The sequence below is a fragment of the Kitasatospora sp. NPDC093806 genome (assembly GCF_040683335.1).
GTDB lineage: Bacteria > Actinomycetota > Actinomycetes > Streptomycetales > Streptomycetaceae > Kitasatospora.
In genome coordinates this window covers 1-47,416 of sequence record NZ_JBFBDO010000066.1, presented here as the reverse complement: position 1 = coordinate 47,416, position 47,416 = coordinate 1, and the positions used below count along the sequence as shown (strand labels likewise).

The 47,416-nt window shown below is 75.0% G+C and carries 13 protein-coding genes; 9 read left to right on the top strand and 4 right to left on the bottom strand.

Annotation, left to right across the window (positions count from 1 at the left end; all coding sequences use genetic code 11):
• Positions 1-111: 111 nt before the first annotated feature.
• Together AB0N76_RS26340 and AB0N76_RS26335 are read left to right on the top strand one after the other, a co-directional pair.
• Complete coding sequence (locus AB0N76_RS26340; protein ID WP_363560996.1) at positions 112-858, top strand: ElyC/SanA/YdcF family protein; 747 nt, start codon at positions 112-114, stop codon at positions 856-858.
• 52 nt (positions 859-910) lie between these two features.
• A complete protein-coding gene (locus AB0N76_RS26335; RefSeq protein WP_363560994.1) occupies positions 911-2,335 on the top strand; it encodes a DNA polymerase IV in 1,425 nt (474 codons plus the stop codon).
• Positions 2,336-2,487: 152 nt separating this feature from the next.
• Here AB0N76_RS26335 and AB0N76_RS26330 read toward each other — a convergent pair whose 3' ends face one another.
• A complete protein-coding gene (locus AB0N76_RS26330; protein WP_363560992.1) occupies positions 2,488-3,978 on the bottom strand; it encodes an MFS transporter in 1,491 nt (496 codons plus the stop codon).
• Between the two features lie 141 nt (positions 3,979-4,119).
• Positions 4,120-4,539, bottom strand: a complete 420-nt coding sequence (locus AB0N76_RS26325; RefSeq protein WP_363560990.1) for a YsnF/AvaK domain-containing protein — start codon at positions 4,537-4,539, stop codon at positions 4,120-4,122.
• Here AB0N76_RS26325 and AB0N76_RS26320 point away from each other — a divergent pair.
• On the top strand, positions 4,489-16,116 hold the full coding sequence (locus AB0N76_RS26320; RefSeq protein ID WP_363560988.1) for a hypothetical protein: 11,628 nt from the start codon (positions 4,489-4,491) through the stop codon (positions 16,114-16,116). The two genes, AB0N76_RS26325 and AB0N76_RS26320, sit on opposite strands and share 51 nt — an antisense overlap.
• A 232-nt stretch (positions 16,117-16,348) precedes the next feature.
• The gene (locus AB0N76_RS26315) at positions 16,349-16,993 is read left to right on the top strand and encodes a fasciclin domain-containing protein (RefSeq protein WP_363560986.1); all 645 of its coding nucleotides are present in this window, start codon (positions 16,349-16,351) and stop codon (positions 16,991-16,993) included.
• A 58-nt stretch (positions 16,994-17,051) separates the two neighbouring features.
• Here the strand turns inward: AB0N76_RS26315 and nadE are convergent, their stop codons facing one another.
• Entirely contained in the window at positions 17,052-17,882 is an 831-nt protein-coding gene (nadE, locus tag AB0N76_RS26310; RefSeq protein ID WP_363560984.1) for an ammonia-dependent NAD(+) synthetase, read from the bottom strand.
• 119 nt (positions 17,883-18,001) lie between these two features.
• Positions 18,002-18,646, bottom strand: coding sequence for a restriction endonuclease (locus AB0N76_RS26305; protein ID WP_363560982.1), 645 nt, complete (start codon positions 18,644-18,646; stop codon positions 18,002-18,004).
• Positions 18,647-19,403: 757 nt separating this feature from the next.
• Between AB0N76_RS26305 and AB0N76_RS26300 the strand changes: the two genes are divergently transcribed.
• The 5 genes from AB0N76_RS26300 to AB0N76_RS26280 form a co-directional block, all read left to right on the top strand.
• Positions 19,404-20,177, top strand: coding sequence for an AfsR/SARP family transcriptional regulator (locus AB0N76_RS26300; protein ID WP_363560980.1), 774 nt, complete (start codon positions 19,404-19,406; stop codon positions 20,175-20,177).
• 344 nt (positions 20,178-20,521) lie between these two features.
• Positions 20,522-28,186, top strand: a complete 7,665-nt coding sequence (locus AB0N76_RS26295) for an SDR family NAD(P)-dependent oxidoreductase (protein WP_363560978.1) — start codon at positions 20,522-20,524, stop codon at positions 28,184-28,186.
• Between the two features lie 45 nt (positions 28,187-28,231).
• Complete coding sequence (locus AB0N76_RS26290; protein WP_363560976.1) at positions 28,232-38,443, top strand: type I polyketide synthase; 10,212 nt, start codon at positions 28,232-28,234, stop codon at positions 38,441-38,443.
• 71 nt (positions 38,444-38,514) lie between these two features.
• Complete coding sequence (locus AB0N76_RS26285) at positions 38,515-43,752, top strand: SDR family NAD(P)-dependent oxidoreductase (protein WP_363560974.1); 5,238 nt, start codon at positions 38,515-38,517, stop codon at positions 43,750-43,752.
• 80 nt (positions 43,753-43,832) lie between these two features.
• Positions 43,833-47,416: type I polyketide synthase (locus tag AB0N76_RS26280; protein WP_363560972.1), on the top strand; the 3,584-nt coding region annotated here is incomplete at its 3' end.

Below are 47,416 nucleotides of genomic sequence, written 5' to 3'. Positions count from 1 at the left end.
CGGGTTCTGTGCACATAGCCGGGGGCCCCGCAGGGTTACCGTTCGGGCCCCACGGCTTCGTCGTGCCGGGTGCACCGCGTCGGTCGGGTGCGGGGAGACGAGGGAGGGCACGTGGGGTTCGGTTCCGGCATACCCGGGCTGCTGGCGCGCAGGGCGGCGGGGCTCGGCCCGCGGTTGCGGCGGCGGTCGGCCCAGCGGCGGCTGTTCCAGGCGGTGACGGTCGGCTGCGCGCTGGCGCTCGCGCCGAGCGCCTGGCTCTGGTTCGCGGCCGGTGACCGGGTGGGGACGGTGGCGACCGCGCCCGAGGCGCCGGTGGCGGTGGTGTTCGGAGCGGGGCTGTTCGACGGCCTGCCGTCGCCGTACCTGGCGCACCGGCTGGACGCGGCCGTGGAGCTCTACGAGCGGCACAAGGTGCGGGCGATCCTGGTGACCGGCGACAACGGCCGGGTCAGCTACGACGAGACCGACGCGATGCGGCGGTACCTGGTCGAGCACGGGGTGCCGGAGGTGCGGGTGGTCGGCGACTACGCGGGCTTCGACACCTGGGACTCCTGCACCCGGGCGCGCCGGATCTTCGGGGTGGACCGGGCGGTGCTGGTCAGCCAGGACTTCCACGTCCGGCGGGCGCTGGCGCTGTGCGAGGCGGCCGGGATCGAGTCGTACGCGGTGGGGGTGCCGGAGGTGCGGGACGCCACCTGGCTGTACGGGGGGTTCCGGGAGATCCCGGGGGCGGGGAAGGCGGCGCTGAACGCGTGGCTGCGGCCGGACCCGGTGTTCCTCGGTCCGCGCGAGCCGGGGATCCCGCAGGCCCTGGCGGACGCCGGGGCGGCGCAGACCCGGGCTGACCTGCCGCGCTGAGCGGTCGGCCGGGTTCGATCGTGTTGTCGGACCCGTGCGGCATGATCGGCGGGTGCGGTCACTGCCGAGCATCATCCACCTCGACATGGACGCCTTCTTCGCGGCGGTGGAGCAGGCGGCCAAGCCGAGCCTGCGCGGGAAGCCGGTGATCGTCGGCGGGCTCGGCGGGCGCGGGGTGGTCTCCACCGCGTCCTACGAGGCCCGCAGGTTCGGTGTGCACTCGGCGATGCCGATGGCGCAGGCGCGCCGGCTCTGCCCGAACGCGGCCTTCCTGGCGGGCCGCTTCGAGGCGTACCGGCAGGTGAGCGAGATAGTGATGGGGCTGCTGCGGGAGCTGTCGCCGCTGGTGCAGCCGCTCAGCCTGGACGAGGCCTTCGTCGACCTGGAGGCCGGTCCGTACGGCCCGGCGCTGGCGGCGGCGGACCACCGGACGGGGGAGCGGCTGGTGCTGGCGCTGGCCGAGGACCTGCGCGCGGACATCCTGCGGCGGTCCGGGCTGACCGCCTCGGTGGGGGCGGCCGGGTCGAAGCTGATGGCCAAGATCGCCTCCGAGCAGGCCAAGCCGGACGGGTTGGTGCTGATCGAGCCCGGGCAGGAGCGCGCGGTGCTCGGGCCGATGCCGGTGCGGGCGCTGCCGGGGGTCGGTCCGGCCACCGAGCAGGTGCTGCGCCGGGCGGGGCTGAACACGGTGGCCGAGCTCGCGGAGGCGGGGGAGGCGGAGCTGGTGCAGCTGCTCGGGCGGGCGCACGGGGCCGGGGTGCACCAGATGTCGTTGGGGCTGGACGACCGGCCGGTGGTGGCGGACCAGGACGCCAAGTCGGTCTCGGTGGAGGACACCTTCGAGGTGGACCTGGCCGACCGGGACCGGGTGCTGCGCGAGGTGGAGACGCTGGCGGTGCGGTGCGTGCGGCGGTTGCGCGGCGCCGGGCGGTCGGGGCGGACGGTGGTGCTGAAGGTCCGGCGGTTCGACTTCTCGACGCTGACCCGTTCGGAGACGCTGCGCGGGCCGACGGACGACGAGACGGTGATCGTCGAGACGGCGCGCCGGCTGGCCGCCCAGGTGGACATCACGGGCGGGGTGCGGCTGCTGGGCGTCGGGGTGGCGCAGCTGGCCGACTACACCCAGGAGGACCTGTTCGCCCAGGCGGTCCGGGAGGAGGCGGCGGCCGAGGCCGAGGCGGGGGCCGGCGCGGAGGAGGAGCCGGCGGCGGCCGAGGAGGAGCCGGCGGTGCGGCGCTGGCTGCCGGGGCAGGACGTGCGGCACGCGGAGTTCGGGCCGGGGTGGGTGCAGGGCAGCGGGGTGGGGCGGGTGACGGTGCGGTTCGAGACGCCGTGGAGCGGGCCGGGGCGGGTGCGGACCTTCGCGGTGGAGGATCCGGACCTGGAGCCGGCCCGGCCGCTGCCGCTGCGCGGGGCCGACGGCGGGCCGGGCGAGGAGGAGGCTGAGGGGACGGCGGCGGACGGCTCGGCGCCGTAGGGCGTGCCCGGCGGAAACGCGAAGCGGCCCCACCCGGCAGGAGTCCGGGTGGGGCCGCGTGCGGTTCCGGGCTCGGACGGTCGCGATGCCCTCGGCGACCGTCCGGGTCCGGCCCCCGCGCCCTGTCCCTGGGCGCGGGGTCGGACGCCTCGTCAGGCGTCGGTCTTCACCGGCTGGGGGCCGGAGATCCGGTCCGCGACCAGGTTGCCCGAGGCCACGGTGGTGGCGGGCTTGACGGTGCGGATGAGGAACGGCACGGCGCCGGCCACGACGCAGACCACGGCGGCGGTCCAGAACGCGTGCTGGTAGGCGTCCAGGGTGGGCAGCTTGACCGGGATCGGGAGCTTCATGGTGTCGCCGGTCAGGATGGCGGCCATGACGGCGGTGCCGATCGCGCCGCCGACGGTGCGCAGCACGGCGTTCATGCCGTTGGCGATGCCGCTCTGCTCGACCGGGACGGCGCCGTTGATGTAGGCGGGCATCGCCGAGAAGGCGAGGCCGATGCCGAGGCCGAAGATCGCCGAGGAGAGGTAGATGTCGCCCTCGTGGCTGTGCCGCAGGGCCAGGTAGGCCATCGCGACGGAGCCGAGGACGCCACCGAGGACCAGCGGCAGGCGCGGGCCGCGGCGGGCGATCAGCATCGCGCCCAGCGGGGCGGCGATCATCGAGCCGAGGGCGGAGGGCAGCAGCATCACGCCGGCGTGCAGCACGGTGGCGGTGAAGCCGTAGTGGGCGAACTTCTCCGGGGTCTGGGCGAAGTTGCTGATCACCATGAACGAGCCGTACATGCCGAAGCCGATCAGCAGGCCGGCCAGGTTGGTGAAGGCGACGGCCGGGCGGGACATCATCTTCATGTCGACCAGCGGGTGCGCGACCTTGACCTCGATGATCCCCCAGATCAGGGCGACCACGGCGGCGACGGCGAACAGGCCGAGGGTCTTGGTCGAGGTCCAGCCCCAGGTGTTGCCCTGGCTGACCGCGACCAGCAGGGCGGAGAGCCAGCCGGCCAGGGTGACCGCGCCGAGCGGGTCGGCGCCGCCCTCCTTGTCGGTGACCGGGTCGGTGGGCACCCGGAGGGCGACCAGGGCGACCGCGAGCAGGCCGAAGAACAGGCCCATCCAGAAGATCGACTTGTAGCTCCAGTGCTCCAGCAGCAGGCCGGTGGCGACCAGGCCGAGGCCGCTGCCGACGCCCATCGAGGCGCTGATGGCGGCGACGCCGCCGGTCACCTTCTGCTTGGGCAGCTCGTCGCGGACGATGCTGATCGCCAGCGGGAGCACGCCACCGCCGGCGCCCTGCAGGACGCGGGCGACGACCAGCCAGGTGAAGGAGTGGGTGGAGACCGCGAGGGCGGAGCCCGCGACCAGGCCGCCCAGCGAGATCAGCAGCATGGGCTTGCGGCCGCGCAGGTCGCCGAAGCGCCCCAGCAGGGGCGTGAGCACGGCGGCGGACAGCAGGTTGGCCGTCATCAGCCAGGTGATGCTGGAGCCGGAGACGCTCAGTTCCTTGGCGAGCGAGGGCAGGATCGGGACGACCGCGGTCTGCACCACGCTGAACGACAGCATCGCCAGGATGAGGGCCGGCAGGACCCGGGCGCTGCTCTGCTTCTCGGCCGCGGTGGTGGGCTGTGGTGCCTCACTCACGGTTGCTTCCTCCCGTACATAGTGAATGAACTGAAGTAACCATGCAGGGAGATACTTCAGTGTGTCAAATATCCATTGGTTAAGCCTTGGCAAAGAGAAAGGACCCCGGCCGGGTGGCCGGGGTCCGGGGCGGTGCCGGGATCAGGCGGGATGGACCGGGGTGCCGGGGCGGGCCTGGGCCTGGGCCTGGGCCTCGGCGGCGGCCGCGGTGCCGTCGTGGATCTCGACGTGCTCGCGCCGCAGCTCCTCCCGGATCACCTCCTCGGTGGTGTAGCGCTCGACCACCAGGCGGACCCGCTCGATCGGCGCCAGGTACTTGCGGACCAGCGGGCGCTCCTCGCGCAGGGTGACCTCCTCCACCGCCTCGGCGATCTCCTTCTCGCTGAGCGAGGCCCGCTCCGCCTCGCCGACCGGGATCCGCTCGACCCGCACCCGCTCGCGCACCAGCTGGACCCGGCGCTCCACCGGCTCGCTGGTCACGTACTTGCGCAGCTTGGCGGTGCCCAGCACGTGCCACTCGGTGCCGATGTCCAGCCGCTCCTCGCGGCAGGTGATCTCCACCGGGCCGCTGGGCGCGGAGGAGGCCGGGCCGGTGACGGGGCGCGGGGCGGCGGTGGTGGTGGCGGCTGGTTCGGCGGTGGCGGCGGCGCCTGCCAGCGCGGCGGCACCCTGCAGGCCAACGGCATGGGCGGCGGCGGCTCCGGCTACATCCGGGGCGCCGGCGTCAGCAACGCCCAGACCTCCAACGGCGCCAACAGCTCGGCGAACGGCACCGGTGGTGCCTCGGGCGGCCGCTCCGACGCGCAGTACGCCAGCGGCATCGGGGACGGCGGCGGCACCACCGGCGGCGGCAACGGCGAGGTCGTCATCGAGTGGCAGACCCGGGTCGGTCTGTCCATCGCCAAGACCGCCGACAAGGCCCGGTACGTCCCCGGCCAGCCGCTGACCTACACGGTCGTGGTCCGCAACAGCGGTCCCGCGCCCGCCGTCAACGCGGCTGTCCGCGACGCCCTCCCGTCCGCGCTCAACGGCTTCACCTGGACCTGCGCGGCCGGCGGCGCGGGCAGTGCCTGCGGAGCGGCGAGCGGCACCGGCAGCATCGACACCACGGCCACCGTCGCGGCCGGCGACAGCGTCACCTACACCGTGACCGGCACCGTGCCGTCCTCCACCACCGGCACCCTCTCCAACACCGCCACGGTCACCCGGCCGTCCGCCAGCACCGACCCCAACTGCGGTCCGACCTGCTCCAGCACCATCGACACGCCCGCGCAGCCGACCACCGGCCTGTCCGTCACCAAGACGCCGGACAAGAACCCGTACGTGCCCGGCCAGCCGCTCACCTACACGATCGTGGTGAAGAACAGCGGCCCGTCCGACGCGACCGGCGTGAGCGTCCAGGACACCCTGCCCGCCTCCATCCAGAACTTCACCTGGACCTGCGCGGCCACCGCGGGCAGCAGCTGCGGCAGCCCCGCGTCCGGCACCGGCAACATCGGCACCACCGTCAACATCCTCGCCGGCGGCCAGGTGACCTACACGCTCACCGGCACCGTCCCGGCCGACGCCAGCGGCTCGCTCGACAACCGGGCCACCGTCACCCCGCCCGGCGGCGCCACCGACCCGGGCTGCTCCCCGAACTGCACCAGCACTTCCAACCCGATCCCGCCGGGCGGGCAGGCGACCCTGGCCATCTCGAAGGCGCTGCTGACCAACCCGGTGGTCCCGGGCCGGCAGATCCAGTGGCGGGTGACGGTCTCCAACAGCGGCCCGTCGCGGGCCCGGAACGTGGTCGTCAGCGACCGGATCCCGGCCGGGGTGACGGGGGCGACGATGACGCCTGACGGCGGGGGCACGGCCTGCACGATTGCCAATGGGACGGCCACCTGCCCGGCGGTCGAGATCCCGGTCGGCGGCTCGGTCTCCTGGACGCTCAGCGGCACGCTTGACCCCAACGCGACCGCTACACCTTCTAACACCGCCACGGTCACCGGCGGCCCCGACCCGGCCACCCCGACCCGCACGGCCGTCGCCTCCCCCACCGCGTCGCCGTCGCCGCAGGCGAGCCTGTCGGTCTCGAAGGCGCTGCTCACCAACCCGGTCGTCCCCGGGCAGCAGATCCAGTGGCGGGTGAGCGTGACCAACAACGGTCCGTCCCGGGCCCGGAACGTGGTGGTGTCCGACGCCGTGCCCGCCGGTGTGACGGGCGCGTCGATGACGGCTGACAGCGGAGGCGCGACCTGCCCGATCGCGAACGGGACGGCGACCTGTCCGGCGGTGGAGATCTCCGTCGGCCAGACACTCACCTGGACCCTCACGGGAACGCTAGACCCGAACGCGACCGCTACACCCACTAACACTGCGATCGTGACCGGCGGCCCGGATCCCGCGACCCCCACCCACACGGCGGTGGCGTCCCCCACCGCATCGCCGTCGCCGCGGGCCGAGCTGACGGTGTCGAAGTCCCTGCTCACCAGCCCGGTGGTGCCGGGCCGGCAGATCCAGTGGCGGGTCACGGTGACCAACAACGGCCCGTCCCGGGCCCGGAACGTCGTGGTCACGGATGCGGTGCCGGCCGGTGTGACGGGGGCGTCGATGACGGCGGACGTGGGCGGTGCGGCCTGCACGATCGCCAACGGGACGGCGACCTGTCCGGCTGTGGAGATCCCGGTCGGCGGCTCGGTCTCCTGGACGCTCAGCGGCACGCTGGACCCGAACGCGGCCGGTACACCCTCCAACACCGCGACGGTCACCGGCGGCCCGGACCCCGCGACCCCGACGCGCACGGCCGTCGCCTCCCCCACGGCGTCGCCGTCGCCGCAGGCCAACCTGACCGTGTCGAAGGCGCTACTCACCAACCCCGTGGTGCCCGGGCAGCAGATCCAGTGGCGGGTCACTGTGACCAACAACGGCCCGTCCCGGGCCCGGAACGTCGTGGTCACCGACCAGATCCCGGCCCGCGTCACGGGCGCCTCGATGACGGCCGACACCGGAGGCGCGGCCTGCCCGATCGCCAACGGCACGGCCACCTGCCCGGCGGTCGAGCTCGCGGTCGGCCAGTCGCTGAGCTGGACCCTGAGCGGCACGCTCGCCTCCGACGCCACGGTCACGCCGACCAACTCGGCGGTCGTGACGGGCGGCCCCGACCCGGCGACGCCCACCCACACGGCGGTGGCAACCCCGACCGCGTCGCCGTCTCCGCAGGCCAACCTGACGGTGTCGAAGGCGCTGCTGACCAACCCGGTCGTCCCCGGGCAGCAGATCCAGTGGCGGGTGACGGTGACCAACAACGGCCCGTCGCGGGCACGTGACGTCGTCGTCACCGACCGGATCCCGGCCGGGGTGACGGGCGCGTCGATGACGGCCGACGCCGGTGGCGCGGCCTGCCCGATCGCCAACGGCACGGCCACCTGCCCGGCCGTCGAGCTCGACGCCGGTCAGTCGCTGACCTGGACACTGACTGGAACGCTGGATGCGAACGCGACCGTGACACCCTCTAACTCGGTGGTGGTGACGGGCGGCCCCGACCCGGCGACGCCCACCCACACGGCGGTGGCAACCCCGACCGCGTCGCCGTCTCCGCAGGCGAGCCTGGTCGTGTCGAAGGTGCTGGTGACCAACCCGGTGGTGCCCGGTCAGCAGATCCAGTGGCGGGTCAGCGTGACCAACAACGGCCCGTCGACGGCCCGCAACGTCGTGGTGTCCGATGCCGTGCCGGCCGGGGTCACGGGCGCGTCGATGACGGCCGACAGCGGAGGCGCGGCCTGCCCGATCGCGAACGGGACGGCGACCTGTCCGGCGGTGGAGATCCCGGTCGGTCAGACGCTGACCTGGACGCTGACCGGAACGCTAGACCCGAACGCGACCGCTACACCCACTAACACGGCGATCGTGACCGGCGGCCCGGACTCGGCGACCCCGACCCACACCGCCGTGGCGTCCTCGACAGCCACGCCCTCCGCGCAGGCGAACCTGACCGTGTCGAAGTCCCTGCTCACCAACCCCGTGGTGCCCGGACAGCAGATCCAGTGGCGGGTCACGGTGACCAACAACGGCCCGTCCCGGGCGCGTGACGTCGTCGTCAGCGACCAGGTGCCCGCCGGGGTGACCGGTGCTTCGATGACGTCCGACGCCAGCGGCGCGCCGTGCCCGATCACCAACGGCACGGCCACTTGCCCGGCGGTCGAGCTCGCGGTCGGGCAGTCGCTGAGCTGGACGCTCAGCGGCACCCTCGCCTCCGACGCCACGGTCACGCCGACGAACATGGCGGTCGTGACCGGCGGCCCCGACCCTGCCACCCCGACTCACACGGCCGTGGCGACGCCCACGACCACTCCCTCCACACAGGCGAACCTGACGGTCTCGAAGGCGCTGGTGACCAACCCCGTCGTGCCGGGTCAGCAGATCCAGTGGCGGGTCAGCGTGACCAACAACGGTCCGTCGACGGCCCGGAACGTGGTGGTGTCCGATGCCGTTCCCGCCGGTGTGACGGGCGCGTCGATGACGGCCGACGCCGGCGGCGCGGCCTGCCCGATCGCGAACGGGACGGCGACCTGTCCGGCGGTGGAGATCCCCGTCGGCCAGACACTCACCTGGACCCTCACGGGAACGCTAGACGCCAACGCGACCGCTACACCCACTAACACGGCGGTCGTGACCGGCGGCCCCGACCCGGCGACGCCGACCCATACGGCCGTCGCCACGCCCACCGCTACGCCGTCCACGCAGGCGAACCTGACCGTCTCGAAGGCGCTCGTGACCAACCCCGTCGTGCCGGGTCAGCAGATCCAGTGGCAGGTCACGGTGACGAACAACGGCCCGTCCCGGGCACGTGATGTCGTGGTCACCGACCAGGTCCCGGCGGGCGTCACCGGCGCGTCGATGACCGCAGCCGACGGCACCCCGTGCCCGATCGCGAACGGGACGGCGACCTGTCCGGCCGTGGAGATCCCGGTCGGGCAGACGCTGACCTGGACGCTGACCGGCACGCTAGACCCGAACGCGACCGTGACACCCACTAACACGGCGATCGTGACCGGCGGCCCCGACCCGGCCACCCCAACTCACACCGCTGTGGCGACGCCCACGACCACTCCCTCCACACAGGCGAGCCTGACCGTCGCGAAGGCGCTGGTGACGAACCCCGTCGTCCCTGGACAGCAGATCCAGTGGCAGGTGACGGTTACCAACAACGGGCCTTCACGGGCGCGCGACGTCGTCGTCACCGACCAGGTCCCGGCGGGCGTGACGGGTGCGTCGATGACGGCAGCTGATGGCACGCCCTGCCCGATCACCAACGGAACGGCAACGTGTCCGGCTGTGGAGGTCGAGGTCGGCCAGACCCTCACCTGGACCCTCACGGGCACCCTCGACGCCAACGCCACCACCACGCCCACCAACTCGGTTGTGGTGACGGGCGGTCCGGATCCGGCGACCCCCACGCACACGGCTGTGGCGACCCCGACCACGACGCCCGCGCCCCAGGCCAACCTCACCGTGTCCAAGGCACTCGTCACCAACCCGGTCATCCCCGGCCAGCAGATCCAGTGGCAGGTGACCGTCACCAACAACGGGCCCTCACGAGCGCGCGACGTCGTCGTCACCGATCAGGTGCCGGCGGGCGTCACCGGCGCGAGCATGAGCGCCGCCGACGGCACGCCTTGCCCGATCACCAACGGCACCGCGACCTGCCCCGCCGTGGAGATCGAGGTCGGGCAGACACTGACCTGGACGCTCACCGGCACGCTCGACGCCAACGCCACCACCACCCCGACCAACTCCGCAGTGGTCACGGGCGGTCCCGACCCGGCAACGCCCACCCACACAGCCGTGGCGACCCCGACGTCCACCCCCTCTGCGCAGGCGAACCTCACCGTTTCCAAGGCACTCGTGACGAACCCCGTCATCCCCGGCCAGCAGATCCAGTGGCAGGTCACGGTGACCAACAACGGGCCGTCGCGGGCGCGTGACGTCGTCGTCAGCGACCAGATCCCGGCGGGCGTGACCGGCGCCTCGATGGCCGCCGCCGATGGCACCGCCTGCCCGATCACCAACGGCACCGCCACCTGCCCCGCCGTGGAGATCGAGGTCGGCCAGACACTCACCTGGACCCTCACCGGCACCCTCGACCCCAACGCCACCACGACACCGACCAACTCGGCGACCGTGACCGGCGGTCCGGATCCCACAACCCCGACCCACACAGCCGTGGCCACGCCCACGACCACTCCCTCCACGCAGGCGAACCTGACCGTCTCGAAGGCGCTCGTGACCAACCCCGTGGTGCCCGGTCAGCAGATCCAGTGGCAGGTAACCGTCACCAACAACGGGCCCTCCCGGGCGCGTGACGTGGTGGTCAGCGACCAGGTCCCGGCAGGTGTGACAGGCGCGTCGATGGCCGCAGCTGATGGCACGCCCTGCCCGATCGCCAACGGAACGGCCACGTGTCCGGCGGTGGAGATCGAGGTCGGCCAGACACTCACCTGGACCCTCATGGGAACGCTGGACGCCAACGCCACCACGACGCCGACCAACTCGGCGATCGTGACCGGCGGTCCGGATCCCGCGACTCCGACGCACACGGCCGTGGCGACCCCGACCACGACGCCCGCGCCCCAGGCCAACCTCACGGTCGCCAAGACGCTCGTGACGAACCCCGTCATCCCCGGCCAGCAGATCCAGTGGCAGGTCACGGTGACCAACAACGGCCCGTCTCGGGCACGTGATGTGGTGGTCACCGACCAGGTCCCGGCGGGCGTGACCGGCGCGTCTATGGCCGCAGCCGACGGCACGCCGTGCCCGATCACCAACGGAACGGCCACCTGCCCGGCGGTGGAGATCGAGGTCGGCCAGACGCTCACCTGGACGCTCACGGGCACGCTCGACGCCAACGCCACCACCACGCCCACCAACTCGGCCGTGGTGACGGGCGGTCCGGACCCCGCGACCCCGACCCACACCGCAGTGGCAACCCCGACGTCCACCCCCTCTGCGCAGGCGAGCCTCACCGTCTCGAAGGCTCTGGTGACGAACCCGGTCGTGCCGGGTCAGCAGATCCAGTGGCGGGTGTCAGTCACCAATAACGGCCCCTCCCGGGCACGGGACGTCGTCGTCACCGACACCGTCCCCGCCGGCGTCCTCAACCCCGCGATGACGGCGGACGCCGACAGCACCCCCTGCCCGATCGCGAATGGCACAGCGAACTGTCCCGCCGTCGAGATCGAGGTCGGGCAGACGCTCACCTGGACGCTCACGGGCACCCTGGATGCCAACGCCACCACGACCCCGACCAACTCCGCAGTGGTGACGGGTGGTCCGGATCCCGCGACCCCGACCCACACCGCCGTGGCGACCCCGACGTCCACCCCCTCTGCGCAGGCGAGCCTCACCGTCTCGAAGGCTCTGGTGACGAACCCGGTCGTGCCGGGTCAGCAGATCCAGTGGCGGGTGTCGGTGACCAACAACGGTCCCTCGCGGGCACGGGACGTCATCGTCAGCGACCAGGTTCCGGCGGGCGTCACCGGCGCCTCGATGACGGCGGACGCCGACGGCACGCCGTGCCCCATCACCAACGGCACGGCCACCTGCCCGGCAGTGGAGATCGAGGTCGGCCAGACACTCACCTGGACCCTCACGGGAACGCTAGACGCCAACGCGACCGTTACACCCACTAACACGGCAGTCGTGACCGGCGGCCCCGACCCCGCCACCCCGACCCACACCTCCGTGGCCACCCCGACCACGACACCCTCGCCCCAGGCCAACCTCACCGTCGCAAAGGCACTGGTGACCAACCCGGTGGTGCCTGGCCAGCAGATCCAGTGGCAGGTGACCGTCACCAACAACGGGCCGTCTCGGGCCCGTGATGTGGTGGTCACCGACCAGGTGCCGGCGGGCGTGACCGGCGCGAGCATGAGCGCGGCGGACGGCACCCCCTGCCCGATCACCAACGGCACCACGACCTGCCCGGCGGTGGAGATCGAGGTCGGCCAGACGCTCACCTGGACGCTCACCGGCACCCTGGACGCCAACGCCACCACGACCCCGACCAACACGGCGATCGTGACCGGCGGCCCGGATCCCGCGACCCCGACCCACACGGCCGTGGCCACGCCCACGACCACTCCCTCCACGCAGGCCAACCTGACCGTGTCCAAGGCGCTGCTGACCAACCCCGTCGTTCCCGGCCAGCAGATCCAATGGCGGGTGTCGGTCACCAACAACGGCCCCTCCCGGGCACGTGACGTCGTCGTCACCGACCAGGTCCCGGCGGGCGTCACCGGCGCCTCGATGACGGCGGACGCCGACAGCACGCCGTGCCCGATCGCGAATGGCACAGCGACCTGTCCCGCCGTCGAGATCGAGGTCGGGCAGACGCTCACCTGGACGCTCACGGGCACCCTGGATGCCAACGCCACCACGACCCCGACCAACTCCGCGGTGGTGACGGGTGGTCCGGATCCCGCGACCCCGACCCACACGGCCGTGGCCACGCCCACGACCACTCCCTCTACGCAGGCCAGCCTGACGGTGTCCAAGGCGCTGCTGACCAACCCCGTCGTTCCCGGCCAGCAGATCCAGTGGCGGGTGTCGGTCACCAACAACGGCCCCTCCCGAGCGCGTGATGTCGTCGTCACCGACCAGGTCCCGGCCGGCGTGACGGGCACGTCGATGGCAGCCGACGCCGACAGCACGCCGTGCCCGGTCGCGAACGGGACGGCCACCTGCCCGGCGGTGAAGATCGAGGTCGGGCAGACGCTCACCTGGACCCTCACGGGAACGCTAGACCCGAACGCGACCGCTACACCCACTAACACGGCAGTCGTGACCGGCGGCCCCGACCCCGCGACCCCGACCCACACCTCCGTGGCCACCCCGACCACGACGCCCTCGCCCCAGGCCAACCTCACCGTGTCGAAGGCACTCGTCACGAACCCCGTCGTGCCGGGGCAGCAGATCCAGTGGCGCGTGAGTATCACCAACAACGGCCCCTCCCGGGCCCGTGACGTCGTCGTCACCGACACCGTTCCCGCCGGCGTGCTCAACCCCGCGATGGCGGCGGACGCCGACGCCACCCCCTGCCCGATCACCAGCGGCACCGCGACCTGTCCGGCCGTCGAGATCCCGGTCGGCCAGACGCTCACCTGGACGCTGACCGGCACGCTCGACGCCAACGCCACTACCACTCCCGAGAATTCGGCGGTGGTGACGGGCGGCCCAGACCCCGCGACCCCCACGCACACGGCGGTGGCGACCCCAACCACGACGCCCTCGCCCCAGGCCAACCTCACGGTGTCGAAGGCACTCGTGACGAGCCCCGTCGTCCCCGGCCAGCAGATCCAGTGGCAGGTCACGGTGACCAACAACGGGCCCTCCCGAGCCCGTGATGTAGTGGTCACCGACCAGGTCCCGGCGGGCGTCACCGGCGCGAGCATGAGCGCCGCCGACGGCACCCCGTGCCCGATCACCAACGGCACCGCCACCTGCCCCGCCGTCGAGATCGAGGTCGGCCAGACGCTCACCTGGACCCTCACGGGCACGCTCGACGCCAACGCGACCACGACGCCGACCAACACGGCGATCGTGACCGGCGGTCCGGACCCGGCGACCCCGACTCACACGGCCGTCGCGACCCCGACGTCCACGCCCTCCGGGCAGGCGAGCCTGACCGTCGCGAAGACGCTGCTCACCAACCCGGTCGTCCCTGGCCAGCAGATCCAGTGGCAGGTCACGGTGACCAACAACGGGCCCTCGCGGGCACGTGATGTAGTGGTCACCGACCAGGTCCCGGCAGGTGTGACCGGCGCGAGCATGACCGCCGCCGACGGCACCCCCTGCCTGATCACCAACGGCACCGCCACCTGCCCCGCCGTCGAGATCGAGGTCGGCCAGACACTCACCTGGACCCTCACGGGAACGCTCGACCCCAACGCCACCGTGACACCCACTAACTCGGCAGTGGTCACCGGCGGCCCCGACCCGGCCACGCCCACCCACACCACCGTCGCGACCCCGACCACGACACCCTCGCCCCAGGCCAACCTCACCGTCGCGAAGGCCCTGCTCACCAACCCCGTCGTCCCCGGCCAGCAGATCCAGTGGCAGGTCACGGTGACCAACAACGGCCCCTCCCGAGCCCGTGACGTGGTGGTCACCGACCAGGTCCCGACAGGCGTCACCGGCGCGAGCATGACCGCGGCCGACGGCACCCCCTGCCCGATCACCAACGGCACCGCCACCTGCCCCGCCGTCGAGATCCCGGCCGGCCAGACGCTCACCTGGACCCTCACGGGCACGCTCGACCCCAACGCCACCGTGACACCCACTAACTCGGCAGTGGTCACCGGCGGCCCCGACCCGGCCACGCCCACCCACACCACCGTCGCGACCCCGACCACCACGCCCTCGCCCCAGGCCGACCTCGCGATCTCGAAGGTCCTGCTGACCGACCCCGTCGTCCCGGGCCGGCAGATCCAGTGGCGGGTGACGGTCACCAACAACGGGCCGTCCCGGGCGCGTGACGTGGTCGTCGCCGACACCGTCCCCGCCGGCGTGCTCAACCCCGCGATGACGGCGGACGCCGACGGCACGCCCTGCCCGATCACCAACGGCACCGCCACCTGCCCCGCCGTCGAGATCCCGGCCGGCGGCACCGTCTCCTACACCCTCACCGGCACGCTCGACGCCGCCGCGACCGGGGCGCCGGTGAACGTCGCCTCCGTCACCGGCGGGCCGGACCCGGATCCGTCGGACAACACCGCGACCGCCACCCCGACCGGGCCGGTCCAGCCGAACGCGCGCCTCACCGTCTCGAAGGTCCTGCTGACCGACCCCGTCGTGCCCGGGCAGCGGATCCAGTGGCGGGTGGCGGTGACCGACAACGGGCCGTCGACCGCCCGCGGTGTCGTCCTCAGCGACCGGATCCCGGCCCAGGTGCTCGGCGCCACGGTGACCGTGGACGCCACCGGGGCTGCCTGCCCGATCGCCGACGGCACGGCGACCTGCCCGGCGGTGGACATCGCGGTCGGTGCGACGGCGACCTTCACCGTCGCGGGCACGCTCGACCCCGCCGCCACCTCGGTGCCGGTCAACACCGCCACCGTGACCGGCGGGCCGGATCTGGCCACGCCCACCCACACGGCGGTCGCCTCGCCGACTGTCACGCCGTCGCCGCAGGCCGCGCTGACCGTCTCCAAGGTGCTGCTGACCTCGCCCGTGGTGGCCGGTGCGCCGATCGCCTGGCGGGTGTCCGTCACCAATGACGGCCCCTCCCGGGCCCGTGACGTCGTCGTCAGCGACCGGTTCCCCCGGCAGCTGGACGCCCCGGTGATGACCGCCGACGCGGACGGCAGCCGCTGCCCGGCCGCCGACGGGGTCGCGACCTGCCCGGCCATCGAGCTGGCCGTCGGGGCGACGGCGACGTACACGGTCTCCGGCACGCTCTCGCCGGACGCCACCGAGGTGCCGGTGAACTCGGCCCTCGTCACCGGCGGGCCCGACCCGGCCACGCCGACGCACGCCGCGACCGCCACCCCGAGCGAGCCGATCACCGTCCGGCACGACCTGCGGCTGGACAAGCAGGTCTCCCCGGCCAGTCCGAACCCCGGGGACACGGTCACCTACACCGTCACCGCGACCAACCTGGCCACCGGCACCTACCACGGCGCCACCGTCGTGGACGACTTCACCGGGGTGCTGGGCGCCGCGGCGTACGCGGGTGACGCCCGGGCCACCGCCGGGCGGGTCGACTACAGCCGGCCGCTGCTGACCTGGACGCTCGACCTGCGCCCGGGTGCCACCGAGACCCTCACCTACACCTTCACGGTCGGGACGGGGACCGGCGGGCAGCAGCTCGTCAACCGGGTGGTGTCGCTCGGGGACGGGAGCAACTGCCCGGCCGCGTCCGCCCGGTCGGTCCGGGCCGCCCGGGCGGCGGCGGACGGGTCGGCCGGCGGCGGGAGCTGCACCACCAGCAGCACCGTCAACCCGCCGAAGCCGTCGCCGTCGCCGAAGCCCAGCCCGACGGGCGGTCCGCTGCCGCCGACCGGGTCGGGCGGATCGGGCTCCGCCGGGCTGGTCGCGGCCCTGGCGCTCGCCGCCGGCGGTCTGCTGATCGCACTGCGCCGGAGCCGCCGCTGACCGTGCTCCGACGGCGCCGGGGCCGCGTCCGCCCGCCGGGGTCCTCCCCCGGCCCGCGGGCGCGGCCCCGGCGCCGGGGTGGGGTGCCGGGGGTGCTGGGAGGGTGCTGGAAGGGTGACTGGTGACGCCGTCGGCGCGGGACCTCCCACAGCGGATCCAGGCGAAGTGTCACTATCTGGGGCGTATCCGGCACCCACCGGGCCGGACCGCTCATCCCTGAGGAGGACTCCGCATGCGCCGTCGCACGCCTCGCCCCGTCCCGCTCGCGGTCCCCGCGCTCGCTCCCGCGCTCGCCCTGGCGTTCGCCCTCGCGCCGCTGGCGGGCTGTGCGGGGCCGTCCGACGACGGCTCCGGCGGTGACGGCGGTGCCGCCCCCGCGGCCGCGGCGGCTCCTGCGGCGCCCCCGCCGGAGCGGCCGTTCGGTCCGAGCTGCGCCACCCTGCCCACCGACGGTCCCGGCAGCCTGGAGGCGATCGGGGGCGTCCCGGTCCTGTCGGCGATCGACCGGACCAGCGACCTCACCACGATGTCCGGGCTGATCAAGACCGCCAAGGCCAAGGACCTGTTCGACTCGATGGACAACGTCACGGTCTTCGCGCCGAACGACGCGGCCTTCGCCAAGCTGCCGGAGGACCAGCGGAAGGCGCTCGGCACCCAGCCGGGGGCGAGCGACCTGCTGCGCCGGCTGATCGTGGTCCGCGACCTCCGCAAGGCCGACTTGGCGGACAAGTCCTACACCTCGCTGCAGGGCGCGGCGCTCAAGGCCACGGGCAGCGGGGACGACTACCGGATCGGCGGCGCCCGCGTGGTGTGCGGGAGCATCCGGACGGCGAACGCGCGGCTCGCGGTGCTGGACCAGGTGCCGACGTCCGGGTGAGCGCGACGGGCGCTGACGACGGCACGGCGGCCCGGGCGGGTCGCCGTGCCGGGGGTGGTCAGGGGGCGATCGGCAGCTGGCGCTTGTGCTCGGTCAGGCGGTAGCGGTTGACGATGATCTCGAAGGCCCGGCCGTCGACCGGCTTGCCCTCCAGGAAGTCGTCGATGTCGTCGTAGGTGACGCCGAGCGCGTCCTCGTCGGCCTTGCCCGGGTCGAGGGTCTCCAGGTCGGCGGTCGGGACCTTCCAGACCAGCTCGGCGGGCGCGCCCAGGGCCTGCGCGACGGCGCGCACCCGGCGCTTGGTGAGGCCGGTCAGCGGGACCAGGTCGGCGGCGCCGTCGCCGAACTTGGTGAAGAAGCCCGAGACGGCCTCGGCGGCGTGGTCGGTGCCGACCACCAGGCCGTTGGCCGCGCCGGCCACCGCGTACTGGGCGATCATGCGCTGGCGGGCCTTGATGTTGCCGGTCACGAAGTCCTGGTGCGCGGCGTCGCGGAAGGTCACGCCGGCGGCCAGCGCGGCCTCGGCGGCCGCGTCGCTGGCCGGCTTGACGTCCACCGTCAGCACCTCGTCGGCCTGGATGAAGGACAGCGCGAGCTGGGCGTCGCGCTCGTCGGCCTGGACGCCGTAGGGCAGGCGCATCGCGTAGAAGCGCGCCTCGTGCCCGGCGGCACGGGCCCGCTCGACCGCGAGCTGGCAGAGCCGGCCGGCGGTGGTGGAGTCGACGCCGCCGCTGATGCCGAGCACCAGGGAGCGCAGGCCGGTGGAGACCAGCCGCTCGGTGAGGAAGGCCACCCGGCGCTCGATCTCCAGCTCCGGGTCGAAGGTCTCGGCGACCTGGAGGTCCCGGGCGATCTCCTGCTGCTGGGCGATGGACGCCGCCTCGCTCACGTCTGCTCCTTGTGCCGGTCGGTCCACGATGTGCTGGGTGCTGCGACGCCACCCTACCCAGGGGCCCGCCCGACCCCGAAAAACCCCTCCGCCGACGCAGGCCTCCGACCTCGGGCCGGTCAGGCCCAGGGCGGGCGGCCCGTGCCCTCCGCCCAGAGGGCGAGCGCCCGCCGGTCGACCACCCGGATGCCGACCTGGTCGCAGAACGCCGTGGCGGCCTTGGTGAGGGAGCTGGTGGTGACCACGGCCGCGAGGTCGCAGCGGTGGACGTCGCGGTAGGTGCCGTTGACCTTCTGCACGTCCTCGGAGCCGACGAAGGTCCGCGGCCCGTACCGCTTGGCCTGGATCAGCAGCCGCTGCCCGGCCGGGGTGGTCGCCAGGACGTCGGCCGCGAGGTCGCCGGCCCCGCCGACCACCGTCACCTTTGTGCAGCCGTCCCGCCGGCACAGGTCCGCCAGGGCGTGTTCGAAGGCCTTCGGGGTCATGCTCAGGAACGGGCCGATGTGGCGCAGCTGCGCGACCCGGGCGGCCAGCTCCCGGCGGCGGGCCAGTGTCCGGACCCGCAGGACGACGGCGGCCACCAGCGCGGCGCCCGCCAGCAGCACGCCGAGCAGCAGCAGGTGGCGGGCCAGCCAGCTGAGCACCGCGGAGACCAGGGCGACCACGGCCAGCGCCGCCGCCATCAGGATCAGCGCGTTCTCCCGGGCCCGCCGCAGCCGGCGGGCGGTGGAACGGCGGCGACGGCGTACCGGCCTGCGGGCCACGGGCTCCCCTCTCCGACCACGGTGTGTCCGCGGCGTGTCGGCGAGCCTAGGAGCCGTCGGCCCGGGCCGCAGGGGATCCGGGCGAACTCCGCCCGGGCCGCGAGCGGGTTGACCGGATCGCAACGGTCAGCGGCCGAACCTTGGGTCCGGGCCGGAAGGGTCGTGTCTCCGGGCCGGACGGACCTCGGCTCCGTGACGGAAGGTCAGCGCGGCTGCGCGGGCTGCGACCGGACGCGGCCACGGGCGCCTCCGGAGCCCCAGGAGTCACCAACTGCCGCTCCTAATGGATTCGTTGATATGCCCGTCCGCACTCGATCACCGGATCGTCGCCCGGTAAACCTGACTTGACGTGTATTCACGCGACTACCATACCGACGGGGACTCCTACAAGAGCCCATGGAACCCGAGCGACGAAGGAGAATGTGCAACGTTCAAGGGCCGCCCGGCCACACGTGAGTGAGATCACGCCAAACTTCGATCCGACGGCGTACCGGGGCCGCCGGGCCGGTGTTCCGGCCCCCTGAACAGGCGGAGCGGCGGCCGCCCCGCCCGGCGGACATGATCGCACGTCAGCACGCCATACCAAGAGGGGCGTCACCGATCTAGACCTTCTCTCGGGGTGATTTACAAGTAGTCTGTCGTCAACCGCACGAGAACCCTCGGGACTCTCCGGGTTCAATCCCGGAAGCATGTCGATTCTCGAGCGATCCACACGTTTATTCATTACTGGGGGTGACTTGTGGCGAGGGGTCACGCAATGAATTTCCAGGTCCTCGGGCCGTTAGCGGTCCAGGCCGACGGAATACCAGTGAATCCAGGATCGGCGCGCCAGCGGGCGGTTTTGTCCGCCCTTCTTCTGACGCCGGGTCGGCCGGTGACGGCGGAGCAGCTCACCGAGGCCGTCTGGCCGAGGAACCCTCCGAACGACGTCATGGCGAACCTGCACAGCTACGTGTCCAACCTCCGGCGGCTGCTGGAGCCGAACCGGCCCCCCAGATGCCGGGACACCGTGATCCGCCGGGAGCCGAACGGCTACGTGCTCGCGGTCAACGCCGACTGCATCGACGCGGCCCTCTTCGAGCGCCTGCTGCACGAGGGCAGGCGGCTGCTCCAGTCGGGGCTGCCGCAGAAGGCCGGCCGGACGCTGGGGAGCGCGTTGGCGCTGTGGCGGGGGTCGGCCTACCCGGAGGTGAGCGACTACGCGCTCGGAGCACAAGCGGCCTCGCGCTTTGAGGAGTTGAGGCTGCTGGCGCTGGAGAGCCTGTGGGAGGCCAAGCTGTCCGAGGAGCGCGACTTCTCGGTGGTGGCCGCCGAGCTGCCCGCGCTCACCCTGCGCTTCCCGACCCGGGAGCGGTTCAGCTGGCTGCTGATGAAGGCGCTGTATCGGTCCGGGCGGCGGGCCGAGGCGATCGACGCCTATCACCGGACGCGGCGGACCCTGGCCGAGGAGTACGGCGTGGATCCGGGCGCGGAGTTGCAGGAACTGTTCGGCTCGATCCTGCGCGGCGATCCCGTCGCGGGCTGCGCGTGAGCGCGGCGCGGCGGTAGGGTCCCGCCGACTGCCCGGTGGTGACGGGCGTCACGCCCGTCGCCACCGGGCGCTTTCTTTGCCCGATTGACTGACATGAGCATGACCTGACACTTTCTGTCGCCACGCGAACCCCCCGTGGCGCCGCCACGTCCGCTCCAAGACTCCTCCAAGTCGGCTCCAAGTCGCCGCCAAGTCGCTCCCAAGATCGTTCTGACAGTCTTCGGTCACCGAAGGGATAGATCGACATGAGGCGGCGACGGCCGCCCTGAGCGTCATGCCCCCGTCGTCGTCTGCTCCGGCAGACCGGGCAGCAGATCGAGACCACGAGGAAGGCCGAGTACGCAGTGCCCCAGACGAGTTGTGAGGACGCCCAGGTCGCCGTCGTCGGACTCTCCGGCCCGACGCCCGCCGCCGGAAACGACCAGCCGGGCCACACCGGCCCCGACGGCGGCGCCGCGTTCTTCGGGGTGCCGGCCGCCCGGTCCGCCGGGTTCGGCCCCGCGGACTGGCACCTGCTGGAACTCGCCTGGAGCGCGCTGGAGGACGCCGGGATCGTCCCCGCCACGCTGAGCGGCGACGGTGGTCGTGCGGGGGTGTTCCTCGCCGCACCGTCGCAGCAGCGCTCGGCGGAGCGGCTCGCCGACGTCCTGGACCTCCACGGCCCGCGGGTGGCCGTCGACGCGGCGGACCCGGGCCTGCGGGTGGCCGTCGACGCGGCGGCAGCGAGCCTGCGGCGGGGCGAGTGCGACCTCGCCCTCGTCGGGGACGGCGAGACCGTCCTCGCGGTGCTGCGACGGCTGCCGGAGGCGCAGCGCGACGGGGACCGGATCCACGGTGTGGTCACCCGTGGCGAGAACGCCCAGCGCGAGACCGGAAAGCATGGCAGCTCCGGCAGCTCCGGCGTCCTCCAACTGCTGGGAGCCGAGCCGACCGGTGCCGCCGCTCCCCCGGCCGCCGCCGCCACCCGGCCCGCCGCCCGGCCGCCGCTCGCCACCGCCCGGACCCCGCTGCTCCTCTCCGCCCGCAGCGACGCCGCCCTGCGCGCCCAGGCGCGGGCGCTGCACGAGCGGTGGGAGGCCGACCCGGCGCTCCGACTCGCCGATGTCGGCTACTCACTGGCCGCGACCAGGACGGCGTTCGAGCAGCGCGCCGTCCTGGTCGCCGAGGACCGTGAGGACGCCCTGCGCGGCCTGCGCGCGCTCGCCGAGGGCGCGTTCGACCCGGCGCTGGTGCGCGGCGGCGCGGTGCTCGGTGACACAGTGGGCGGCGGGCGGCCCGGGCCGGTGTTCGTCTTCCCCGGCCAGGGGACGCAGTGGCAGGGCATGGCGCTCGAACTGCTGGAGTCCTCGGAGCCGTTCCGCGAGCAGCTGGAGGCCTGCGAGGCCGCGCTCTCGCCGCACGTGCCGTGGTCGCTGACCGAGGTGCTGCGCGGCGCGCCGGGCGCGCCCGCCCCGGTGGCGGTGGACGTCGTCCAGCCGGTCCTGTTCGCCGTGATGGTCTCGCTGGCGGCGCTGTGGCGCGCCTGCGGCGTCACGCCCGCCGCCGTGGTGGGCGCCAGCCTCGGTGAGATCGCGGCCGCCCACGTCGCCGGTGCGCTCAGCCTGGACGACGCCGCCAAGGTGGTCGCGCTGTGGAGCCGGGCGCAGGCCGCCGCGGCCGGTCAGGGCGACCTGGCCTCCGTCCTGCTGCCCCGCGAGGAGCTGGCGGCGCGGCTGGCCGGCCGGTCCGGGCTGGTCGTGGCCGGGACCAACGGCCCGCGCTCCGCCCTGTTCTCCGGCGACCGGGAGGCCGTCGACGAGCTGCTCGCCGAGCTGGCCGCCGAGGGCGTCCGGGCACGGCGGCTGAGCAACGGCCTCCCCGCTCACTCGCCCGGGCTGCGTCTCGACCGCGAGCTCGTCCTCGACGGCCTCGCCGCCGTCCGCCCGCAGGCCGCCACCGTGCCGTTCTACTCCTCGCTCACCGGCGGGCTGCTGGCCCCGTCGGCACTCGACGCCGCGTACTGGGTCCGCAACATCACCAGTGAGATCCGGTTCGAGGACGCCACCCGCGCGCTGCTGGCCGACGGGCACCGGCTGTTCCTGGAGGTCAGCCCGCACCCGGGCCTGCTCGGGGGGCTGCAGGAGACGCTGGACGACACGGGCCTGACGGGCGAGGCCGCCGTCGTCGGCACCCTGCGCCGCGACCAGGGCGGGGCGGACCGGCTGCTCGCCTCGCTCGCCGAGCTGCACGTCCGGGGGGCCGCGCCGGACTGGACGGCCGTCCTCGGCGGGGACGGCGCCCGGCGCGTCCCGCTGCCGACCTACCCGTTCGGTGCCGCCACGGGTCCGGACGCCGACCGTCCCGGCGCCGCCGCCGCGGTGGCCGACCGGTCCGAGGCCGAACAGCGCCGGTGGGTCGACGAGCTAGTGCGGGCCGGGGTCGCGGCGCTGCGCGGCCCCTCGGCCGCCGGGGCCGCCGACGACCGCCCGTTCCGCGAGCTCGGCTTCGACTCGGCGATGGCCGTCGAGCTGCGCAACCGGCTGATGACGGCGACCGGCCTGCCGCTGCCGCTCACGCTGCTCTTCGACCGCCCGTCACCGCAGGCCCTCAAGGCCTACCTGCTCGCCCGGCTGACCGGGGCGCCCGTCTCGGACGCGGATGTGGAGGAGGCGGGGACGGTCGACCCGCAGGAGCCGATCGCGATCGTCGCGATGGCCTGCCGGTTCCCCGGCGAGGTCCGAAGCCCCGAGGACCTGTGGCAGCTGGTCGCGGACGGCCGGGACGCCATCTCCCCGTTCCCCGACAACCGCGGCTGGGACCTCGACGCGCTGTACGACGCCGACCCCGCCCGCGGCGGCCGCAGCTACGTCCGCGAGGGCGGCTTCCTGCACGACGCCGACGGCTTCGACCCGGCGTTCTTCGGCATCTCGCCGCGCGAGGCGCTGGCGATGGAGCCGCAGCAGCGGCTGCTGCTGGAGACCTCCTGGGAGGCCTTCGAGCGCGCCGGCATCACCCCGGACTCGCTGCGCGGCACCCGGACCGGCGTCTACGTCGGCGCGATGACGCAGGACTACGGCACCCGCATGCACGAGGCGAACGGCCTCGTCGAGGGGCACGTCCTCACCGGCACCACGGTGAGCGTCCTCTCCGGGCGGCTGGCCTACGCGTACGGGCTTGAGGGCCCGGCGATCACGGTCGACACGGCGTGCTCCTCCTCGCTGGTCGCTCTGCACCTGGCCTGCCAGTCGCTGCGCCGGGGCGAGTGCTCGACGGCGCTCGCCGGCGGGGCGGCCGTGATGTCCCTGCCCGGCATGTTCGTGGAGTTCAGCCGCCAGCGCGGCCTCTCCCCCGACGGCCGCTGCAAGGCCTTCGGCGCCACGGCGGACGGGACCGGCTGGGGCGAGGGCGTCGGTGTGGTGCTGCTGGAGCGGCTCTCGGACGCCCGGCGGCTCGGGCACCGAATCCTCGCGGTGGTGCGCGGCTCGGCGGTCAACCAGGACGGCGCCTCCAACGGGCTGTCCGCGCCGAACGGTCTGGCCCAGCAGCGGGTGATCCGGACCGCCCTCGCCGAGGCCGGGCTGTCGGCCGCCGAGGTCGACGCGGTGGAGGCGCACGGCACCGGGACCCGGCTGGGCGACCCGATCGAGGCGGAGGCGCTGCTGGCCACGTACGGCCAGGGGCGGGACGCCGAACGGCCGCTCCGGCTGGGGTCGTTGAAGTCCAACATCGGGCACACCCAGGCCGCGGCCGGCGTGGCCGGGGTGATCAAGATGGTGATGGCGCTGCGCAACGGCGTCCTGCCGCGCACCCTGCACGCGGACGAGCCGACGCCGCACGTCGACTGGTCGACGGGTGCGGTCGAGCTGCTGACGGAGGCGCAGAAGTGGCCGGCCGGGGAGCGGACCCGGCGGGCCGCCGTCTCCTCGTTCGGGATCAGCGGGACCAATGCGCACCTGATCCTGGAGGAGGCGCCGGAGGTCGAGACGGCTCCCGAGGAAGCTCCCGCGCCGTCGGCGGTCGTGCCCTGGGTGCTGTCCGCGCGGACACCGGACGCCCTGCGGGCGCAGGCCGAGCAGCTGCGGGCCGCCGTGGAGGCGCACCCCGAGTGGGAACCGGCCCGGGTGGCGGGCGCGTTGGCGTCCGGCCGGGCGGTCTTCGAGCAGCGCGCGGTGGTCGTCGGCGAGAGCCGGGCCGAGCTGCTGAGCGGCCTCGCGGCCGTCGCGGAAGGCACGGGCGTCGGTGGCGGTGACTTCGACCGGCCGGTGTTCGTCTTCCCCGGGCAGGGCTCGCAGTGGATCGGCATGGGCGCCGAACTCCTGGACGCCTCACCGGTGTTCGCCGAGTCGATCGCCCGCTGCGAGGCCGCGCTGGCCCCGCACGTCGACTGGTCGCTGACCGAGGTGCTGCGCGGGGGCGACGACCTCACCCGCGTCGACGTCGTCCAGCCCGCACTCTTCGCGGTGATGGTCTCGCTGGCCGAGGTCTGGCGTTCCTTCGGCATCGAGCCCGCCGCCGTCATCGGCCACTCCCAGGGCGAGATCGCCGCCGCCACCGTCGCCGGCGCTTTGACGTTGGAGGACGGGGCGCGGATCGCCGCCCTGCGCAGCCGGGCGATCCTGGCGATCGCCGGACGCGGTGCCATGGCCTCCCTTCCGCTCGACCGCACCCGGACCACCGAGCTGCTGGAGCCCTGGCAGGGCCGGATCGGGATCGCCGCGCACAACGGTCCGACGCTGACCGTCATCGCGGGCGACCAGGACGCGGTCGCGGAGCTCCTCGCCCGCTGCGAGGAGCAGGAGATCCGGGCCCGTCGGATCGACGTCGACTACGCCTCGCACACCCACCACGTCGAGGCCATCCGCGCCGATCTCGCGGAGCGGCTGGCCGGGATCGCTCCCCGGGCCGCCGCCGTGCCGTTCTACTCGACCGTCACCGGCGCCCCGATCGACACGACGAGCCTCACCGCCGACTACTGGTACACCAATCTGCGGCAGACCGTCCTGCTCACGGACGCGCTGCTCGCCGCGCACGCCGACGGCCACCGCGTCTTCGTCGAGGCCACCCCGCACCCCGTCCTCACCCCGGCCGTCGAGGAGACCCTCGACGGCGTGTTCACCACCGGGACCCTGCGCCGCAACGACGGCGGCCTCCACCGCCTGTTCACCTCCCTCGCCGAGGCCCACCTCCACGGCGCCCCCGTCGACTGGCAGGCCCTCCTGCCCGACGGCGGCACCCCGATCGACCTCCCCACCTACCCCTTCCAGCGCGAGCGCTTCTGGCTCGACGCCCCCACGCCCACCGGGGATGTCCGCACCACCGGCCTCGACTCCGCCGAACACCCGCTGCTCGGCGCGGTGCTGCCGCTCGCCGACGAGGACGAGCTCGTCCTCACCGGCCTGGTCTCCACCGCCACCCACCCCTGGCTGGCCGACCACGCCGTCTGGGACACCGTCCTCGCCCCCGGCACCTCCCTCGTCGAACTCGCCCTGCACGCCGGGGACCTGGTCGGCTGCGCACACCTCGACGAGCTGACGCTGGAGGCCCCGCTCACCCTCCCCGAGCGGCAGGCCGTCCGCCTCCAGGTCCGCGTGGGCGCGCCGGACGACAGCGGCCGCCGTCCGGTCACCATCCACTCCGCCCCCGGCAGCGACGCCGAGGCCCGCTGGACCAGGCACGCGACCGGTGTCCTGGCGGCGGCGGACCCGGCTCCCGCCGCCCCGGCGGACGCCTGGCCGGCGACGCTCGACCCGGCCGGGACGCTCTACGACCGGCTGGCCGCGGTCGGCTTCGACTACGGCCCGGCGTTCCAGGGCCTGCGGGCCGTCGGCCGGCGCGGGGACGAGATCCTCGCCGAGGTCGTCCTGCCGTCCGACCGCCACGACGACGGCTTCGGCCTCCACCCCGCCCTGCTGGACGCGGCCCTGCACGCCTGCCTGCTGGAGGGCTCCGACGGCGTCCGGCTGCCGTTCTCCTGGTCCGACGTCGCCGTCCACGCCACGGCGGCCACCGCCCTGCGCGTGCGGCTCACGCCCACCGGGCCGGACACCGTCGCCCTCTCGGCGACCGACGAGAGCGGCCGACCGGTGGTCTCGGTCGGCTCGCTGACGCTCCGTCCGGTCACCCCCGAGCAGTTCAGCGCCGCCGCCCACGGCCGACAGGGCTCGCTCTACCAGGTGGACTGGGCTCCGCTGCCCGCCCACTCCGGCCCGGCCGACGGGCCCGCGCCGCTGCTCCTCCCGACCGACGACGCCGGGTACGCCCGGCCGGAGGACCTGCTCGCCGTCCCGACTCCGCCGCCGGCCACGGTGGTGGCGGCCTTCCCGCCCACCACCGGTGTGAATGCCCCGCTCGTCCACGCGGCGGCCGGGCGCGCGCTGGCGCTCCTGCAGGCCTGGCTCACCGAGGAGCGGTTCGCCGGCTCCCGGCTCGTGCTGCTCACCCGGGGTGCGGTGGCCGTCGATCCGGCGGAGGAGGTCACGGACCTCGTCCACGCCCCGCTCTGGGGCCTGGTCCGGTCCGCACAGTCGGAGAACCCCGGCCGCCTGGTGCTGGCCGACGTCGACGAGCACCCCGACTCCTGGCCGGCGCTGGTCCGGGCGCTCTCCTCGGCGGAGCCCCAGCTGGCCGTCCGGGCGGGCCGGGTGTCGGCCGCCCGGCTGGCGACCGCCGTGCCGGGGTCGTCCGAGGCCACGGAGGCGACGGACCCGTTCGGCCCGACCGGCACCGTGCTGGTGACCGGCGGCACCGGACTGCTGGGCGGCCTGTTCGCCCGCCACCTGGTGACCCGCCACGGCGTCCGGCACCTGCTGCTGGTCAGCCGGCAGGGCCTCGCCGCCGAGGGCGCGGCGGACCTGCGGGACGAACTCACCGCGGCGGGCGCCACGGTGACCGTCACCGCGTGCGACACCGCCGACCGGGACGCGCTCGCCGCCGTCCTCGCCGCGGTGCCCGCCGAGCAGCCGCTGACCGGCGTGGTCCACACGGCGGGCGTCCTGGACGACGGCGTGCTCACCGCCCTCACCCCCGACCGGGTGGCGACGGTGCTGCGGCCCAAGGTCGACGCGGCCTGGCACCTGCACGAGCTGACCCGCGGCGACGACCTGCGCGCCTTCGTCCTCTTCTCCTCCGCCGCCGGTGTCCTCGGCCAGGCCGGCCAGTCGAGCTACGCGGCGGCCAACGCCTTCCTGGACGCCCTCGCGCAGCGGCGCCGGGCGGACGGCCTGCCCGCGCACGCCCTGGCCTGGGGCCTGTGGGCCGAGGCCGGCGGCATGACCGGCCACCTCGCCGAGGCCGACCTCCGCCGGCTGGGCCGCACCGGCCTGGCCGGCCTCCCGACCGACCAGGGCCTCGCGCTCTTCGACGCGGCGCTGCGGACCGACCGCGCGGTGCTGGTCCCCGCCCGCCTGGACACCGCGGCCCTGCGGGCCCAGGCCGAGGTTCCGCCGCTGCTCGGCGGCCTGGTCCGGGCACCGCGACGCCACACGGCCGCCGCACCACAGACCGTGACGCTCGGGCAGCGGCTCGCCGGACTGGAGCCGGCGGAGCGCGGCCGCGCCCTGCTCGACCTGGTCCGGACCGAGGTGGCGGCCGTCCTCGGCTACGCCTCCCCGGACCGGGTCGACCCCGACCGCGGGTTCCTCGACCTCGGTCTTGACTCCCTCACCGCGCTCGAACTGCGCAACCGGCTCGGCCGGGAGACCGGCACCCGGCTGCCCGCCACCCTGATCTTCGACCACCCGACCCCGGCCGCCGTGGCCCGCCACCTGGAGCACGAGGCGTTCCCGGCGGACCGGACGGCGGCCGAACCGGAGCCCGGCGAGGCCGACGAGGTCGAGGAGGGCGAGTTCCGGCAGGCCCTGGCCGCGATCCCGCTGGCCCGCTTCCAGGAGGCCGGACTCGTCCGCACCCTCCTCCGACTCGCGGACACCACCGGCGAACCGGCGGCGGACACCGACGAGCCGGAGACCGGCAACGCACTCGACACGATGGACCTGGACAGCCTCGTCCGCATGGCCCTCGGTGGCAACTGATCACGACGCGTCCCCCCACTACGGCACCGAGTTTCGGAGTTCGCGATGACCGCATCCAGTGAAGAAGTCGTCAAGGCGCTGCGAGCCTCCCTCAAGGAGGCCGAGCTGCTGCGGCAGCAGAACCGGAAGCTGACCGCCGCGGCCACCGACCCGATCGCCATCGTCGGCATGGCCTGCCGCTACCCCGGCGGCGTCGCCTCTCCCGAGGAGCTCTGGCAGCTGGTCGCGAGCGGCACCGACGCGATCACCCCGTTCCCGACCGACCGCGGCTGGGACCTGGACGCGCTGTACGACCCCGACCCCGAGGCGATCGGCAAGACGTACACCCGGGGCGGCGGCTTCCTGCACGAGGCCCCGCTGTTCGACCCGGACTTCTTCGGCATCTCGCCGCGCGAGGCCGTGGCCATGCACCCGCAGCAGCGGCTGCTGCTGGAGACCTCATGGGAGGCCTTCGAACAGGCCGGCATCGACCCCGCCTCGGTGCGCGGCAGCCGGACCGGCGTGTTCGCCGGCGTGATGCACCAGGACTACGCCGCCGGCCTGCGCGAGACCCCCGACGACCTTGAGGGCTACCTGATGACGGGCAGCCTCGGCAGCGTGGTGTCCGGGCGGGTCGCCTACACCCTGGGCCTGGAGGGCCCGGCGGTGACGGTGGACACCGCGTGCTCTTCCTCGCTGGTCGCCCTGCACCTCGCGGGGCAGTCGCTGCGCAACGGCGAGTGCACGCTGGCCCTGGTCGGCGGCGTCACCGTGATGACCGGGCCGACCGGCTTCGTCGAGTTCAGCCGCCAGCGCGCGCTCTCCCCCGACGGCCGCTGCCGCGCCTTCGCCGCCTCGGCGGACGGGACCGGCTGGTCGGAGGGCGTGGGCATCCTGCTGCTAGAGCGGCTGTCGGACGCCCGGCGCAACGGCCACCGGGTAATGGCCGTGGTGCGCGGTTCGGCGATCAACCAGGACGGCAGCAGCAGCGGCTTCTCCGCCCCGAACGGGCCGGCCCAGCAGCGGGCGATCCGGGACGCGCTGAAGAACGCCCGGCTTGCCGCCGAGGACGTGGACGCGGTGGAGGCGCACGGCACCGGCACCCGGCTCGGCGACCCGATCGAGGCGCAGGCGGTGCTGGCGACGTACGGGCAGTCGCGGGAGGCCGAACGGCCGCTGCTGCTGGGGTCGTTGAAGTCCAACATCGGGCACACCCAGGCGGCGGCGGGTGTGGCCGGTGTGATCAAGATGGTGATGGCGATGCGGCACGGTGTGCTGCCGCGCACCCTGCACGTGGACGCGCCGAGCCCGCACGTCGACTGGTCCTCCGGGGCGATCGAGCTGCTCACCGAGGAGCGGCCGTGGCCGGCGGGCGAGCGGACCCGGCGGGCGGCGGTGTCCTCGTTCGGGATCAGTGGGACGAACGCGCACGTGATCTTGGAGGAGGCCCCGGAGGTCGACGAGGCTGAGCCCTCGGTCGCTGCGCCGCCGTCGGCCGTGGTGCCGTGGGTGCTCTCGGCACGCACCCCCGAGGCGCTGCGCGAGCACGCCGGACGGCTGGCCGCCTACCTCGACCGGCACCCCGACGCCGACCTGCGCGCCGTCGGACACACCCTCCTGACCGCCCGCACCACCCACGACCACCGCGCCGTCGCGCTGGGCAGCACTCCGCAGGAACTCCGCGCCCACCTCACCGCGCTCGCCGACGACCCCAACCCCGGCACCCCCGCCGGGACGTTCGAGCGGCCCGTGTTCGTCTTCCCCGGGCAGGGCTCGCAGTGGATCGGGATGGGCGCCGAACTCCTGGACACCTCACCGGTGTTCGCCGACTCCATCGCCCGCTGCGAGGCCGCGCTCGCGCCGCACGTGGACTGGTCGCTGACCGAGGTGCTGCGCGGCGGCGACGACCTCACCCGCGTCGACGTCGTCCAGCCCGCGCTGTTCGCCGTCATGGTGTCGCTGGCCGAGGTCTGGCGCTCGCTCGGGATTCAGCCCGCCGCCGTCATCGGGCACTCCCAGGGCGAGATCGCCGCCGCCACTGTCGCGGGAGCGCTCACCCTGGAGGACGGGGCCCGCATCGCCGCCCTGCGCAGCCGGGCGATCCTGGCGATCGCCGGACGCGGCGGCATGGCCTCACTCCCCCTCGACCGCGCTCAGACCACCGAACTGCTGGCGCCCTGGGACGGACGCCTCGGCATCGCCGCCCACAACGGGCCCACCAGCACCGTCATCGCCGGCGACGACGACGCCCTCACCGAACTCCTCGCCCACTGCGAGGAACAGGAGATCCGCGCCCGCCGGATCGACGTCGACTACGCCTCCCACACCCACCACGTCGAAGCCATCCGCACCGAGCTGGCGGAGAAGCTGGCCGGGATCGCTCCCCGCCCCGCGACCGTGCCGTTCTACTCCACCGTCACCGGTGCCCTGATCGACACCACGAAGCTCACGGCGGACTACTGGTACACCAACCTGCGCCAGCCCGTCCTCCTCACCGACACGCTCCGGGCCGCCCACGACGACGGCCACCACGTCTACGTCGAGACCAGCCCCCACCCCGTCCTCACCCCGGCCATCGACGACACCCTCGACCCGGTCCTCACCACCGGCACCCTCCGCCGCAACGACGGCACCTGGACCCGCCTCCTCACCTCCCTCGCCCACCTCCACACCCACGGCCACCCCGTCGACTGGACCCCCCACCTCCACCCCGGCACCCACCCCGACCTCCCCACCTACCCCTTCCAACGCAAGCACCTGTGGATCATGGAAGCGGCCACCTCCGCGCCCGCCGGTCCGCCGGCGACCAGCGCGGCGGACGCGAGCTTCTGGGAGGCCGTGGAGGAGCAGGACGTCGCCGCCGTGGCGGCCACTCTCCAGGTGGACGACGACGAGCGGCGGCGGTCGCTGGACGTCCTGCTGCCCGCGCTCTCCTCGTGGCACCGGCAGAGCCGTGACCGCTCGACGGTGGACGACTGGCGGTACCGGATCTCCTGGCAGCCCGTGCCCGGGGGCACCGCGTCCTCGCTCACCGGCACCTGGCTGGTCGTCGTCCCCGCCGGTCATGCCGAGGACGCCTGGGTCACCGAGGCCGTCCGGCTGCTCGGTCTGCGCGGCGCGCGGCCCGTGCTGCTGGAGGCGGACGCCGCCGACGCGGACCGGGACGTCCTGGCCGCGCAGCTGCGCGAGCTGCTCGGCGACAGCGACAGCGACGGCGACGGCAACGGCAACGGCAACGGCGAGCCCGCCGGCGTGCTGTCGTTCCTCGGGCTGGACGACCGCCGCCACCCCGAGCGGCAGACCCTGACGAGCGGCGTCGCGCTCACCCTGACGCTGGTCCAGGCCTTGGCCGAGCTCGGCCTGCGGGCGCCGCTGTGGTGCGTCACGCGCGGCGCCGTGGCCGCCGGGCCGGCCGACAGCCCCGCGGATCCGGTGCAGGCCCAGCTGTGGGGTCTCGGCCGCGTGGTCGCGCTGGAGCACTCCCAGCTCTGGGGCGGCCTGGTCGACCTGCCGGCGGAGCCCGATGAACGGGCGGTCGGCCGACTGGCCCAGGTACTGGCGGGGTCCGCCGAGGAGGACCAGCTGGCCGTTCGGGCGGCCGGACTGTTCGCGCGCCGGATGGTGCACGCGCCGCTCGGCGACGCCCGGCCGGTCCGGGCCTGGCGGCCGCGCGGCACGGTGCTGGTCACCGGCGGCACCGGGAGCCTCGGTCCCCGGCTCGCCCGCTGGCTGGCCGACAACGGCGCCGAGCACCTGGCGCTGGCGAGCCGTTCGGGCCCGGCCGCGCCGGGCGCCGCGGAGCTGGCCGCCGACCTGGAGCAGCGCGGCGTGGCCGTCACGGTGGCCGCCTGCGACGTGGCCGACCGCGCGGCGGTGGCCGGGCTGCTGGACCGGCTGCGGGCGGACGGCCACACGGTGCGGGCCGTCCTGCACACGGCCGCGTTCATCGAGCTGACCTCCGTCACCGGGACCACGCTGGACAGCCTCGACCAGGTGCTGGCCGCCAAGGTCGACGGCGCCCGGTACCTCGCCGAGCTGCTCGACCCGGCCGAGCTGGACGCCTTTGTGCTGTTCTCCTCGATCGCCGCCTTCTGGGGCAGCGGCGACCACGCCGCCTACGCGGCCGCCAACGCGGCGCTCGACGCCCTGGCCGAGCAGGGCCGGGCCGCCGGTCTGCCGGTGGTGTCGGTGGCCTGGGGCGTCTGGGAGGACGCCGTCAACACCTGGAAGAACCTCGGCGACGTGGACGTCGAGCGGACCCGGCGGCGGGTGCGCGGGCAGGGTCTCCCGCTGATGGACCCCGAGCTGGCGATCGCCGCGCTCCAGCAGGTACTGGACCACGACGACGCCTTCGTCGCGGTGGCCGAGATCGACTGGGAGCGCTTCGTCCCGCTGTTCACCGCCGTGCGACCGAGCCCGCTGCTCACCGGGATCCCCGAGGCACGCGCCGTGCTGGCGTCCGCGACCGAGACGGCGGCCCGGTCGGCGGCCGAGTCGGCCGGCTCCGGGTCGGAGCTCCGGCGGTCGCTGGCGGAGCTGTCCGAGCCGGACCAGCTGCGCGTGCTCACCGAGCTGGTCACCACGCACGCGGTCGCGGTGCTGGGGCACAGCGCGCCGGACGGCATCCGCCCCGACCGGGCCTTCAAGGAGCTGGGCTTCGAGTCGCTGACGGCGGTCGAGCTGCGCAACCGGCTGGCGTCCGCCACCGGCCTGCGGCTGCCCGCGACGCTGGTCTTCGACTACCCGACGCCGTCCGCTCTGGTCGCCCAACTGCGGCGTGACGTGCTGGAGTTGGGCGAGGTCGAGGTGGCCGCCCCGGCCGGGCCGACGGCCGCGGCGGCGGACGACGAGGCGATCGCGATCGTCGGCATGGCCTGCCGGTTCCCGGGGGACGTGGCGACGCCGGAGGACCTCTGGCGGCTGCTCGCCACGGACGGCGACGCCGTCTCCGACATGCCCGGTGACCGCGGCTGGGACCTGGACACCGTCCTCGGCCAGCAGGGCGGCTTCCTCCGGGACGTGGACGGCTTCGACGCCGGCTTCTTCGGGATCTCGCCGCGCGAGGCGCTGGCGATGGACCCGCAGCAGCGGCTGCTGCTGGAAACCTCCTGGGAGGCCTTCGAGCGGGCCGGCCTCGACCCTGCGTCCCTGCGCGGCAGCCGGACCGGCACCTTCATCGGCGCCATGCAGCAGGGCTACGGCGTCCGTTCGGTCGACGCCTCGGCCGCCATCGAGGACTACGTCATCACCGGCGCCGTCACCAGCGTCATCTCGGGCCGGCTCGCCTACGCCTTCGGCCTGGAGGGCCCGGCGATCACGGTGGACACGGCGTGCTCCTCGTCCCTGGTCGCCCTGCATCTGGCCACCCGGGCGCTGCGGGCCGACGAGTGCTCGATGGCCGTCGCGGGCGGCACGGTGGTGATGGCGACGCCCGACTCGTTCATCGGCTTCGACCGGATGGGCGCACTGTCGGAGACCGGCCGCTGCAAGGCCTTCTCCGACGACGCGGACGGCTTCGGCCTCTCCGAGGGCGTCGGCGTGGTGCTGCTGGAGCGGCTCTCCGACGCCCGACGCAACGGACACCAGGTCCTCGCCGTGGTGCGCGGATCCGCGCTCAACCAGGACGGCGCCTCCAACGGGCTGGCCGCGCCGAACGGGCCGTCCCAGCAGCGGGTCATCCGCGCCGCGCTCGCCGACGCCCGGCTCACCGCCGCCGATGTGGACGTGGTCGAGGCTCACGGCACCGGCACCCGGCTGGGCGACCCGATCGAGGCACAGGCGCTGCTGGCCACCTACGGGAAGGACCGGGACGCCGAACGGCCGCTGCGACTGGGCGCGTTGAAGTCCAATCTCGGGCACACCCAGGCGACCGCCGGGGTCGCCGGCGTGATCAAGATGGTGCTCGCGCTGCGCAACGAGGTCCTGCCGCGCACCTTGCACGTCAGCGAGCCCACCTCGCACGTCGACTGGTCCTCCGGTGCGATCGAACTGCTCACCGAGGCCCGGGAGTGGCCGCAGGAGGACGGGCGACCGCGTCGGGCGGGCATCTCGGCCTTCGGGATCAGCGGGACCAACGCGCACCTGATCCTGGAGGAGGCGCCGGAGGTCGAGACGGCTCCCGAGGAAGCTCCCGCGCCGTCGGCGGTCGTGCCCTGGGTGCTGTCCGCCCGGACGCCGGACGCCCTGCGCGCCCAGGCCGAGCAGCTGCGGGCCGCCGTCGAGGCGCACCCCGAGTGGGAACCGACCCGGGTGGCGGGCGCGTTGGCGTCCGGCCGGGCGGTCTTCGAGCAGCGCGCGGTGGTCGTCGGCGAGAGCCGGGCCGAGCTGCTGAGCGGACTCGCGGCCGTCGCGGAAGGCACGGGCATCGGTGGCGGTGACTTCGACCGGCCGGTGTTCGTGTTCCCCGGGCAGGGCTCGCAGTGGATCGGCATGGGCGCCGAACTCCTGGACGCCTCACCGGTGTTCGCGGAGTCGATCGCCCGCTGTGAGGCCGCGCTGGCGCCGCACGTCGACTGGTCGCTGACCGAGGTGCTGCGCGGGGGCGACGACCTCATCCGGGTCGACGTCGTCCAGCCCGCACTCTTCGCGGTGATGGTCTCGCTGGCCGAGGTCTGGCGCTCGTTCGGCATCGAGCCCGCCGCCGTCATCGGCCACTCGCAGGGCGAGATCGCCGCGGCCACCGTCGCCGGCGCTCTGACGCTGGAGGACGGGGCACGGATCGCGGCGCTGCGCAGCCGGGCGATCCTGGCGATCGCCGGACGCGGCGGCATGGCCTCTCTCCCGCTGAGTCACGACGATGCCGCCGCGCTGCTGGCGAACTGGGACGGCCGCCTCGGCATCGCCGCCCACAACGGGCCCACCAGCACCGTCGTCGCCGGCGACCAGGACGCGATGGCCGAACTCCTCGCCCACTGCGAGGAGCAGGAGATCCGGGCGCGTCGGATCGACGTCGACTACGCCTCCCACACCCACCACGTCGAGGCGATCCGCGAAGACCTCTCCCAACAGCTAAGCGGTATCACTCCGGTGACAGCCTCTGTCCCGTTCTACTCCACCGTCACCGGCGCACTCATCGACACCACGAAGCTCACCGCCGACTACTGGTACACCAACCTGCGCCAGACCGTCCTGCTCACCGACACCACCCGCGCCGCCCACGCCGACGGCCACCGCGTCTTCGTCGAGGCCAGCCCGCACCCCGTCCTCACCCCGGCCGTCGAGGAGACCCTCGACGGCGTGTTCACCACCGGGACCCTGCGCCGCAACGACGGCGGCCTCCACCGGCTGCTCACCTCCGTCGCGGAGGCCCACCGCCACGGGGCGCCGGTCGACTGGTCGTCCCTCCTCCCCGGCGGCGGCGCCCCGATCGACCTCCCCACCTACCCCTTCCAGCGCGAGCGCTTCTGGCTCACCGCGCCCGCGACCGGCAACCCGCGCACCGCCGGGCTGGACTCGGCCGAGCACCCGCTGCTCGTCGCCGCCGTCCCGCTGCCCGACGACGGGGGCATGCTGTTCACCGGCCGGATCTCGGTCACCACCCACCCCTGGCTGGCCGACCACGCCGTCTGGGACACCGTCCTCGCCCCCGGCACCTCCCTCGTCGAACTCGCCCTGCACGCCGCCCGCCGGGCCGGCTGCGGGGACGTCGAGGAGCTGACCCTCCAGGCGCCGCTGGTCCTCCCGGACCGGCAGGGCGTCCGCCTCCAGGTCCGCGTGGGCGCGCCGGACGACACCGGCCGCCGCCCGGTCACCATCCACTCCGCCGCCGACGGCGCCGAGGCCGCCGACGCCTGGATCTGCCACGCGACCGGCACCGTCACCCCGGCCGGGGCCACCGAGCCCGCCGGGTGGACGACCGGCCCGGTCTGGCCCCCGGCCGGGGCCGTGCCGGTCGAGCTCGACGGGCTCTACGGCCGGCTCGCCGAGGACGGGCTCGGCTACGGCCCGGCGTTCCGGGGCCTGCACGCCGCCTGGCGGCTCGGCGACGAGGTGTACGGCGAGGTCCGGCTCCCGCAGGAGCAACTCGCCGACGCGGCCCGGTTCGGTGTTCACCCCGCGCTGCTGGACGCGGCCCTGCACACCACGCTGATCGACGGCGCGGAGCAGGTGCGGCTGCCGTTCGCGTGGAGCGGGGTCACCCTGCACGCCACCGGCGCGACGGCGCTGCGGGTGCGGCTGACGCCGACCGGCCCGGACGGGATGTCGCTGGCGGTGGCCGACCCGGCCGGTCTGCCGGTGGCCACGGTCGACTCGCTCGCCGTCCGGCCGGTCTCCCGGGCGCAGCTCGGCTCGGCTTCGGGCTCGGCTTCGCAGCGGGCCGCCGCCGACTCGCTGTTCCAGCTGACCTGGCACGAGCTCGGGTCGGACGCGCCGGCCGGCCGTCCGACCGTGGACCCGGCCCGGCACGTGGTGCTGGCCTCCGGCGAGGCCGCGCACCCGGGCCTGGCCGCGCTCGCCGAGGCGATCGGCGCGGGCGCGCCGGTGCCGGAGGCCGTCGTGGTGCCGTGGACGGCGGAGGCCGGCGCGGACACCCTGTCGGCGGAGGCCGCCGGGGTGGCGGTGGAGCGGGCGCTGTCGCTGCTCCAGTCCTGGGTGGGCGACGACCGGTTCGGTGCCGCCAAGCTGGTGCTGGCGACCGGCGGCGCGGTGGACACCAGCGGCACCGGCGGCGGTGTCGGCACCGTCGAGCCGGCCGGTTCGCCGGACCTCGCCGCGGCCGCCGTCTGGGGCGCGGTGCGCTCCGCGCAGGCCGAACACCCGGGCCGGTTCGTCCTGGTGGACCTCGACGGCCCGCGGGCCGACGGGTCCGCGGTGCCGGCGGCCGTGCTGGACGGCGCCGAGCCGCAGTACGTGGTCCGGGCCGGGCGGGTCCTGGTGCCCCGGCTGGCGCGGCTGCACCCGGCCGAGGCGTCCGCCGCTCCGGCGCTGGAGCCGGCGGGCACGGTGCTGATCACCGGCGGGACCGGCACGCTGGGCGCCCTGGTGGCCCGGCACCTGGTGGACGCCCACCGGGTCCGGCACCTGCTGCTGCTCAGCCGGCAGGGGCTCGCCGCCGAGGGCGCGGCGGAGCTGCGGGACGAACTGGCCGCGGCGGGCGCCGAGGTGACGGTCGTCTCGTGCGACGCGGCGGACCGGGGCGCGCTGGCGGCGGTGCTCGCGGCCGTCCCGGCGGACCACCCGCTGACCGGTGTGGTGCACGCGGCCGGGGTGCTGGACGACGGCACGCTCGCCTCGCTCACCCCGGAGCGGGCCAGGGCCGTGCTGCGGCCGAAGGCGGACGCCGCCTGGAACCTGCACCAGCTGACGCTGAACGCCAAGCCGGCGATGTTCGTGCTGTTCTCGGCCGCGGGCGGGGTGCTCGGCAACGCCGGGCAGGCCAACTACGCCGCCGCCAACGCCTATCTGGACGGCCTGGCCGCGCACCGGCGGGCGCTGGGCCTGCCCGGTGTGTCGATGGCGTGGGGGCTGTGGTCGGCGGCCAGCACGATGACCGGCGGCCTGAGCGAGGCGGACCGGGCGCGGATGCGGCGCTCGGGCGTGCTCCCGATGTCCACGGCGGCCGGGCTGGCGCTGTTCGACTCGGCGCTCGGCCAGGAGCGGCCGCTGGTGCTGCCGGTCCGGCTGGACCTGCCCGCGCTGCGCGAGGGCGGGTCGGGGCAGCTGCAGCCGCTGCTGCGGACGCTGCTCGGCGCGGCGCCCCGGCGGGCGGCCGCGGCGGCCGGCGCGGCCGAGGCCGGTGCCGGGCTGTCACTGGACGGCCTGACGGCGGCCGAACGGTCGCACGCGCTGGTCGAGTTGGTGCGCTCCCAGGTGGCGGCGGTGCTCGGGCACGCCTCGGTGGAGGCGGTCGGCACCGGGCGCGGCTTCCTGGAGTCCGGGTTCGACTCGCTGCGCGCGGTGGAGCTGCGCAACCGGCTGACCTCCGCCACGGGGCTGCGCCTGCCGGCGACGCTGGTCTTCGACCACCCGACGCCGGCCGCCGTCGCCGCGCACCTGGGCGAGCTGCTCCGGCCGCAGGAGCGGCCCGCGCCGCCGGCGGCCGCCCTCGACCTCGGCCTCAACCTGGACGGGCTGGAGGCCGGTCTGCGTGACCTCGCCGCCGGGGACGGCGCGGCGCGCGAGCGGCTGGCCGCCCGGCTGCGCGGGCTGGCGGCGCAGCTGCACGCACCGCAGCAGGCCGAGCAGGCTCCCGAACTCGCCGACGAGGACGAGGAGTTCGCGGGCGCCACGCTCGACGAGCTGCTCGACATCGTCGACAGCGAACTGGGGGACGCGTGACCGCGCCCGCCGAGTCAGGTGACCGGACACAGCCGTCGAGCACGTCGTTGAACAGAGAGGCGCACAGCGGGATGACGAGTGACGAGAAGGTCCTCGACGCGCTCAAGCGGCTGACCGTCGACCTGCGCAGGACGCGACGGCGCCTGCAGGAGGTGGAGGACGGGGCCCGCGAGCCGATCGCGATCATCGGCATGGCCTGCCGCTACCCCGGCGGGGTCGCCTCCCCGGAGGACCTGTGGCGGGTGGTGGCCGAGGAGCGGGACGTGATCTCGCCGTTCCCGACCGACCGCGGCTGGGACGAGGACCTGTACGACGCCGACCCGGCGCGCCACGGCTCGGTGTACGTCCGCGAGGGCGGGTTCCTGCACGACGCGGCCGACTTCGACCCGGCGTTCTTCGGCATGGGCGCCCGCGAGGCGCTGGCCACCGACCCGCAGCAGCGGCTGCTGCTGGAGACCGCCTGGGAGGCGTTCGAGCGGGCGGGCATCGACCCGGGGTCGGTGCGCGGCAGCCGGACGGGCGTCTTCGCCGGGGTGATCTACCAGGACTACGCGGCGCGGCTGCGGCGGGTCCCGGGCGAGTTCGAGGGCTACGTCGGCAACGGCAGCACCGCCAGCGTCGCCTCCGGCCGGGTCGCGTACACCCTCGGGCTGGAGGGCCCGGCGGTGACCCTCGACACCGCGTGCTCCTCCTCGCTGGTGGCGCTGCACCAGGCGGCGCAGGCGCTGCGCGGCGGGGAGTGCTCGCTGGCGCTGGCCGGCGGTGTGACGGTGATGGCCTCGCCGATGGCGCTGGTCGAGTTCAGCCGCCAGCGGGGCCTGGCCCCCGACGCGCGGTGCAAGCCGTTCTCGGCCGGGGCGGACGGGACGGCCCTCGGCGAGGGCGTCGGGATGCTGCTGCTGGAGCGGCTCTCGGACGCCCGGCGCAACGGCCGCCGGGTGCTGGCGGTGATCCGGGGCAGCGCGGTCAACCAGGACGGCGCCAGCAGCGGGCTGACGGCGCCGAGCGGGCCCGCGCAGCAGCGGGTGATCCGGCAGGCGCTGGAGAACGCCGGGCTGGCGGCGCGGGACGTGGACGCGGTGGAGGCGCACGGCACCGGGACGACGCTCGGCGACCCGATCGAGGCCCAGGCGCTGCTCGCCACCTACGGGCAGGACCGGGCCGGCGCGGAGCCGCTGTGGCTGGGTTCGGTGAAGTCCAACATCGGCCACGCGCAGGCGGCGGCGGGCGTGGCGGGCGTGATCAAGACGGTGCTGGCGATGCGGCACGGCGTACTGCCGCGCACGCTGCACCTCGACGGCGTCAATCCGCTGGTGGACTGGGACGCGGGGGCGGTGTCGCCGCTGGCGGCCGCCCGGCCGTGGCCGGCGACCGGGCGGCCGCGCCGGGCCGGGGTGTCCTCCTTCGGGGTGAGCGGGACCAACGCGCACCTGGTGCTGGAGGCCGCCGAGGAGGCTGCGGAAGCTTCGGGGAGCGTGGCCGGACCGGCCGCCGGGGCGACCCTTCCGTGGGTGCTCTCCGGCCGGACCGAGGCCGCGCTGCGCGCGCAGGCCGCACGGCTGCTGGACCACCTGGACGGACACCCCGGCTGGTCCGCCGCCGAGGTGGGCGGGGCGCTGGCGCGCACCCGGGCGGCGTTCGAGCACCGGGCCGTGCTGCTCGGGTCGGACCCGGCCGGGTTCCGGGCGGGCCTGGCCGCGCTGGCGGCGGGCGAGCCGCTGCCCGGGCTGGTCCGGGGCGTCGCCCGTGGGGACGCCCGGGTGGTGTTCGTCCTGCCGGAACGGCTCGACCGGACCGACCTGGCACGGCGGCTGCTGGATTCCTCGCCGCTGTTCGCCGAGCGGCTGGCCGCGTGCGACGCGGCGCTCGTCGAGGCCGCCGGCTGGTCCGCCACCCAGGTGCTGCGCGGTGACGCGGGTACCCCCGACCCCGAGCTTCCGGAGGTCGGCCGGGCGGTGCGCTGGGCGGTGCTGGTGGCCCTCGCCGGATGGTGGCAGGGGCACGGAGTGGCCCCGGACGCCGTGGTGGCGCCGGGCGGGGGCGCGGTCGCCGGGGCCTGTGTCGCGGGGGCGCTCTCCCTGGCGGAGGGGGCGCGCGCGGCCCTGTCCGGCGGGCCGTTCGACCCGTCCGGCGCCCGGGTGCCGCTGCTGACGGGCGACCGGGACGGGGCGGTGCGCGAGCTGCTGGCGCGCGGCCACGGCCGGTACGTCCTCCTCGGGTCCGAGCCGGACCTGCCGATCGCGGACGGCATCGACCGTCCCGACGAGGTCCGGGTGGTCGGTGGCGCGGCCGGTGACGGTGACGCACTGCTCCGCGCGCTCGCCGAGCTGTACGTCCACGGCGGGCCGGCCGACTGGTCGGCGGCGCTGCCGACCGCCCCGGCGGGCGACCTCGACCTCCCCACCTACCCGTTCCAGCGCCGCCGCTACTGGCTGGAGGACGGGCCGGCCGTCCCGGACGTGGCGGCGGCCGGGCTCGCCCCGGCCGACCACCCGCTGCTCCAGGCCGTGGTGGAACTCCCGGGCGACGGCGGGCTGCTGTTCACCGGCCGGCTGTCGCCGCGCGAGCTGCCCTGGCTCGGCGACCACACCGTGCACGGGCGGGTGCTGCTGCCCGGCACCGCCGTGGTCGAGCTGGTCCGCTGGGCGGGCGCCCGGGCGGGCTGCGCGCACCTCGACGAACTGACCCTGCACGCCCCGCTGGAGCTCCCCGACCGCGCCGCCGCCCCGGAGACCGGGGTCCGGATCAGGCTGACCGTCGGTTCCCCGGACGGGTCCGGCCGCCGCCCGGTGGAGCTGTCCTCCCGCCCGGCCGGGCCGGGGGACGGCCCCTGGACCCGGCACGCCGTCGGCACGGTGGCCGGCGAGGGACCGGCCGACGGGTCTTCCGGTTCGGCGGACCTGGTCTCCTGGCCGCCGCCGGGCGCCGAGCCGGTCGACCTCGACGGGGCGTACCGCCGGTTCGCCGGGCTCGGCGTCGACTACGGCCCCGCCTTCCGCGGGCTGCGCGCGCTCTGGCGCCGCGGTGAGGAGGTGTTCGCCGAGGTCGCCCTGGCGGAGGCGGACCGGGCCGAGGCCACCCGGTACGGCCTCCACCCGGCGCTGCTGGACGCCGCCCTCCAGGCCTGGGCCGCCGCCACGCCGCACGCCGCCGCCGCTCCGCAGGACGGCGGGGCGATGCCGGTCCCGTTCGCCTGGCACGGCGTCACGGTGCGGGCGACCGGCGCGACGGCCCTGCGGGTGCGGCTCGCGCCCGCCGGTCCGGAGTCGGTGGCGGTGGAGGCGGCCGACCCGGCGGGGGTCCCGGTGGCCTCGGTCGCGAGCCTGCGCTCCCGGCCGCTGCCCGGTGACCGCCCGCTGTCCGGCGAGGCGGCCGGTTCCCCGCTGCTCTGGCGGGTCCGCTGGACGCCGCTGCCGACCGACCCGGCGCCCGCCGCCCTGCGGACGGCCGTGGTGGGGACCGGCCTGCCGGTGGCCGCCGCCGCGCGGTACCCGGACCTCGCCGCGCTGGCCGCCGCGGCCGCCGCCGCGACGCCGGTGCCGGAGGTGGTGTTCGCGCCCGTCCTGCCGACCGCCGGCGACCTGCCGGCCGCCGTCCACACCGCCACCGCCGAGGCGCTGGCGCTGGTGCGGTCCTGGCTGGCCGAGCCGCGGTTCGCCGCCGCCCGGCTGGTCGTGGTCACCCGGGGCGCCCAGGCCGTCGACACCGACACCGGTACCGACGCGCCCGACCTCGCCTCGGCGGCGGTCTGGGGCCTGCTGCGGTCGGCCCTGTCCGAGCACCCCAGGCGGTTCGGCCTGCTGGACCTCGACGGGGCCGAGGCCGCTCCCGCCGAGGCCGACCTGGCCCGGGCCCTCGCCCTGGCAACGGACGAACCGCAGCTGGCGCTGCGTCACACCGGCCTCCTGGCCCCGCGCCTGGTGGCGGCCGAACCGCCCAGCGGCGACGTCCCCGCCTTCGACCCGGACGGCACCGTCCTGATCACCGGCGGCACCGGCACCCTCGGCGGCCTGCTCGCCCGGCACCTGGTCGCGCACGGCGCCCGGCACCTGCTGCTGGCCGGCCGGCGCGGACCGCAGGCCCCGGGCGCGGCCGGACTGGTCGCGGAACTGACCGCCGCGGGCGCCGAGGTCACCGTCGCCGCCTGCGACACCGCCGACCGCGCGGCCCTGGCCGGCCTGCTGCGCTCGGTGCCCGACGCCCACCCGCTGACGGCGGTGGTGCACGCGGCCGGGGTCACCGACGACGGCCTGCTGACCGGGCTGACCCCCGAGCGGCTCGACGCCGTCCTGCGGCCGAAGGTGGACGCGGCCTGGCACCTGCACGAGCTGACCCGCCTCGGCCAGGAGGAGGGCGGGCCGGTCGCCTTCGTCCTGTTCTCCTCCGCCTCCGGCACCTTCGGCACCGCCGGGCAGGCCAACTACGCCGCCGCCAACGCCTTCCTCGACGCGCTCGCCCACCGGCGCCGCGCCGAGGGCCTGCCGGGCCTCTCGCTGGCCTGGGGCCCATGGGCCGAGAAGAGTGACCTGACGGGGCGTCTCAACGGCGCCCAGGCAGCCAAGTTGGCCCGCGAGGGGTTCGGTGATCTTTCCACGGCGGAAGCCCTTGATCTCTTCGACACCGCCCGTATGATGATCAACGAGCCGGTGCTCGTCCCGATTCGGCTGGACCTCGTAGCGGTGCGAGGCCGCGCCGACCAGGGACAAGTTCCGTCGCTGCTGCGGGATCCGGTCACCGGAACGGCCACCGGGACGGTCCCCGCCGCGGCTCCGGCCGCCACCCCGGTGGCGGCTGATCCGGCAGCCGGTTTCGCGCAGCGCCTGCGGGCGATGCCGGAGCCCGAACGCCGGCGGGCCCTGCTCGACCTCGTCCGCACCCACGCGGCGGTCGTGCTGAGCGAGTCCGGACCCGAGGACGTCGACCCCGGCCGGGGCTTCGTCGACCTGGGCTTCGACTCGCTCGCCAACCTCGAACTCCAGGACCGGCTGGAGGAGGCCACCGGCCTCCAGCTGACCGGCACCCTGGTCTTCGACCATCCCACCGCGACGGCCCTGGCCGATCACCTCTGCACCCTGTTCGGCGCCGAGGAGACGACGACGGTGAGCCCGGCGCTCGCCGAACTCGACCGGCTGGAGGCGTTCCTGACGCCCTTCACCGACGACGAACAGGCCCGGACGGCGATCACCCACCGGCTGAAGGACCTGCTCTCCCGCTGGAGCGACGACCGGGACGGCCCCGACCGGACCGACCTCGCCTCGGCGACCGACGACGAACTCTTCGACGTGCTCGACCAGTTGCGCGCAGGCTGAGACACCCATCCGCCGAGAGGCCCCCGCTGTACCCGTCCCCGTTCAGGTCGACCCCCGCACCGGCTGAGGAGCAGGCTCAAGTGGCACAAGAAGACAAGCTTCGCGAGCACCTCCGCTGGGCTGCCGCCGAACTCGGCGAGGCCCGCCGCCGGGTGGCCGAACTGGAGGAGGCCGACCGCGAGCCGATCGCGATCGTCGGCATGAGCTGCCGCTACCCGGGCGGGGTCCGGACGCCGGAGGAGCTGTGGGAGCTGGCGGTCGCCGGCCGGGACGCGGTCGGCCCGCCGCCCGCCGAACGCGGCTGGCGGACCGAGGACTTCCACGACCCCGACGGCCTGCGCCCCGGCACCTCCTACGTCTGGGAGGGCGGCTTCCTCGACGGGGCCGACCGGTTCGACCCGGCGTTCTTCGACATCAGCCCGCGCGAGGCGCTGGCCATGGACCCGCAGCAGCGACTGCTGCTGGAGACCGCCTGGGAGGCGTTCGAGCGGGCCGGCCTGCCCCCCGCGACCGTGCGCGGCACCCGGGTCGGGGTGTTCACCGGGCTGATGTACCACGACTACGGCACCCGGCTGGGCACCGTGGACGAGTCGGTCGCGGGCTTCCTCGGCGCCGGCACCTCGGGCAGCGTCGCGTCCGGACGGATCGCCTACACGTTCGGGCTGGAGGGCCCGGCGGTGACCGTGGACACCGCCTGTTCCTCCTCCCTGGTGACCCTGCACCTCGCCGCCCAGGCGGTCCGCCGCGGCGACTGCGCGATGGCGCTGGCCGGCGGCGTCACGGTGATGGCCACGCCCGACACCTTCGTCGAGTTCAGCCGGCAGGGCGGCCTCGCCCGGGACGGCCGCTGCAAGGCCTTCGCGGCGGCCGCCGACGGCACCGCCTGGGGCGAGGGCGCGGGAATGCTGCTGGTCGAGCGGCTCTCCGACGCCCGCCGGCTCGGCCACCCGGTGCTCGCCGTACTGCGCGGCTCCTCGATCAACCAGGACGGCGCCAGCAGCAGCCTCTCCGCCCCCAACGGCCCCTCGCAGCAGCGGGTGATCCGGCAGGCCCTCGCCGAGGCCGGGCTGTCGCCGGACCTGATCGACGCGGTGGAGGCGCACGGCACCGGCACCCGGCTGGGCGACCCGATCGAGGCGCAGGCGCTGCTGGCCACGTACGGGCAGGAGCGGCCGGCCGAACGCCCGCTGCTGCTCGGCTCGTTGAAGTCCAACATCGGGCACACCCAGGCGGCGGCGGGCGTGGCCGGGGTGATCAAGATGGTGCTGGCGATGCGCAACGGCGTACTGCCGCGCACCCTGCACGTCGACGAGCCGACGCCGCACGTCGACTGGACGGCCGGCGCCGTCGAGTTGCTCACCGAGAACCGGGAGTGGCCGCGGACGGGGCGGCCGCGGCGGGCCGCGGTGTCCTCGTTCGGGGTCAGCGGGACCAACGCGCACGTGATCCTGGAGGAGGCGCCGGAGGTCGAGGCGGTTCCCGAGGAAGCTGCTGCGCCGTCGGCGGTCGTGCCCTGGGTGCTGTCCGCCCGGACGCCGGAGGCGCTGCGCGCCCAGGCCGAGCAGCTGCGGGCCGTCGTCGAGGCGCACCCGGAGTGGAAACCGGCCCGGGTGGCAGGCGAGTTGGCGTCGAGCCGGTCGGTGTTCGAGCAGCGCGCGGTGGTCGTCGGCGGGAGCCGGGCCGAGCTGCTGAGCGGCCTCGCGGCCGTCGCGGAGGGCACCGCCGCACCCGGGGTGGTGTCGGGCAGTGGCAGCTTCGACCGGCCGGTGTTCGTGTTCCCCGGCCAGGGCTCGCAGTGGATCGGCATGGGCGCCGAACTCCTGTACGCCTCACCGGTGTTCGCGGAATCGATCGCCAAGTGTGAGGCCGCGCTGGCGCCGCACGTGGACTGGTCGCTGACCGAGGTGCTGCGCGGCGGCGACGACCTCACCCGGGTCGACGTCGTCCAGCCCGCGCTGTTCGCGGTGATGGTCTCGCTGGCGGAGGTCTGGCGCTCGTTCGGGATCGAGCCCGCCGCCGTCATCGGGCACTCGCAGGGCGAGATCGCCGCCGCCACCGTCGCCGGAGCGCTCAGCCTGGAAGACGGGGCACGGATCGCCGCCCTGCGCAGCCGCGCCATCCTCGCCATCGCCGGACGCGGCGGCATGGCCTCACTCCCCCTCGACCGCGCTCAGACCACCGAGCTGCTGGCACCCTGGCAGGGCCGGCTCGGCATCGCCGCCCACAACGGGCCCACCAGCACCGTCATCGCCGGCGACGACGACGCCCTCACCGAACTCCTCGCCCACTGCGAGGAACAGGAGATCCGCGCGCGCCGGATCGACGTGGACTACGCCTCGCACACCCACCACGTCGAGGCGATCCGCGAAGACCTCTCCCGACAGCTAGCCGGTATCACTCCGGTGACAGCCTCTGTCCCGTTCTACTCCACCGTCACCGGCGCACTCATCGACACCACGAAGCTCACGGCGGACTACTGGTACACCAACCTGCGGCAGACCGTCCTGCTCACGGACGCGACGCTCGCCGCGCACGCCGACGGCCACCGCGTCTTCATCGAGGCCAGCCCGCACCCCGTCCTCACCCCGGTCCTCCAGGACGCGCTCGACCCCGTCTTCACCGCCGGCACCCTGCGCCGCAACGACGGCGGCCTCCACCGCCTGCTCACCTCCCTCGCCGAGGCCCAGGTCCACGGCGCCCCGGTCGACTGGTCGGCCCTGCTGCCCGGCGGCGGCGCCCCGATCGACCTCCCGACCTACCCCTTCCAGCGCGAGCGCTTCTGGCTCGACGCCACCGAGTCCACCGGGGACGTCCGCGCCGCCGGGCTCGACTCCGCCGAACACCCGCTGCTCGGCGCCCTGGTGGCACTCCCGGAGGACGACGGGCTGGTCCTCACCGGCCTGGTCTCCACCGCCACCCACCCGTGGCTCGCCGACCACTCCGTCTTCGGCACCGCGCTCCTGCCCGGCACCGCCCTGGTCGAACTCGCCCTCCACGCCGGCGACCACACCGGCTGCGACGTCCTCGACGAACTGACTCTCCAGGCACCGCTGTTGCTGCCGGAGGACGGCCCGGTCCGGCTCCGGCTCCGGGTCGGCCCGGCGGACGAGGACAGCCGCCGCGCCTTCTCCCTCCACTCCGCCCCCGGCAGCGACACCGACGCGCCGTGGACCCGGCACGCGACCGGCGTCCTGGCCCCCGGCGCCGAGCGCCCGTCCTGGGACCTCGCCGCCTGGCCCCCGCCCGGCGCGGCGCCGGTGGACCTCACCGAGCTCTACCCCCGCCTGGCCGCCGACGGTCTCGGCTACGGCCCGGCCTTCCAGGGCCTGCACGCCCTCTGGCGGCAGGCGGACGTGCTGTTCGCCGAGGTCCGGCTGCCGCTCGAACAGCACGACGCGGCCGCCCGGTTCGGCCTTCACCCCGCCCTGCTGGACGCAGCCCTGCACGCGGTGCCGGCCGCGGCCCCGGGTGAGGTGCGGCTGCCGTTCGCGTGGAACGGGGTCACCCTGCACGCCACCGGCGCGACCACGCTGCGGGTGCGCCTGTCGCCAACCGGGACCGACGCGCTCGCCCTCACGGTGGCCGGCGGCCCGCAGCTGCGCCCGGTCCACCGGGCGGCTCGCCAGCGCGGCCACCTCGGCGACGGGCGCGCCGGTCCCGTCGG

Coding starts and splice junctions, on each gene's coding strand:
- AB0N76_RS26290 (WP_363560976.1), top strand. CDS start 28,232: ATGACCGCATCCAGTGAAGAAGTCGTCAAGGCGCTGCGAGCCTCCCTC.
- AB0N76_RS26315 (WP_363560986.1), top strand. CDS start 16,349: ATGCGCCGTCGCACGCCTCGCCCCGTCCCGCTCGCGGTCCCCGCGCTC.
- AB0N76_RS26300 (WP_363560980.1), top strand. CDS start 19,404: ATGAATTTCCAGGTCCTCGGGCCGTTAGCGGTCCAGGCCGACGGAATA.
- AB0N76_RS26285 (WP_363560974.1), top strand. CDS start 38,515: ATGACGAGTGACGAGAAGGTCCTCGACGCGCTCAAGCGGCTGACCGTC.